This window comes from Sphingomonas sp. Leaf339 (genome assembly GCF_001426195.1).
In the GTDB taxonomy this organism is placed as follows: domain Bacteria; phylum Pseudomonadota; class Alphaproteobacteria; order Sphingomonadales; family Sphingomonadaceae; genus Sphingomonas.
This window is the reverse complement of sequence record NZ_LMRS01000023.1, coordinates 111,543-166,520: the sequence shown is the minus strand read 5'-3', so window position 1 is coordinate 166,520 and position 54,978 is coordinate 111,543. Positions and strand designations below refer to the sequence as shown.

At 66.1% G+C, this 54,978-nt stretch carries 61 protein-coding genes, 1 tRNA gene and 1 pseudogene (2 of these 63 running past the window's edge); 36 read left to right on the top strand and 27 right to left on the bottom strand.

The annotated features are described in order from the left end of the window. The 3 genes in view from ribB to ASG67_RS11030 are tightly spaced (at most 4 nt apart) and all read left to right on the top strand, a layout consistent with a single transcriptional unit that may run on beyond the window. Positions 1-393: the end of a 3,4-dihydroxy-2-butanone-4-phosphate synthase gene (gene ribB / locus ASG67_RS11040; protein WP_056529797.1), read on the top strand. The gene continues 741 nt to the left of window position 1, outside the view; 393 of the gene's 1,134 nt are visible here — the last part of the coding sequence; its start codon lies beyond the left edge, outside the window; it ends in the stop codon at positions 391-393. Between the two features lie 4 nt (positions 394-397). Then, entirely contained in the window at positions 398-811 is a 414-nt protein-coding gene (ribH, locus tag ASG67_RS11035; protein WP_056529793.1) for a 6,7-dimethyl-8-ribityllumazine synthase, read from the top strand. A gap of 1 nt (position 812) precedes the next feature. Continuing rightward, on the top strand, positions 813-1,361 hold the full coding sequence (locus ASG67_RS11030; protein WP_056529790.1) for a GNAT family N-acetyltransferase: 549 nt from the start codon (positions 813-815) through the stop codon (positions 1,359-1,361). A gap of 114 nt (positions 1,362-1,475) precedes the next feature. Here ASG67_RS11030 and ASG67_RS11025 read toward each other — a convergent pair whose 3' ends face one another. Then, on the bottom strand, positions 1,476-2,564 hold the full coding sequence (locus ASG67_RS11025) for an alkene reductase (RefSeq protein ID WP_056529787.1): 1,089 nt from the start codon (positions 2,562-2,564) through the stop codon (positions 1,476-1,478). A 69-nt stretch (positions 2,565-2,633) separates the two neighbouring features. On the opposite strand from ASG67_RS11025, the gene ASG67_RS11020 reads away from it, so the two are divergent. From ASG67_RS11020 to ASG67_RS10995, 6 genes are all read left to right on the top strand, one after another. Then, positions 2,634-3,584: a DMT family transporter gene (locus ASG67_RS11020; RefSeq protein ID WP_056529784.1), complete on the top strand. Its 951-nt coding sequence runs from the start codon at positions 2,634-2,636 to the stop codon at positions 3,582-3,584. A gap of 14 nt (positions 3,585-3,598) precedes the next feature. Further along, on the top strand, positions 3,599-4,273 hold the full coding sequence (locus ASG67_RS11015; RefSeq protein WP_082543470.1) for a COQ9 family protein: 675 nt from the start codon (positions 3,599-3,601) through the stop codon (positions 4,271-4,273). Between the two features lie 78 nt (positions 4,274-4,351). Further along, positions 4,352-4,603, top strand: coding sequence for a FeoA family protein (locus ASG67_RS11010; protein WP_056529779.1), 252 nt, complete (start codon positions 4,352-4,354; stop codon positions 4,601-4,603). Position 4,604: 1 nt separating this feature from the next. Then, positions 4,605-6,467: a ferrous iron transporter B gene (gene feoB, locus ASG67_RS11005; RefSeq protein WP_056529776.1), complete on the top strand. Its 1,863-nt coding sequence runs from the start codon at positions 4,605-4,607 to the stop codon at positions 6,465-6,467. A gap of 14 nt (positions 6,468-6,481) precedes the next feature. Next, positions 6,482-7,042 (top strand): single-stranded DNA-binding protein, encoded by a 561-nt coding sequence (gene ssb / locus ASG67_RS11000; RefSeq protein ID WP_056529772.1) that lies wholly within the window; start codon positions 6,482-6,484, stop codon positions 7,040-7,042. Then, complete coding sequence (locus ASG67_RS10995) at positions 7,042-8,574, top strand: sensor histidine kinase (RefSeq protein WP_056529769.1); 1,533 nt, start codon at positions 7,042-7,044, stop codon at positions 8,572-8,574. The genes ssb and ASG67_RS10995 overlap by 1 nt, the downstream gene beginning before the upstream one ends. A 9-nt stretch (positions 8,575-8,583) precedes the next feature. Here ASG67_RS10995 and ASG67_RS10990 read toward each other — a convergent pair whose 3' ends face one another. Genes ASG67_RS10990 through metX form a run of 3 tightly spaced genes read right to left on the bottom strand, consistent with a single transcriptional unit; the run spans position 8,584 to position 10,750 of the window. After that, the gene (locus tag ASG67_RS10990; protein ID WP_056529767.1) at positions 8,584-8,982 is read right to left on the bottom strand and encodes a response regulator; all 399 of its coding nucleotides are present in this window, start codon (positions 8,980-8,982) and stop codon (positions 8,584-8,586) included. A gap of 59 nt (positions 8,983-9,041) precedes the next feature. After that, the gene (gene metW / locus ASG67_RS10985; protein WP_056529764.1) at positions 9,042-9,629 is read right to left on the bottom strand and encodes a methionine biosynthesis protein MetW; all 588 of its coding nucleotides are present in this window, start codon (positions 9,627-9,629) and stop codon (positions 9,042-9,044) included. Beyond that, on the bottom strand, positions 9,626-10,750 hold the full coding sequence (gene metX, locus ASG67_RS10980; protein ID WP_056530542.1) for a homoserine O-acetyltransferase MetX: 1,125 nt from the start codon (positions 10,748-10,750) through the stop codon (positions 9,626-9,628). Before metX ends, metW begins: the two co-directional genes overlap by 4 nt. A gap of 145 nt (positions 10,751-10,895) precedes the next feature. Between metX and hisC the strand changes: the two genes are divergently transcribed. Together hisC and ASG67_RS10970 are read left to right on the top strand one after the other, a co-directional pair. Next, a complete protein-coding gene (hisC, locus tag ASG67_RS10975) occupies positions 10,896-11,978 on the top strand; it encodes a histidinol-phosphate transaminase (protein ID WP_056530539.1) in 1,083 nt (360 codons plus the stop codon). After that, positions 11,978-12,895 (top strand): prephenate/arogenate dehydrogenase family protein, encoded by a 918-nt coding sequence (locus tag ASG67_RS10970; protein WP_056529761.1) that lies wholly within the window; start codon positions 11,978-11,980, stop codon positions 12,893-12,895. The genes hisC and ASG67_RS10970 overlap by 1 nt, the downstream gene beginning before the upstream one ends. A gap of 12 nt (positions 12,896-12,907) precedes the next feature. On the opposite strand, the gene ASG67_RS10965 is transcribed toward ASG67_RS10970, so the two are convergent. Then, a complete protein-coding gene (locus ASG67_RS10965; protein ID WP_056529759.1) occupies positions 12,908-13,363 on the bottom strand; it encodes a hypothetical protein in 456 nt (151 codons plus the stop codon). A 319-nt stretch (positions 13,364-13,682) separates the two neighbouring features. Here ASG67_RS10965 and ASG67_RS18910 point away from each other — a divergent pair, with 319 nt between their 5' ends. The 6 genes from ASG67_RS18910 (at position 13,683) to ASG67_RS10940 (ending at position 19,380) form a co-directional block, all read left to right on the top strand. Beyond that, entirely contained in the window at positions 13,683-13,841 is a 159-nt protein-coding gene (locus ASG67_RS18910; protein WP_156460766.1) for a hypothetical protein, read from the top strand. Positions 13,842-13,897: 56 nt separating this feature from the next. Further along, the gene (locus ASG67_RS10960; protein ID WP_082543468.1) at positions 13,898-14,959 is read left to right on the top strand and encodes a type III polyketide synthase; all 1,062 of its coding nucleotides are present in this window, start codon (positions 13,898-13,900) and stop codon (positions 14,957-14,959) included. A gap of 10 nt (positions 14,960-14,969) precedes the next feature. Next, positions 14,970-15,653, top strand: a complete 684-nt coding sequence (locus ASG67_RS10955; protein WP_056529754.1) for a methyltransferase domain-containing protein — start codon at positions 14,970-14,972, stop codon at positions 15,651-15,653. Continuing rightward, a complete protein-coding gene (locus ASG67_RS10950; RefSeq protein ID WP_056529751.1) occupies positions 15,632-16,750 on the top strand; it encodes an NAD(P)/FAD-dependent oxidoreductase in 1,119 nt (372 codons plus the stop codon). The genes ASG67_RS10955 and ASG67_RS10950 overlap by 22 nt, the downstream gene beginning before the upstream one ends. 6 nt (positions 16,751-16,756) lie before the next feature. After that, positions 16,757-17,158, top strand: coding sequence for a peptide-methionine (R)-S-oxide reductase MsrB (msrB, locus tag ASG67_RS10945; RefSeq protein ID WP_056529748.1), 402 nt, complete (start codon positions 16,757-16,759; stop codon positions 17,156-17,158). 80 nt (positions 17,159-17,238) lie between these two features. Beyond that, positions 17,239-19,380 carry a transglycosylase domain-containing protein gene (locus ASG67_RS10940; protein ID WP_082543467.1) on the top strand — a complete coding sequence of 714 codons (2,142 nt, stop codon included), beginning with the start codon at positions 17,239-17,241 and terminating at the stop codon, positions 19,378-19,380. Here the strand turns inward: ASG67_RS10940 and ASG67_RS10935 are convergent. The 3 genes from ASG67_RS10935 to ASG67_RS10925 are packed head-to-tail and all read right to left on the bottom strand — an operon-like array spanning position 19,350 to position 21,087. Next, the gene (locus tag ASG67_RS10935) at positions 19,350-20,054 is read right to left on the bottom strand and encodes a M48 family metallopeptidase (protein ID WP_056530535.1); all 705 of its coding nucleotides are present in this window, start codon (positions 20,052-20,054) and stop codon (positions 19,350-19,352) included. The genes ASG67_RS10940 and ASG67_RS10935 overlap by 31 nt on opposite strands. 17 nt (positions 20,055-20,071) lie before the next feature. Further along, a complete protein-coding gene (locus ASG67_RS10930; RefSeq protein WP_056529745.1) occupies positions 20,072-20,515 on the bottom strand; it encodes a YcgN family cysteine cluster protein in 444 nt (147 codons plus the stop codon). Then, on the bottom strand, positions 20,503-21,087 hold the full coding sequence (locus ASG67_RS10925) for an SCO family protein (protein ID WP_056529742.1): 585 nt from the start codon (positions 21,085-21,087) through the stop codon (positions 20,503-20,505). The genes ASG67_RS10930 and ASG67_RS10925 overlap by 13 nt, the downstream gene beginning before the upstream one ends. Positions 21,088-21,154: 67 nt before the next feature. Between ASG67_RS10925 and ASG67_RS10920 the strand changes: the two genes are divergently transcribed. Further along, a complete protein-coding gene (locus tag ASG67_RS10920) occupies positions 21,155-21,757 on the top strand; it encodes an ankyrin repeat domain-containing protein (RefSeq protein ID WP_056529739.1) in 603 nt (200 codons plus the stop codon). 238 nt (positions 21,758-21,995) lie between these two features. Here the strand turns inward: ASG67_RS10920 and ASG67_RS10915 are convergent, their stop codons facing one another. The 11 genes from ASG67_RS10915 to ASG67_RS10865 all read right to left on the bottom strand — a co-directional run bounded on the left by ASG67_RS10915 (position 21,996) and on the right by ASG67_RS10865 (position 28,986). Then, entirely contained in the window at positions 21,996-22,490 is a 495-nt protein-coding gene (locus tag ASG67_RS10915; protein WP_056529737.1) for an MmcB family DNA repair protein, read from the bottom strand. Between the two features lie 64 nt (positions 22,491-22,554). Then, positions 22,555-23,217: a cell wall hydrolase gene (locus tag ASG67_RS10910; RefSeq protein WP_056529734.1), complete on the bottom strand. Its 663-nt coding sequence runs from the start codon at positions 23,215-23,217 to the stop codon at positions 22,555-22,557. Between the two features lie 152 nt (positions 23,218-23,369). Beyond that, positions 23,370-23,696: a DUF1491 family protein gene (locus ASG67_RS10905; RefSeq protein WP_056529730.1), complete on the bottom strand. Its 327-nt coding sequence runs from the start codon at positions 23,694-23,696 to the stop codon at positions 23,370-23,372. Beyond that, the gene (locus tag ASG67_RS10900) at positions 23,693-24,193 is read right to left on the bottom strand and encodes a PaaI family thioesterase (RefSeq protein ID WP_414887572.1); all 501 of its coding nucleotides are present in this window, start codon (positions 24,191-24,193) and stop codon (positions 23,693-23,695) included. Before ASG67_RS10900 ends, ASG67_RS10905 begins: the two co-directional genes overlap by 4 nt. Beyond that, complete coding sequence (locus tag ASG67_RS10895; protein WP_056529727.1) at positions 24,153-24,620, bottom strand: PTS sugar transporter subunit IIA; 468 nt, start codon at positions 24,618-24,620, stop codon at positions 24,153-24,155. The genes ASG67_RS10900 and ASG67_RS10895 overlap by 41 nt, the downstream gene beginning before the upstream one ends. Before the next feature lie 62 nt (positions 24,621-24,682). Then, positions 24,683-25,294: a ribosome hibernation-promoting factor, HPF/YfiA family gene (hpf, locus tag ASG67_RS10890; RefSeq protein WP_056529725.1), complete on the bottom strand. Its 612-nt coding sequence runs from the start codon at positions 25,292-25,294 to the stop codon at positions 24,683-24,685. A gap of 50 nt (positions 25,295-25,344) precedes the next feature. After that, entirely contained in the window at positions 25,345-26,052 is a 708-nt protein-coding gene (gene dnaQ, locus ASG67_RS10885) for a DNA polymerase III subunit epsilon (RefSeq protein WP_056529722.1), read from the bottom strand. 16 nt (positions 26,053-26,068) lie between these two features. Continuing rightward, positions 26,069-26,665 carry a dephospho-CoA kinase gene (gene coaE / locus ASG67_RS10880; RefSeq protein ID WP_056529720.1) on the bottom strand — a complete coding sequence of 199 codons (597 nt, stop codon included), beginning with the start codon at positions 26,663-26,665 and terminating at the stop codon, positions 26,069-26,071. Continuing rightward, positions 26,662-27,498, bottom strand: coding sequence for a shikimate dehydrogenase family protein (locus ASG67_RS10875; protein WP_056529717.1), 837 nt, complete (start codon positions 27,496-27,498; stop codon positions 26,662-26,664). Before ASG67_RS10875 ends, coaE begins: the two co-directional genes overlap by 4 nt. A 22-nt stretch (positions 27,499-27,520) precedes the next feature. Further along, positions 27,521-28,144 carry a Maf family protein gene (locus tag ASG67_RS10870; RefSeq protein WP_082543465.1) on the bottom strand — a complete coding sequence of 208 codons (624 nt, stop codon included), beginning with the start codon at positions 28,142-28,144 and terminating at the stop codon, positions 27,521-27,523. Further along, positions 28,141-28,986: a pyruvate, water dikinase regulatory protein gene (locus ASG67_RS10865; RefSeq protein WP_056529714.1), complete on the bottom strand. Its 846-nt coding sequence runs from the start codon at positions 28,984-28,986 to the stop codon at positions 28,141-28,143. Before ASG67_RS10865 ends, ASG67_RS10870 begins: the two co-directional genes overlap by 4 nt. A 314-nt stretch (positions 28,987-29,300) precedes the next feature. Between ASG67_RS10865 and hemE the strand changes: the two genes are divergently transcribed. The 4 genes from hemE to ASG67_RS10840 all read left to right on the top strand — a co-directional run bounded on the left by hemE (position 29,301) and on the right by ASG67_RS10840 (position 33,343). Continuing rightward, positions 29,301-30,374, top strand: coding sequence for a uroporphyrinogen decarboxylase (gene hemE / locus ASG67_RS10860; RefSeq protein ID WP_056530522.1), 1,074 nt, complete (start codon positions 29,301-29,303; stop codon positions 30,372-30,374). After that, a complete protein-coding gene (locus tag ASG67_RS10855; protein ID WP_056529710.1) occupies positions 30,371-30,829 on the top strand; it encodes a CopD family protein in 459 nt (152 codons plus the stop codon). Before hemE ends, ASG67_RS10855 begins: the two co-directional genes overlap by 4 nt. Positions 30,830-31,221: 392 nt before the next feature. Continuing rightward, the gene (gene rho / locus ASG67_RS10845) at positions 31,222-32,478 is read left to right on the top strand and encodes a transcription termination factor Rho (protein WP_056529704.1); all 1,257 of its coding nucleotides are present in this window, start codon (positions 31,222-31,224) and stop codon (positions 32,476-32,478) included. A 154-nt stretch (positions 32,479-32,632) separates the two neighbouring features. Next, the gene (locus ASG67_RS10840; protein WP_414887570.1) at positions 32,633-33,343 is read left to right on the top strand and encodes a TerC family protein; all 711 of its coding nucleotides are present in this window, start codon (positions 32,633-32,635) and stop codon (positions 33,341-33,343) included. 38 nt (positions 33,344-33,381) lie between these two features. Here ASG67_RS10840 and ASG67_RS10835 read toward each other — a convergent pair whose 3' ends face one another. Then, complete coding sequence (locus tag ASG67_RS10835) at positions 33,382-34,077, bottom strand: dienelactone hydrolase family protein (RefSeq protein WP_056529701.1); 696 nt, start codon at positions 34,075-34,077, stop codon at positions 33,382-33,384. Between the two features lie 96 nt (positions 34,078-34,173). Between ASG67_RS10835 and ASG67_RS10830 the strand changes: the two genes are divergently transcribed. From ASG67_RS10830 to ASG67_RS10805, 6 genes are read left to right on the top strand one after another with little or no spacing between them, the layout of a single operon-like run. After that, entirely contained in the window at positions 34,174-34,410 is a 237-nt protein-coding gene (locus ASG67_RS10830; RefSeq protein ID WP_056529698.1) for a DUF6489 family protein, read from the top strand. Then, on the top strand, positions 34,407-35,687 hold the full coding sequence (mnmE, locus tag ASG67_RS10825) for a tRNA uridine-5-carboxymethylaminomethyl(34) synthesis GTPase MnmE (protein WP_056529695.1): 1,281 nt from the start codon (positions 34,407-34,409) through the stop codon (positions 35,685-35,687). The genes ASG67_RS10830 and mnmE overlap by 4 nt, the downstream gene beginning before the upstream one ends. A gap of 55 nt (positions 35,688-35,742) precedes the next feature. Next, complete coding sequence (gene mnmG / locus ASG67_RS10820; protein WP_056529692.1) at positions 35,743-37,578, top strand: tRNA uridine-5-carboxymethylaminomethyl(34) synthesis enzyme MnmG; 1,836 nt, start codon at positions 35,743-35,745, stop codon at positions 37,576-37,578. Then, positions 37,575-38,180, top strand: a complete 606-nt coding sequence (gene rsmG, locus ASG67_RS10815; protein WP_056529689.1) for a 16S rRNA (guanine(527)-N(7))-methyltransferase RsmG — start codon at positions 37,575-37,577, stop codon at positions 38,178-38,180. The genes mnmG and rsmG overlap by 4 nt, the downstream gene beginning before the upstream one ends. Then, positions 38,177-38,959 (top strand): ParA family protein, encoded by a 783-nt coding sequence (locus ASG67_RS10810; protein WP_056529686.1) that lies wholly within the window; start codon positions 38,177-38,179, stop codon positions 38,957-38,959. Before rsmG ends, ASG67_RS10810 begins: the two co-directional genes overlap by 4 nt. Beyond that, complete coding sequence (locus tag ASG67_RS10805; protein ID WP_056529682.1) at positions 38,956-39,861, top strand: ParB/RepB/Spo0J family partition protein; 906 nt, start codon at positions 38,956-38,958, stop codon at positions 39,859-39,861. Before ASG67_RS10810 ends, ASG67_RS10805 begins: the two co-directional genes overlap by 4 nt. Here the strand turns inward: ASG67_RS10805 and holA are convergent. From holA to ASG67_RS10785, 4 genes are all read right to left on the bottom strand, one after another. After that, positions 39,858-40,871 (bottom strand): DNA polymerase III subunit delta, encoded by a 1,014-nt coding sequence (gene holA, locus ASG67_RS10800; RefSeq protein ID WP_056529679.1) that lies wholly within the window; start codon positions 40,869-40,871, stop codon positions 39,858-39,860. The genes ASG67_RS10805 and holA overlap by 4 nt on opposite strands. Continuing rightward, positions 40,868-41,410, bottom strand: coding sequence for an LPS assembly lipoprotein LptE (gene lptE / locus ASG67_RS10795; protein WP_056530517.1), 543 nt, complete (start codon positions 41,408-41,410; stop codon positions 40,868-40,870). Before lptE ends, holA begins: the two co-directional genes overlap by 4 nt. Then, positions 41,410-43,905, bottom strand: a complete 2,496-nt coding sequence (leuS, locus tag ASG67_RS10790) for a leucine--tRNA ligase (protein ID WP_056529676.1) — start codon at positions 43,903-43,905, stop codon at positions 41,410-41,412. The genes lptE and leuS overlap by 1 nt, the downstream gene beginning before the upstream one ends. A 64-nt stretch (positions 43,906-43,969) precedes the next feature. Continuing rightward, the gene (locus ASG67_RS10785; RefSeq protein WP_056529673.1) at positions 43,970-44,404 is read right to left on the bottom strand and encodes a DUF3576 domain-containing protein; all 435 of its coding nucleotides are present in this window, start codon (positions 44,402-44,404) and stop codon (positions 43,970-43,972) included. Between the two features lie 182 nt (positions 44,405-44,586). Between ASG67_RS10785 and ASG67_RS10780 the strand changes: the two genes are divergently transcribed. Next, entirely contained in the window at positions 44,587-45,288 is a 702-nt protein-coding gene (locus ASG67_RS10780) for a hypothetical protein (RefSeq protein WP_082543463.1), read from the top strand. Here the strand turns inward: ASG67_RS10780 and ASG67_RS10775 are convergent. Continuing rightward, positions 45,261-45,788 carry a thiamine phosphate synthase gene (locus tag ASG67_RS10775; protein WP_056529670.1) on the bottom strand — a complete coding sequence of 176 codons (528 nt, stop codon included), beginning with the start codon at positions 45,786-45,788 and terminating at the stop codon, positions 45,261-45,263. The two genes, ASG67_RS10780 and ASG67_RS10775, sit on opposite strands and share 28 nt — an antisense overlap. A 51-nt stretch (positions 45,789-45,839) precedes the next feature. Here ASG67_RS10775 and ASG67_RS10770 point away from each other — a divergent pair, with 51 nt between their 5' ends. Genes ASG67_RS10770 through ASG67_RS10745 form a run of 6 tightly spaced genes read left to right on the top strand, consistent with a single transcriptional unit; the run spans position 45,840 to position 53,328 of the window. Next, on the top strand, positions 45,840-46,517 hold the full coding sequence (locus ASG67_RS10770; RefSeq protein WP_056529668.1) for a YggS family pyridoxal phosphate-dependent enzyme: 678 nt from the start codon (positions 45,840-45,842) through the stop codon (positions 46,515-46,517). Continuing rightward, the gene (locus ASG67_RS10765) at positions 46,514-47,203 is read left to right on the top strand and encodes an HAD family hydrolase (protein WP_056529665.1); all 690 of its coding nucleotides are present in this window, start codon (positions 46,514-46,516) and stop codon (positions 47,201-47,203) included. Before ASG67_RS10770 ends, ASG67_RS10765 begins: the two co-directional genes overlap by 4 nt. Further along, positions 47,200-50,781 (top strand): hydantoinase B/oxoprolinase family protein, encoded by a 3,582-nt coding sequence (locus tag ASG67_RS10760; RefSeq protein ID WP_056529662.1) that lies wholly within the window; start codon positions 47,200-47,202, stop codon positions 50,779-50,781. The genes ASG67_RS10765 and ASG67_RS10760 overlap by 4 nt, the downstream gene beginning before the upstream one ends. Next, positions 50,781-51,431 (top strand): DUF969 domain-containing protein, encoded by a 651-nt coding sequence (locus ASG67_RS10755; protein WP_056529660.1) that lies wholly within the window; start codon positions 50,781-50,783, stop codon positions 51,429-51,431. Before ASG67_RS10760 ends, ASG67_RS10755 begins: the two co-directional genes overlap by 1 nt. Then, positions 51,428-52,330 carry a DUF979 domain-containing protein gene (locus ASG67_RS10750; protein ID WP_056529657.1) on the top strand — a complete coding sequence of 301 codons (903 nt, stop codon included), beginning with the start codon at positions 51,428-51,430 and terminating at the stop codon, positions 52,328-52,330. The genes ASG67_RS10755 and ASG67_RS10750 overlap by 4 nt, the downstream gene beginning before the upstream one ends. Next, entirely contained in the window at positions 52,327-53,328 is a 1,002-nt protein-coding gene (locus ASG67_RS10745; protein WP_056529654.1) for a DUF2891 domain-containing protein, read from the top strand. The genes ASG67_RS10750 and ASG67_RS10745 overlap by 4 nt, the downstream gene beginning before the upstream one ends. A 7-nt stretch (positions 53,329-53,335) precedes the next feature. Here the strand turns inward: ASG67_RS10745 and ASG67_RS10740 are convergent. After that, positions 53,336-53,410 (bottom strand) — tRNA-Thr (locus ASG67_RS10740). 83 nt (positions 53,411-53,493) lie between these two features. Here ASG67_RS10740 and ASG67_RS18905 point away from each other — a divergent pair. Then, positions 53,494-53,634: a hypothetical protein gene (locus tag ASG67_RS18905; RefSeq protein ID WP_156460765.1), complete on the top strand. Its 141-nt coding sequence runs from the start codon at positions 53,494-53,496 to the stop codon at positions 53,632-53,634. A gap of 73 nt (positions 53,635-53,707) precedes the next feature. Here the strand turns inward: ASG67_RS18905 and ASG67_RS10735 are convergent. Further along, positions 53,708-54,978: pseudogene (locus tag ASG67_RS10735) on the bottom strand (aminopeptidase P family protein) (it continues 447 nt past the right edge of the window).

Sequence of the window (54,978 nt, the reverse complement as noted above, 5' to 3'; positions counted from 1 at the left end):
CAGGTCGCGCTGGTCAAGGGCCGGATCGATCCGTCGCAGCCGGTGCTGGTGCGGATGCACGCGCTGTCGCCGTTCGGCGATCTGTTCGGCGAGGATAACGATCGCGGTGCCCTGCTGGCGCGGGCGATGGAGGCGATCGCCCGCCATGGTTCCGGCGTCATCGTCCTCATCAACCGCCAACGCGCCGACGCCTTCACCACCGCCGTCCGCCGTCAGGCCGGCGAACAGGTAGAGGTGCCGATGGAGGAATTGCGCGATTACGGCGTCGGCGCGATGATCCTGGCCGAACTGGGCGTGCACGACATGATCCTGCTCACCAACACCCATCACACGCTCGTGGGCCTAGACGGGTACGGCCTGTCGATCGTCGGCGAGCGGCGCATCGAGGAATAACATCGTGGCGAATATCCTGATCGTGGAAGCACGCTTCTACGACCATCTGAACGACCTGCTGCTGGCGGGCGCGCGCGCGGCGATCGAGGCCGCCGGGCATAGTCATGAGACGATCACCGTCCCCGGCGCGCTGGAGGTTCCCGGCGCAATCGCGCTGGCGGCGGAATCGTTCGACGCGTTCGTGGCGCTCGGCGTCGTGATCCGGGGCGAAACCTATCATTTTGAAATCGTCGCGGGCGAAAGCGCACGCGGGATCATGGCCCTGACCATGGACGGCCTCGCGATCGGCAACGGCATCCTGACCACCGAGAACGAGGCGCAGGCCCTCACCCGCGCACACCCGGACGAAAAGGACAAGGGCGGCGAGGCGGCGAAGGCGGCGATCGCGATGCTCGACCTGCAGACCCGGTTCGGCTGAGATGACCGGCCCGATCCTCTTCACCCCCCGGCTGATCCTGCGGCCGCTGGCGGCGGAGGATTGGGAGCCATGGGCGGCGTTCCATGCCGAGGAAGAGACGATGCGCTTCCTGGGCGGGGTGCAGCCACGCGGTGTCGCGTGGCGCAGCCTGTGCGGCATGGCGGGAGCGTGGACGATCCGCGGTTTCTCGATGTTCTCGGTGATCCTGCGCGACAGCGGCGAATGGATCGGCCGCATCGGCCCGCACCAGCCGGATGGCTGGCCCGGCACCGAAGTCGGCTGGGGCATCGCCCGCGCCTTCGCCGGCCAGGGTTACGCGCATGAGGCGGCGGTGGCGGCGATGGATTATGCGGTCGACATGCTCGGCTGGGACGATGTGATCCACACCATCGATCCAGACAATACCGGCTCGATCGCGCTGGCGACGCGTCTGGGCAGCGTCAACCGCGGTCCAGTGACGCTGCCGCCGCCGTTGCACGAGTTCCGCGTCGATGCCTGGGGGCAGAGCGCGGCGGAATGGCGGGCGCGGCGGGCAACCGCATCTGCATAGTCGTTCCCCGGCGGAGGCCGGGGTCCAGTTGGCATCTCCCTGATGATGGGCGACAACGCTCGATCATCATCGTTTCCCAACTGGACCCCGGCCTCCGCCGGGGAACAGGTTCAATCAGGCGTTAACCGTTTCCAGCGCCGGATAGTCGATATACCCCTCCGGCCCCTGGCTGTACCAAGTCTTCGCATCGTCCTTGTTGAACGGCGCACCGGTCCGCAGCCGCTCGGGCAGATCAGGATTGGCGAGGAACGTCCGACCGAAGCTGATCGCATCCGCCACGCCTTTGTCCAGCGCCGCCTGTGCTTCGTCGGCGGTGGTATAATCCGAATTCAGCACCAGCACGCCGTCGAACACCTTGCGGATTTCGGGGCTGAGCTTCGGCACGTCGGTCTTGCCGAACGTGCCGTCCGGACCCGGTTCACGCAGTTCGAGGAACGCGATCTTCAGGTCGGACAGCGCCTTGGCCGCCGGCACGAACACCGCCGCCGGGTTGCTGTCGTCGACGCCCTGCGAATCGCCGTTGGGCGACAGGCGCACCGCGACGCGGTCGGCACCGGCGACCGAGATCACCCGCTCGGTGACCTCGCGGAGCAGGCGAATGCGGTTATCCGGGCTGCCGCCATAACGGTCGTCGCGATGGTTGGCGCCGTCACGCAGGAATTCGTCGATCAGATAGCCGTTGGCGGCATGGATCTGGACCCCGTCGAACCCGGCGGCCAGCGCATTGCGCGTCGCCAGTTCATAATCGTCGAGCAGCCGCGGGATTTCGTTCAGTTCCAGCGGACGCGCCGTCTCGAAATCCTTCTTGCCCTCGTACGTGTGCGCCTGACCCTTGGTCGCGGTGGCCGATGACGAGACGGGCTGGCCGCCGGTCACCGACGAATGCACCTGCCGTCCCATATGCCACAATTGCGCGACGATCCGGCCGCCGGCGTCGTGCACGGCCTTCGTCACCGGCTTCCACGCCTCGACCTGCGCATCCGACCACAGGCCCGGCGCGAACGGCCAGCCCAGCCCTTCGCGGCTGATCCCGGTCGCTTCCGAGATGATTACGCCGGCGCTGGCCCGCTGCGCATAATATTCCGCCATGATCGCGGTCGGCACCGCATCCTTGTCGGCGCGGCCGCGCGTCAGCGGCGCCATCAGGATGCGGTTGGGCGCCTCGATCGCGCCGATCGTCAGGGGGTCGAAAAGATTGGGCATGGATGGTCCTTCAAGAAACGCGAAGTCGGTGTAACTGTCGGGAAGAAAGATAGGGCGCTACAGGGCGGCATGCATCCGGCCCCCTCCCCAAGAAAAACTTCCCCAAGAAAAACTGCTGCCTCCCCTGGCAGTGCCCGTCCGGGTGTCGCCTTCGCCGCCCTGATCGTCGCCAATGTCGCGCTGGCCTTTGGCCCGTGGTTCGTCCGCGCCGCCGATACCGGCCCGGTCGCCTCCGCCTTCTGGCGGATCACGCTGGCGACGCCGGTGCTGGCGGCGCTGGCGCTGGCGGGCGGCGCCCGGCCGCAGCGGTTGCCGGCCAGTCTGTGGGCGCTACTCGTCGTCGCCGGGGTCGCCTTCGCCGCCGATCTCGGCACCTGGCATCTGGGCATCCTGCGCACCACGCTCGCCAACGCCACGCTGTTCGGCAATTGCGCGACGTTGTTCTTCCCGATCTATGGCTTCCTGGTCGCACGCGCCTGGCCGACCCGGACGCAAGGGACCGCGCTGATGCTGGCGGCGGTCGGCGCGGCGCTCCTGATGGGCCGGTCCTATCAGCTCGATCCGCGCAATCTGGCCGGTGACCTGATGTGTCTGGGCGCGGGCATCATGTACACCGGCTATTTCATCGTGATGGCGCGCGTCCGCGACACGATGGCGCCGCTGTCGTCGCTGGCGCTGTCGTCCTTTGCCAGCATCGTGCCGCTTTATGTCTTCGCGATGGTCCTCGGCGAATCGCTGTGGCCGACGCATTGGGGGCCGCTGATCGGCGTCGCGCTGGTCAGTCAGGTGTTGGGTCAGGGCTGCATGATCTATGCGCTGGGCAAGCTGTCGCCGCTGGTCGTCGGCATCACCCTGCTGGTGCAACCGGTGGTGGCCGGCGCGGTCGGGTGGATCGTGTATGGCGAGCGGCTGGGCCTGCCCGATCTGGTCGGCGCGGCGATGGTCGCGGTGGCACTGGTGCTCGTTCGCCGCACCCCACGGGTTGCGCCCGCGCCCGCGACACCGCATCTGACGGATTGAGGAGCGTTCCGCCGATGTCCCCCATGCCTGCCTTCGACCCCGCCGACCTGACGCTTGATGAGGCCCGCGCGCTGCTCGCCCCCGATATCGCCGCCAATGCCGCGTTCGATGGCTGGGGTGACGCCGCGCGGGACATGGCGGCCGAGTCGGCCGGCATCGATCCCGATATCGCCCGGCTGGCGTTCGAGGGCGGCGCGATCGCGATGATCGACGCGTGGTTTCAGCATATCGACACGGTGATGCTGGCTGCTTGCCCGCCCGATCGGATGGCGACGATGAAGGTCCGCGAGCGGATCACCGCACTGGTCGAGGCACGGCTGGACGCGGTCGCACCCGAACGCGAGGCGTTGCGCCGCGCGCTGGCGATCCTCGCGCTGCCACAGAATCTGGTGCGCGGTGCGAAGCTCGGCTGGCGCACGGTCGACCTGATCTGGCGGCGCGCGGGCGACACGGCGGTCGATTACAATCACTACACCAAGCGTGGCATCCTGTTCGGCGTCTATGGATCGACGATGACCGTCGCGCTGGATGACGAGAGCGAGGGGCTGGCCGATACCCGCGCCTTCCTGTCGCGCCGCATCGACGGCATCATGCGCTTCGAAAAGGCGAAGGCCGGTTTCCTGAAGCGGACCGAACATCGACCCAGCCTGTCGCGCTTCATCGGCCGGCTGCGCTATCCGGCGGTGTGACCCGTCGTCGTGAAATGATCTGCGTCACGGCACCCGCTGGTAATTGATAATCAATCGCAGTGTCGCTATGTGACCCGCATGGCGACGACCTTCGACAGCCTTGCGACTTTTCCCCGTCAGACCCGCGCCACCGTCGCGGCGATCGACTGGGAGCGGCTGGCGGTGCCGGAAGCGCGCCGCCTGCGCGAACTCGGCTTCGACGAGGGCGTCGGGATCGAGGTGTTGCACCGGTCGCGTTTCGGCAGTGGCCCGATCGCTTGCCGGATCGGCCGGATGACGGTGGCGCTCCGCCGGACCGTCGCCGCCGCGATCAGCGTTTCCCACGGATAGGATGAACGCCGCACCTCTGGTGGCGCTCGTCGGCAATCCCAATGCCGGCAAGAGCGCGCTGTTCAACGCGTTGACCGGCGCCCGCCAGAAAGTCGGCAATTATCCCGGCGTCACGGTGGAGCGGCATTCGGGCCGGCTGTCGCTGGATGACGGTCGCCCGGTCGAACTGGTCGACCTGCCCGGCACCTACAGCCTCGACCCCGCCTCCGCCGACGAGCGCGTGACCCGCGATGTCGTGACCGGGCGTGGCGGGTTCGAACGGTTGCCCGATGCCCTCGTCGTCGTGGTCGATGCCGCCAATCTCGACAATCACCTGCGCTTCACATTGCAATTGCTGGCGCTCGGCCTGCCGGTGGTGGTCGCGCTCAACATGGTCGATCTGGCCGAGCGCGACGGCCTGACGCTCGATCCCGCCATCCTCGCGCGTGAACTGGGCGTGCCGGTCATCCCGACCGTCGCGGTACGCAAGCGGGGCCTCGACGACCTGCGCGCCGCGCTGACCCAGATCGTCGGCGCCGGATCGGTGCGGCAATTGCCGGCGTCGGGCGGCGTGGTCGAGGATATCGTGGTCCTGCAACGCCGCGCGCGCACCATCGCCCACGCCGCCGTCATTTCGGAAACACCGGGTCGCCGCTGGAATCACTGGATCGACGCGGTCGCGCTGCATCCGGTGGCCGGGCCGATCCTGTTGCTCGCGCTGCTGTTCGTCATGTTCCAGGCGGTCTTTGCCTGGTCGGAGGCACCGATCGGCTGGATCGAACAGGGCTTCGTCCTGCTGGAATCCGCCGTCCGCGACCTGCTGCCCGACGGATTCGTCCGCTCGCTCATCACCGACGGCCTGATCGCTGGTGTCGGCGCGGTCGTCGTCTTCCTGCCGCAGATCCTGATCCTGTTCCTCTTCATCCTGGTGCTGGAGGCCACGGGCTACATGGTCCGCGCCGCGTTCCTGATGGACCGGCTGATGGCACGGGTTGGCCTGTCGGGCCGCGCGTTCATCCCGCTGCTGTCCAGTTTCGCCTGTGCGGTGCCGGGCATCATGGCGACGCGGACGATTGACGACGAAAAGGACCGGCTGACCACCATCCTGATCGCGCCGCTGATGACCTGTTCGGCGCGGTTGCCGGTCTATACGATCATCATCGGCGCCTTCATACCCAACCGGACGGTGGGCGGCTGGATCGGGTTGCAGGGGCTGGTGCTGCTCGGCCTGTATGTCCTCGGCATCCTCGGCGCGTTCGTCGCCGCACTGGTGCTGCGGCGGACCGTGACCAAGGGTGCGTCGTCGGGCTTCATGATGGAAATGCCGAAATACCAGTTGCCGCAATGGCGCGATGTCGCGCTCGGCCTCTGGAGCCGCGTGGAAATCTTCCTGAAGCGCGCCGGCACCACCATCGCGCTCACTACCGTCATCCTGTGGGCGCTGCTGTCCTATCCCAAACCGCCCGAGGGCAGCGGCATTAGCCAGGTGAATTATTCGATCGCCGGCCGCATTGCCAATGGGCTGGAAGTCGTCGTCCGCCCGATCGGCTTCAACCGCGACATCGCGCTCGCACTAATCCCGGCGATGGCCGCGCGCGAAGTGGCGGTGGCGGCGATCGGCACCGTCTATGCGATCGACGATCCCGAGGCGGAGGGCGGTCAGAAGGCGATCACCGACAATCTCCGCGCGCGGTGGAGCCTTCCGACCGCGCTGGCGTTCCTGATGTGGTTCGTGTTCGCGCCGCAGTGCATTTCCACCATCGCGGTGACCCGCCGCGAGACGAATGGCTGGAAGTGGCCGGCCTTCATGGTTGGCTATTTGTTCGCTGCCGCCTACATCATGGCCGGCATTACATACTGGCTGGCGGTTGCCGTCGGCCTCTAATTTCGGGGCGATTTATGGCGGGCAGCGTCAACAAGGTTATCATCGTCGGCAATCTGGGTCGCGACCCTGAGAGCAAGTCGTTCCAGAACGGCGGCAAGGTCGTCAATCTGCGCATCGCGACGTCGGAGTCGTGGAAGGACAAGATGTCCGGCGAGCGCAAGGAAAAGACCGAATGGCACTCGGTCGCCATCTTCAACGAAGGCCTGGCCAACGTCGCCGAGAAATTCCTGCGCAAGGGATCGAAGGTGTATATCGAGGGCGCACTCCAGACGCGTAAGTGGCAGGACCAGTCCGGCGCCGACAAATATTCGACCGAGATCGTACTGCAGGGCTTCAACAGCGTCCTGACCATGCTCGATGGCCCCAACGGCGGTCAGGGCGGCGGCGGTGGTGGCCGCAGCGGCGGCGGTGACGACTGGGAGGGCGGCGGCCAATCTGGCGGCGGGTCCGGCGGCGGCTATGGCGGCGGTCGTGGCGGTGCGCCGTCCGGCGGCGGCGGCAATCGTGGCGGCGGCGGTGGCTTCGGTCAGGGTGGTGGCTTCGCGGACGATCTCGACGACGACGTCCCGTTCTGATGGCCGATATCGCGACGGTTGATACTGCCATGTGTGACGATCCGCATACCCGCGTCCTGTCGATGTACGACGCCCAGTCGCTGAAGACGACAGGGGCGCTTGACGACATCACCCGGTTCGCGGCGGCGCTGTGCGATGCGCCGATCGCCTTGGTGACGTTGCTGGAGGAGGAGTACCAGCATTTCGTCGGCCGTACCGGTATCGACATGGCGGGTACGCCGCGTGACATCTCGTTCTGCACGCACGCGCTGGCCTCACCCAACATCATGGTGGTGGCGGACACGCACCGCGATCCGCGCTTCGTCGACAATCCGCTGGTGACGGCGGCGCCGTTCGTCCGTTTCTATGCCGGTGCGCCCTTGCTGGCATCGGACGGCAGCGCGCTTGGCACCTTGTGCATCCTCGACACGGTGCCGCGCGATGGCCTGACGCCGTTGCAGCAGGAGGGGCTGGTCGTCCTGGCTCGTGCCGCCATGGCACGGCTGGACGATCGCCGCTCCTCGCGCGAACAGGGGATCGCCGAGGCGGAGCAGCGCCATGCGCTGGAACAGAGCGAACTACGGTTCCGCACGCTGGCCGACACCATGCCGCAGATGGTCTGGTCGACGCTGCCTGACGGTTTCCACGATTATTACAATGCGCGCTGGTATGACTTTACCGGCACTACCCCCGGATCGACCGATGGCGAGGGTTGGAACGACATCTTCCACCCCGACGATCAGGCGCGCGCCTGGACGTTGTGGCGCCACAGCCTGACGACCGGCGAACCGTACGAGATCGAATATCGCCTGCGTCATTTCGATGGCACCTATCGCTGGGTGCTGGGTCGTGCCCTGCCGATCCGCGACGATGCCGGCCGGATTACGCGCTGGTTCGGCACCTGCACCGACATTCACGAGCAGAAACTGGCGCTGGAAGAGCGCGAGATCATCAGCCAGGAACTGTCGCATCGGATCAAGAACATCTTCGCGGTCGTCGCCGGGCTAATCCAGTTCGCTGCCCGCACCCGCCCGGAATTTGCGCCTATCGCCTCCGACCTGCGCCAGCGGATCACCGCGCTGGGTCGCGCCCATGATTTCGTTCGTCCGCACAGTGCACAGTCGCGGCCGTCCGCCCAGCAGGACAGTCTGAAGGGACTGCTCGACAGCCTGTTCGAACCCTATCAGCAGCAGGATCATTCGCGGATCCAGGTTCGGGGCGAGGATCTGCTGATCGACGATCGCTCGGCGACGCCATTGGCGCTGCTGTTTCACGAACTGGCGACCAACGCGACCAAATATGGTGCGCTATCCACCACCGAAGGCACGATCGACGTAACGGTCGAGCAGACGGACGACGTCGTCACACTAATCTGGATGGAGCGAGGCGGACCCGTGGTCGTGACACCGCCATCGGGGTTGAACGGTTTCGGCAGTCAGTTGATCGAGTTGAGCGCGGTCCGCCAGTTGGGCGGGCAGGTTTGCCGTGATTGGCAATCGGATGGCCTGATCGCGACGATCAAGGTGCCGCGCCCGTCGTTCAGCCGACCCTGAAGCATCAGATCAGGCGGTGGTCACGCCGATCGGCCGTAACTCACTGTGCACGAACCCGTCGCTCTCGCCCGACGCCAGTGCCGCCGCCGCCAGTATCTCGCGCTCGTTGAATGGCTTGCGGATATAGCCCAGCGCACCCTCGCCGGTGCCGATCTGGGTCGGATTGGCGGTTACGAATACCACCTTGATGCCATGATCGGCGGCAATCCGCCGCGCGATATCCGGGCCGGTCGCGCCATCGCGCAGGTTAACGTCGACAAAGGCAAAACCGCACTCAGGGGCTGCTTGCAGCGCGCTGTCGCGATCGGCGGCGATCGCTGCAACTGTGTAGCCGGCATCGATCAGAATCCGCTCAAGATCCAGCGCAACGAAGATCTCGTCTTCCACGATGAGGGCGGTTTTCAGCATTAGGCGGTTCCGATGTTGACGTATGATAACCGGAACGCAGGTTGTTTGTTCCACGTGGATCACCGTCGCAGCAGGAATACCGCGTGTTCTGCCAGCAGATTGGCCCCCGCATCCGACCGCCGGGTGCCTCGCGACAGGAACCACGCTCCCTCAACCGCCACCTCGCGCCGGACCAAAAACGCGCGGAAATCGTCGATCGTCACATGGTGAATATTGGGCGTGTCATACCATTGTTCGGGCAGCAAAGGCGTCACCGGCATCCGCCCGCCCCACAGCAACGACAACCGCACCCGCCAGTGAGCGAAATTGGGAAACGAGACGAACGCCCGCCGCCCGATCCGCAACAGCTCGTCCAACACCCGGTCGGGCGCGTGACACGTCTGTAACGTCTGGCTGAGGATCGCATAATCGAAACTGTCGTCGGGATACCCGGCCAGATCGCGGTCAGCATCCCCCTGCACCACCGGCAGTCCCCGCGCGACACCGCGCGCGACGTTGCCGGCGTCCAGTTCCAGCCCGCGCGCATCGACATCGCGCGTATCGCGCAGCGCCGCCATCAGCGCGCCGTCGCCACAGCCGACGTCCAGCACCCGCGCGCCGCGCGCGACATGGTCGGCGATGATCGCCAGATCGGGCCGGAGCGTCATGCCACCGCTTTCAGGAAACCATCGACCACCTCATTCATCTCAGGTGCGTCGAGCAGAAACGCGTCATGGCCATAGGGACTGTGCAGTTCGACGAAGCTCACCGCCCGCCCGGCGGCGTTCAGCGCATGGACGACATGGCGCGACTCGATCGTCGGGTACAACCAGTCGGTATCGAAGCTGACCAGGCAGAACCGCGCCGCCGTCGCGCGGAACGCATTGGCGAGCAGCCCGCCATGTTCCTCCGCCAAATCAAAATAATCCATCGCCCGCGTGATATAGAGGTACGAGTTCGCGTCGAACCGATCGACGAAACTCAACCCCTGATGCCGCAGATAGCTTTCGACCTGAAAATCCGCGTCGAAGCCGAAGCTCTTGGCACCCTCGATCCCGTTCGCGCGCGCCTGCAGCTTGCGGCCGAATTTCTCGGTCAGGCCGGCTTCCGACAGATAGGTGATGTGCGCCGCCATCCGCGCCACCGAAAGGCCGGCGGCGGGGGGATCGTCGGCATAGTCGCCACCACGCCATTTCGGATCGGCCATCACCGCCTGTCGCCCGACTTCGTGAAAGGCGATGTTCTGCGCGGTGTGCCGAGCGGTCGATGCGATCACCACCGCCGCGCGCACCCGGTCGGGGAAGGTCGCAGGCCAGCTCAGCGCCTGCATCCCACCCATCGACCCGCCGACCACCGCGCGCAGCACCGCCACGCCCAGATGATCGAGCAACAGCGCCTGCGCGCGCACCATGTCGCGGATGGTGATGACCGGAAACGCCATGCCCCATGGCCGCCCCGTCACCGGATCGATCGTCGATGGCCCCAGTGACCCCATGCAACTGCCCAGCACGTTGGAGCAGATGACGAAATCCCGCGCCGGATCAATCGGCTTCCCCTCGCCCACCAGTCGCGACCACCAGCCGGGCTTGCCGGTGCGCGGGTGGGGAGAGGCGACATGCTGGTCGCCGGTCAGCGCGTGGCAGATCAGGATGGCATTGCCGCCATCCGGGGCCAGCGTGCCATAGGTTTCGTACGCGATCTCGACGGGCGACAGCATGCCACCCCCGTCCAGCCTGAGCGGCCCGGGCAGCGACACACGGCGCGAAAGCCCGAAACGCTCGTCCATCATGGCCGGCTCGCTAAGCCCCATGGTCTGGCATGGCAAGGCCGCGGCGGCTATGCGCGGGCGCATGATCGATTCAGCCGCCCCCGCCTCCCCCGCGACCGACGTCGCCGCCGACCCGGCCGACGCCCCCGTCGCCAAGCCCTGGATCATGGGCATCGCCCCCTATGTGCCGGGCCGCGCCACCGCCGATGACGGTCGCCGGATCGTAAAGCTATCGTCGAACGAGAATCCCTTTGGCACCTCCCCCGCCGCCCGCGACGCCTATCGCTCGGCCGGCGATCATCTCGAACGCTATCCCGATGCCGCTGCCGCCGATCTGCGCGCGGCGATCGCGGCGCATTACGGGATCGAGGCGGACCGGATCGTCTATGGCACCGGCTCCGACGAGGTGCTGCACCTCGCCGCCGGCACCTTCGCCGGCGTCGATGACGAGATCATCTATGTCCGCTACGGTTTCGCGGTCTATGACATCGCCACCCGCCGCGTCGGCGCAACGCCGGTCGTGGCGGACGATCGCGACTATGCCACCGACGTCGATACAATCCTGGCGGCGGTGACGCCGCGCACGCGCGTCGTCTTCGTCGCCAACCCCAACAATCCTACCGGCACCTATACCGACCGGGGCGAGATCGCGCGCCTGCACGCCGGCCTGCCGCGAGACGTGCTGCTGGTGCTGGATCAGGCATACACCGAATATCTCGACGACGCCGACGACGATGGCGGCCTCGACCTCGCCCGTACCCAGCCCAATGTGCTGGTCACGCGCACCTTCTCGAAAATTTTCGGGCTGGCGTCGGAGCGGGTCGGTTGGGGTTACGGTGCGCCCGCACTGATCGACGCGATGCACCGCATCCGCGCGCCCTTCGCGTTCGGCATTGGCGCCGGACTGGCGGCGATCGCCGCGCTGGGCGACGACGGTTTCGTCGAACAGAGCCGCGATCACAACCGCGAATGGCGCGACTGGTTCGCCGCCGAGATCGCGCAGCTGACCAATGCCGGCCTGCGCGTCGTACCCAGCAAGGCGAACTTCACGCTCGTCCTGTTCGAGGGCGCGGTGACCGCCGAGTCGGCCTATCAGGCACTGATGGCCGCCGGCTACGCCACCCGCTGGCTGCCCAATCAGGGCCTGCCCCACGCGCTGCGCATCACCATCGGTGCAGAGACGGACATGCGCGGCGTGGTCGCCGTGCTGCGCGATCTGGCCGCCGCGCCGTCGAACGCGGCGATCTGATGCTGCCTTTCGCGCGCGTCTCGATCCTGGGGCTGGGCTTGATCGGCTCGTCGGTGGCGCGCGCGGTGCGCCAGGCGATGCCGACCGTGCGGCTGACCGGCTACGACGCCGATCCGGATGTGCGGGCCACCGCGCTGCGTATCGACCTGACCGATGACGTCGCCGACAGCGCGGGCGCGGCGGTGACCGATGCCGATCTGATCGTCCTGTGCGTCCCCGTCGGCGCGATCGGCACGGTCGCGGGTGAGATCGCCGCCGATCTGCCCGCCGAGGCGATCGTCACCGATGTCGGCAGTTGCAAGACCGATGTCGCCCGCGCACTGGCGCTGGCGCTGCCCGGCATCGCCGTGGTGCCCGCTCATCCCGTCGCCGGTACGGAGCGCAGCGGTCCGGAAGCCGGCTTCGCCACGCTGTTCGCGGGCCGCTGGTGCATCCTCACCCCCGCCGCCGATGCCGATCCGGTCGCGGTGGAGCGCGTCGCCAGTTTCTGGCGGCGGCTGGGCGCCGATGTCGAGACGATGACGCCCGAACATCACGACCGCGTGCTCGCCGTCACCAGTCATCTGCCGCATCTGATCGCCTATTCGATCGTCGGCACCGCCAGCGATCTGGAGGCGGTGACCGAGAGCGAAGTCATCAAATATTCCGCTGGCGGGTTCCGCGACTTCACCCGCATCGCCGCGTCCGACCCGACGATGTGGCGCGACGTGTTCCTGTCCAACCGGGAAGCGGTGCTGGAGATGCTCGGCCGCTTCTCGGAGGACCTCGCCCAGCTTCAGCGCGCGATCCGCTGGGGCGATGGCGATGCGCTGTTCGACCTGTTCACCCGCACCCGCGCGATCCGCCGCTCGATCGTCGAACAGGGACAGGACGATGCACGCGAGGATTTCGGCCGCGCCCACGGCCCCGACGCCTGAAAAAAACCGGTTTCAGCGATGCGCGGCCAGATACGCCTCGATCGCTTCGATCCCGGTCTGGCTGAGCGACACCTCGACCCGGCGGCGATCCACGGTATCGACTACGCGCGTCACCAGCCGCAATTTCGCCAGATGTTCGATCCACCGCTGCGACGTGGTGACGGGCGCGTCGGCACAGGCGACCAGACCCTTCACGTTCATCGTCTGCGATTCCTCGTTCGCGACGTACAGGGCGAGCAGCATGTCCCAGGCGGGTTCATGAAACAGCTCGGCCGGCAGGAAGCGGCGCCGGGATCGTCGTTCGGCGATCAGTCGTTTGACATGTGACAAGTTGTCGGGCGCGGCCGGCGCTGGCGCAGACGGCTCGTTTGTCTCCGCCCGGTCCACCCGGCCGCTGAACTCCTCCGCCACCGCCGACAGCTTGGCGGTGAGATCCTTGATCAGCGAAACGACGACTTCCTCGTTCACGATCCCTCCAATTCAGCTCCCAACGCCACGCCCCCCTGGCAGCGACGGCAACACCGGCATTGGCGAGAGCAAACCCCTCGTTCATCCGCCTGCTCTCATCATATGCAATACGATCGCAACAAGTAACAACCTGAATTAATGTATACCTTTACAGTTGATGTAGAACCAAGATGGTTTCTTTTTTATCAACTGTGTTTTTTCACCCGATCTGATCTTCACAACCAAAGTGCGGTTTAAAAATAACAGGGTGCCACATTGGTCGCTGATCGGCCTTGCTATAAAGCTCTGGAAATATGACGAAGATTGCAGGAGGTGATTCATGGATGCTGAGCGAGTATATCGATTGCTACATGAAGCCTGCTGCCTCCTCGACGATGCCGACGAGCATGTGATCGCGGCGTACGTGAATCATGGCATGTCGATGATCCAGGTGCGTTTTCAACTCGATACTGAAGAGCGGGTCCTCGAAGACGATTGACTTCCGGTCCATGGGGCGCGACCGCGCGTTGAGGCGACTTGCTCCGAAGGAACGTCGTGCCCGCCCATTTGAATGCTATCGGCGTCGCCACGCCGACTCATGACGTCCACCATGCCTTTATCGACTGGGCGCAGGCGCGTCTGGCCCCGGCGTCCGCTCGGTTGTTCGCGCGCATGGCGCGGCGGGCCGGGATCGACCATCGCTGGTCCGTGCTGCCGCCCACCGCCACCGGTGCATCGCCCGTCGCCGCGGGCGGATTCTATGCCGATACGATGCCCGGCACCGCCGACCGGATGGCGATCTATGCAGACGCCGCCCCGGCACTGTCGCTGCTGGCAGTCCAGGCGCTGGCGGCACGCCTAGCGATCGATGGCATCACCCATTTGGTGGTCGCCAGTTGCACGGGCTTCGTCGCTCCCGGACTGGACCAGATCGTCGCGCGCCGATTGGGGTTGGCACCTTCGGTCGAGCGGCTGCTGATCGGTTTCATGGGCTGTTATGCCGCCGTCGCGGCGCTGCGCAGCGCCCGTCATATCGTCCGATCCGAACCGACCGCGCGCGTGCTGGTCATCACCTGCGAGCTGTCAACGCTGCATCTGCAGGACAGCGACGTGCCCGAAATCCTGCTCGCCCAGTTGCAATTCGGCGATGGCGCGGCGGCGGCGCTGGTGACCGCCGACCCGGTGGGCTTCACCCTCGATCAGCCTTTTGCCGCGACGCTGCCCGACAGTCACGACCTGATCCGCTGGGCGATCACCGATCGCGGCTTCGCGATGCACCTGTCGGGCGAGGTCCCCCGCCGCATCGCCGAAGGACTCGCCGACGCCGATTTCCGCGACATCGTCACCGCCGGGCGCGGTCCCGCCGGGATCGACGGCTGGGCGGTCCATGCCGGCGGGCGCTCGATCCTCGATGCCGTGGCGGGCGCGCTGTCCCTGCCCGACGATGCACTGGATGCCGCCCGCGGGGTGCTGGCGGATAACGGCAACATGTCGTCGGCAACGCTGATGTTCACGCTGGAACGACTGCTGGCCGGCCCCCGCATCCATCACGGCGTCGCGCTCGCTTTCGGCCCCGGTCTCGCCGCCGAGGGCTTCGGCTTCCGAAGCGCCCCATGAAGTTGCCGGCATGAACCTGATAACCCGCGCGCCCGGCCCCGAGCTGATGGACGCCGACGATCTCGATCCCGACGATTATGCCGCCGTCGTTGCCGACCTCGCTCGCGTCAACACCGTCACGCTGGCACCGCGCCCGACGCTGGCCTTCCTCGCCCGCGCCGCCGCCGGCCATCGCACGCTCCGTATCCTCGACGTCGGTTTCGGCGATGGCGACATGCTGCGCCGGATCGAGCGCTGGGCGACGCGGCGGGGCATCGCCGTCGACCTGGTCGGTGTCGATCTGAACGCGCGCAGCGAGCGCGCCGCGCGCCAGCATACGCCCGCCGGCTCCGCCATCACCTATGTCACCGGCGATTATGCTCATATGGGCGGCGGCTGGGACGCGGTCATCAGCAGCCTCGTCGCACATCACATGACCCATGCCGAACTGGTCACGTTCCTCCGCTGGATGGAGGGCAATGCGCGGTACTGGTTCGTCAACGACCTCCACCGCCACCGTTTCGCCCATGCCGGCTTCCCCCTCCTTGCCCGGATCGCGCGCTGGCATCCGATCGTGCGGCACGACGGCACGCTGTCGGTCGCCCGCTCGTTCCGCCCGGCGGAATGGCCGCCCCTGCTGGCCGAGGCCGGTGTCGATGACGCGCGCGTGTTCCGCGCCTTTCCGTTCCGGCTATGCGTCGAACGCCTGCGCTGATCCTGGGCGGCGGCCCCGCCGGCACCGCCGCCGCCATCGCGCTGGCCCAGATGGGGGGCGATCGCCCGCTGCTCCTCGAACGAACGCGGGAGACCGGCAACGCGCTGTGCGGGGGTTTCCTCAGCTGGCGCAGCCTCGACACACTGGCGGCCCTGGGCATCGCGGCGGACGACCTGAACCCCGCCCGCATCACCCGCACCCGCCTGTTCGCGGGTAGCGCCATGGCAGAGGCGCCCCTGCCCCGCCCCGCGGTCACCGTCTCCCGCCACCGGCTCGACACGCTGCTGATGGCCCGCGCCGTCACCGTTGCCGATGTCGAGCGCGGCGTGGCGGTGCGCGCGATCGAGGACGATACGATCCGCCTCGCCGATGGCGGCACGCTGATCACCGACGCGCTGTTCCTCGCCACCGGCAAGCACGACCTGCGCGGCCTCGCCCGGCCAGAGGAGGCGCGCGGCGCCGATCCGACGCTCGGCCTGCGCGTCCGCCTCGCCCCGCATCCCGCACTCGATGCGTTGGTCGGTGACGCGATCGAGCTTCACCTGTTCGACCGCGGCTATGCCGGCCTCGCCCGGCAAGAGGATGGCAGCGCCAACCTCTGCCTCGCCGTCCACCGCTCGCGCCTGACCGAGGCCGGCAGCCCCGCCGCGCTGCTGACCGCGCTGGCTGACCGTTCACCGGCCCTCGCCGACCGTCTGGCATATATGGCGCCGGGCGAGCCGATCGATGCCATCGCCAACGTCCCCTATGGCTGGCGGCAGCGCGACGGCGTCGCCGGCCTGTTCCGGCTGGGAGATCAGGCCGGCGTCATCCCCTCGCTGGCGGGTGAGGGCATGGGCATCGCTCTGGCGAGCGGCATCGCCGCCGCGCGCGCCTATGCCGGCGGCGGCCCGGCGGCGTCCGCCCTGTGGCAGACCCGTTTCGCCCGCACCCTCGCCCGCCCGATCGGCGTCGCCGACTGGGTGCGGACCCTGGCGGAAAGCCGCGCCGCGCCGTGGATGGTTCGCGCCAGTCACCCCGCGCTGATCCGCCTGGTCGCCCATGCCACCCGCCTGGATACGGCCGGCTTGAAGACCGGCGTCATCCCAACCACATGATGACGCATGGAAACCCTGACCCTGTCGGAAGCCGAATGGCGCAAGCGGCTGACCCCCGAACAATATCATGTCCTGCGTGAAGCCGGCACCGAACGCGCCTTCGCCGGTGCGCTGAACGACAACAAGGCAGACGGCATCTATCGCTGCGGCGCCTGCGCCAACGACCTGTTCGACAGCGCCGACAAATACGACAGCGGTTCCGGCTGGCCCAGCTTTACCCAGCCGATCGCACCCGACGCCGTCGTCGATCACACCGATCGCAGCCACGGCATGGTCCGCACCGAAACCCGCTGCGCGCGATGCGACAGCCATCTCGGTCATGTCTTCCCGGACGGCCCTCCCCCCACGGGCCAGCGCTATTGCATGAACTCGCTCGCGCTCGAATTCCGTCCCCGCGCCAAGGCCTGACCGCATCCCCGCCCCCGCCGGCGTTCCCGTCATCGAACGCTTGTGGGGGCGAGGGTTAACGCGTATCTCGCGGACCGCACATGGCCCGTAAGCGTTCCGCCCCCCGCTCGCCCTGGCGTCGCCGGTTCGGCATCACCCTGAAGATCCTCATCGCGCTCGGCCTGCTCGGCCTCGGCGCCCTCGCCGTCGCGGTGTATGTCGCGCGCGCGCAGTTGCCGAGCTTCGAGGAGCTGAAGTCGTCCCCCAACGGCCAGATGATCCGCGTCCACGCCTCGGACGGGTCGGTCATCGTGTCGCTCGGGCCGAGTTACGGCGAATGGCTGTCCTATCGCGCGATCCCCGTGGTGATGCGCGACGCGACCATCGCGGTCGAGGATCGCCGGTTCCGCAGTCATCTGGGCGTCGACCCGATCGGCATCGCCCGATCGGCGATGATCCGCTACGAACGCGGCCGCTGGATTCAGGGCGGCTCGACGATCACGCAGCAGCTGGCGCGCAACGTCTTCCTGAACAATCAGAAAAAGTTTGGGCGAAAGTTCCGCGAATGGATTCTGGCGCTCGCGCTGGAACGCAAATTCTCGAAGGACCAGATCCTCGAGCTGTACCTGAACAAGGTCTATTATGGCGGCGGCGCATACGGCATTGATGCCGCCGCGCGTAAATTTTTCGGCCACGGCGCCGGCGACCTCAGCCTGGCTGAGGCGGCGGTGATCGCCGGCCTGGTCAAGGCGCCGTCCAACTATTCGCCCACCGCCGACGCGGATGCCGCGGTCGGCCGCGCCGGCGTCGTCATCCAGCAGATGGTGCGCAACGGCTACATCACGCAAGGTGGAGCCGCCGCCGCCGACCCTGAGGGGCTGAAACTCGCCCCGTCGCCGCCGCAGAACAGCGCCCGCTACTTCACCGACTGGGCGCTGCCGCAACTCGACACGCTGATCGACGAGACGCAGGCGCCGCTGGAGGTGTGGACGACGATCGATCCCGTCATGCAGCGTCAGGCCGACGATGCGATCCGCGCCAACGCCCCCGCCGGTGCGCAGGGCGCGCTGGTCTCGCTCGACCGCGACGGCGCGGTGCGGGCGATGGTCGGCGGCAAGGATTACGTCACCTCGATCTACAACCGCGCGACGCAAGCGGTCCGCCAGCCCGGCTCCTCTTTCAAGCTGTTCGTCTATCTCGCCGCGCTTGAGGCTGGTCATAAGCCCGAGGATGTCGTGGTCGACGAACCCGTCACGATCGACGGCTGGAGCCCGCGCAACGATTCGCGGCGCAATTCCGGCAACGTGACGCTGCGCACCGCCTTTGCCTATTCGCTGAACACCGTGGCGGCCAAGCTGGGGCAGGAAGTCGGCTTCACGACCATCGCCGACATGGCCCGCCGCTTCGGCATCTCGACGCCGGTCAACACGCATCCGTCGATGGTGCTGGGCACGTCCGACGTCCGCCTGATCGACATGACCCGCGCCTTTGCCAGCGTCGCGGCCAAGGGCGTCGCCGTCGTCCCCTATGGCATCGTCCGCGTCACCGCGAACGGCGAGACGATCTACACGCACGAGGTTGATCGCAGCCGGGTGCTGGTCGCGCCCTATGTCGCTGCCGAAATGACCGACCTGCTTCAGACCGCGGTCAACACCGGCACCGGCCGTCAGGCCCAGATCGGCCGCCCGGTCGCGGGCAAGACGGGCACTACCTCGTCATCCAAGGATGGCTGGTTCCTGGGCTTCTCCAGCGGCCTCACCACCGGCGTCTGGATGGGTCGCGACGATGCCCGCCCGATCAGCGGCCTGCACGGCGGCACCGCCCCGGCGCGCGCATTTGCCGCCTTCATGAAGCCCGCCACCGCGTCACGCCCGATCGAACAGTTCGACACACAGGTCACCTTGCCCGAATGGCAGCTCGAGCCGGACGAGGAGAGCTATTTCGGCACGCCCGACAATGGCGGTGGTGCCGGCGGTGCGCCGCTGGTGGATGAGAACGGCAACCCGATCGAACAACCAGTGGCTCCGGCACCCGCCGATCCCGCCACCCAGCCGGATGGCGACCGCCCCGCCCCGCCGGAACGGACGCCGCAACAGCAGCTGGACGACCTGATCGACAGCGTCACCGCGCCCGATGACCGGCGCCAGCCCGCGCCGCCTGTCCGCCAGCAACCGCCACGATCCACGCAACCGATGGTGCAGCCGGTGCCGCGTCAGCCCTCGGACGACCGCCCGACCCAGTGAAGCGCGGCGCCGTGCGTGCGCAGCCATGCGCGCGCCGGCGTCGGGTCCTCGCCCAGCAGATCCGCGACCAGCGCGTGGAAATCGGGACCGTGGTTCATATGCACCCGGTGCGCCACTTCATGCGCGACAGTGGCACGGCGGACCCAACCGGGCGCCAGCAACAGCCGCCAGCTATACCGGATCGCCCCTGAATAGGCGCAACTGCCCCAGCGCCGCCTGGGATCGCCGATCGCCACCTGCGTTACGGCCACCCCCGCCTTGGCGGCGAACTCGGCCGTCTCCACGCTCAGCAGGTCGAGCGCCCGCGCGCGCAGCCACGCTTCCACCCGCCGGCCGATCGTCTCCTCCGGCCCGGCCAGCAGCAACCGGTCGCCATCGCGCAGCACGCTGCGCCGACGGCCCTCGTCCCGCACGATCGTCAACATCTCGTCCGCCACCGCGATCGTCGCACCGACGACGAACGGCCGCGCCTGGGGCAGGCGCGCGCGCTGCTCGGCCAGCCAGTCCGCCTTGCCCTTCGCCCACAAAATCGCAGGCTTCAACGCCGCCCGCCGCGGCAGCACCAGCCGCGCCCGCCCGCTGGCGGGATCGAGCGACAGCGTCAGGCGGCGCGCGCTTGGATGGCGGACGATCTCGAACCCGTCGACCGTCTCCGCCCCCCCAGCAGCCCCCACGGCCGCCGCCCCTGCCTTCACAGGATGCGCTCGACGATATGGTCCTCCAGATCGCCGACATCGTCCTCGCTGACCGTCCAGCCGCGCACCGACTGCTTGGCGGCGTGCACCGCCTCACGGTCGCCGCACACCAGATAATGCCATTCGGGCAACTGCTCGCCCGCCGCGCGCAGCCGGTATGCGCAGGTCGACGGCAGCCATTCGATATCGCGGACATTGCCGGCGGTCAGCCGCACGCATTCCGGCACATAGGCGCGGCGATGCTTGTAATCCGAACAGAAGCCCGATCGTCGGTCGAGCAGGCGACAGGCGACGTTGGTCGGCAGCACCTCACCCGTCTCCTCGTCCTCCAGCTTGTGGATGCAGCATTTGCCGCAGCCGTCGCACAACGACTCCCACTGGCCGCGGTCCAGCCGTTCGATGGGCGTGTCTTCCCAATAGCGTGTCTTCATCTGGCCCATTTCCCGATCTCGGCGGCAACCGCCTCGGCACCCTGTTCCTGCGGCAACAGCGCCAGCGGACGGTTGGCCGGGTCCATCAGATAGGCCTGCCGGCTGTGATTGACGAGGTATCCGCCACCGGCCGACGCGTCGCCCTTGGCCGAATAGACGCCGTACGCCTTCTTGATCGCATCGATCGCCGCCTGATCGCCGGTCAGCCCGACCAGCCGGGGATGGAACGCGCTCACGAACTGCTTCAGCACCGCCGGCGTATCGCGCGCCGGATCGACCGTGACGAAGATCGGCACCACCCGCGCCGCCAGCGCCGGATCTCGCTTCTCCAGCAGTTTCATCGCCTGCGCGATCGTCTGCACATCGGTCGGGCAGACGTCGGGGCAAAAGGTGTAGCCGAAATACATGACCCGGTACTGGCCCGCGAAGCTGCGGTCGGTCGTCGGCTTGCCGTTCTGGTCCACCAGTGCGAACGGGCCGCCGATTCTCGCCCCCGCCAGCGGCGCGGCGGCATCGTCGGCGGGCGTCGCGGGATGACAGGCGACGAGCGCCAGCGGCAACGATATCCAGCATCTGTTCATGGGTTCCGACCCTTGATCTCTTCGCCACGCCCGCGCAAGCAGGACCCGACAAGCCAAGGATCACGCCATGAATGCCAAGCTCCTGAAATGGGCCGCCCCCGCTCTTTTTCTGGCCATCGCGACGCCGGTCGCCGCACAGCAGCAGTCCGAAAGCTACAAGTTTCTCCAGGCGATCAAGGACGCCAAGGGCAATGACGTGATCGCCATGCTCGACAAGCCGGGCAGCAGCATCGTCAACGCCCGCGACATCAATTCCGGGGAAGGCGCGCTGCATATCGTCGTGAAGCGCGGCGACGAGACCTATCTGCGGTATTTGTTGCAAAAGGGCGCCGACGCCAACATCCGCGACAAGAACGGGAACACGCCGCTGATCCTGGCCGTCCAGGGCGGCCAGCGCGACATGATCCCGATCCTGGCCGCGGCCAAGGCGAATCCGAACCTCGGCAACCAGTCCGGCGTCACACCGCTGATCCTGGCGGTGCAGGGCCGCAGCATCGACATGGTCCGCCTGTTGCTGGCGGCCAAGGCCGATCCCGATCAGGCCGACGTGATGGCCGGCCTGTCCGCGCGCGAGTACGCCGCGCAGGACACCCGCAACACAGCGATCGCCAAGCTGTTCGACGAAACCCCGAAGCGCACCCGCGCCGCTGTCTCCGGCCCCCGGCTCTAGGGCTTCCCTCTCCCATCGCGAGAGGGAAGGAACGGCAAAGCCGGGGAAGGGTGAGGCCAAGGGTGAATGGATACGGCAAAGACCCAACTGTCATTGCGAGCGTGGCGGCCACTGCACAGGTCCACCCTGTCCTACAGCCCCCGATCGCTGTACAGAATGACAATAACGTTCTTTCTCAAAACGATACCGCAAAATTAGGAACGGTTTAGGCCTAACCTTAGCCTAACTTTCCAGCGCGCTATCCCGCCAGCCCGACGCCTTCGGGATCGACCAGCGCGGTCAGCCGCCGCGCCGCGCGCCGGGCAAAGGCCAGCGTGCACCGCTTGCGGACGTGCGCCGGCAGCGGCGTCGTATGCGCCTCGCGCACGATCGCCGCGTCGTACCGGTCGGCGACGATGATCCCCGTCCGTTCGGGCAGGAAGGCGGCGCCCATCAATGGTTGCAGGTCGAACCCCGCCGGCACCGCCCAGAAATAGCGGTCGCAATGGTCGAGATAATCGGGCCACTTGCCATCACCGAGAAGGTCGGCGCGCGACACCTTGATCTCGACGACCACGATCCGCCCACGCGCATCGATCGCCATCAGGTCGGCGCGGCGGCCGCCATCCAGCGGCACCTCGGTCATCGCGGTCAGGTCGTGGCGAAGGAGCAGGCGGATGACCCCGCGCGCGACATCGGCCGCGCACATCTGGGGATCGCCATCAACACACGAAGCCGGGGCCATGTCGAGCATGGTCCCGGCATAAGAACGTTTCACGAACGGATCAAGGCCGTTCCCGACCCGTCACCGATCCACTTCAACGATAGAAGGTGTGGCCACCGATCGCGGCAACGCGCTGCATCCGCGCACCCGGCGAACGGCCATGCGCGTTGAAGTACAGGGCCTCGCTGGCGACGCTGTCCCATGCATCGCTCAGGGCGACACGGGCCACCGCAACGGCGGTCTGCCAGGTGCGGCGAGCTTCGTCGATCGACGGGATCTGGCCGCCCCGAACGAAGCTGAACTGCCCGCGCTGCTTGACGACGGCGCAGACGTCGGTGGGGAAACGACCCGACTTGGCGCGGTTGATGATCACCTGCGCCACGGCGAGCTGGCCGGACAGCGGCTCACCCTTGGACTCGAAATAGATCGCGCCGGCCAGGCAGCGCATCGCATCGTTGGATGCCACGGTGTCCTGATCGGCGACCGCTTCGGCTAGGCTGTCGTAGGAATTGTCGTCATCGTCGGAAACGACGGGCTGATCGACATCGGGGACGGGAACTTCGGGCTCTACCGTCGCGCCGGGGGCGATCTGATCGGGAACCACATGGGGGGCCAGCGTGTTTAAGGTGGCGAGAGTCGGAGTCGCAATCAGGCTACGGTCCAGGCCGTTTGCCCAACCCGGCGTGCTGGTTCCAATCAGCGCGACGAGCGAGAAAGACATGGCCGCGAAGCTGGCGACCCGAGAAGCAAACGACATTCATTCAAACGTACATGCGGTTGGACCACGGACACGATCGACATAATCGATCGTCCGGGCGTCCCCCCGACTGCGTCACCGGCCCGGATCGCACCCCGGCAAGCACAACGCTAATTTCGATGGAACCGCGCTCGCCGTTTCGGGTTAACGAGTCAAATCCAGAGGATCGTTTCGGCGACGAGTCGTTCTGCCCCCGCGACGTTTAGTTCAATCACCCACAGATCCGGGTCGCGCGATCGTCGTCGGCGCCAATATCCGACGAGGTCGTCGGCGGGTGTAGACTCGATCAGGGCGAGGTTTCCATCCGCCCCGATACCCCGCTCAACCAGCCGCTCCGGACCGCCCGGTTCGACCACCACGGCAAGGATACCGCCGGCCTGCGCATCCCCCTTGGCGAGCACCGCGCCAAAGCCCCCTGAGTCATTGGCTCGCCGCAGCATCGCCGACACCAGCAAGCCACTCGGCAGCCTGTCGCTCATGCCGAGATATAGCCCGGCAGACCCGCCAGCGCGATCCGCGATCGCATGAAGGTGCCGGTGCCGCGGGCGACCTCTTCCCCCTCCGCATCGATCAACCGCGCCTCGCCGACGAACACGCGCCGGCGACCGCTGATCCAGCGCCCCTCCGCCACCACCGGCCCGGCGAGCAGGGGTTTGGTCAGCAGCAGGTTGAACGCCGTCGTTAGCAGAAACCGGTCACTGACCAGACTGTTACAGGCATAGAACGCCGCATCGTCGAGCATCTTGAAATAGCTCGTCCCATGCGCCGCGCCGCCTGCATGAAAATGCCGTTCGTCAAGTGTGAAGCGGATGCGCGCGACACCGCTTTCGATGATTTCCAGCGACGAATCGAAGAACCGATTGATCGGCGCCTGGGCGTACAGGTTCTCCAGCGCACGGAAATGCGCCGCCTCGCCACCCTGCTCGCCCATTTGTTCAGGCGGCATGTCGGGCGTCGCTGGCGATGAAAAGCGCATATAGCGCATCCTTCGATCCTGCCCCGCGCAGCTTGGCGAGAAACGCCCGGTCGCGCATCCGTCGCGATACGCGGGCCAGCGCCTTCAGATGCTCGGACCCCGCCGCCACCGGCGACAGCAACGCAAAGACCAGATCGACCGGCAGATCGTCCACCGCCTGGAATTCCAGCGGCTGCCCCAGCCGCACGAACAGACCGATCGGTGCCGCAAGCTCGGGAAATTTGGCGTGGGGAATGGCGACGCCGCCGCCGAAACCCGTCGATCCCAGCCGCTCCCGCTCGCCCAGCCGCTCCGCGATCACCCGCGCGTCGATATCGACCAGCGCCGAACCCATCGTACCAAGCTGCTGGAACAGGGCCTTTTTGGACGCCACGGTTAGCCCTGTCGACACGGCATCGGCGCGCAACAGGTCGCTGAAATCATTCATTACGCTGTCTCAAGCAAACCGCCCCCGCACGGGCGCATAGCGGCTCGTACGGGGGTGGCAAGTCAGGCGGCGGTGGCGCTGCCTTGCGCTTCGCCCATCCGCTGCGGTTCGACCCAGCCGATCGTCCCGTCGCCGCGGCGATAGACCATGTTGTACGCACCCGTGCCCGAGTTACGGAACAGCAGGGCCGCGGTGTTGCGCAGATCGAGCATCATCACCGCGTCGCCGACGCTGGCGTCCGGCACGTCGACCCGCGTTTCGGCGATGATGAGCGGTGCATCGTTCTCCACCTCGTCGGCGGTCGATTCGGCGAACAGGGTATAGCCTGCATTGTCATAGGCGCCGGCCTCGGCGACCTCGATCGCCTGCGCGGTGTGTCGATCCTTCAGGCGACGCATGTAGCGACGTAGCTGCTTTTCGATCTTCTCGGCCGCACCGTCAAAGGCGGGATGCGCCTCCTGCGCCTCGTGCCGGCCCTTCAGCACCAGCCCTTTCATCACGTGCGCCACGATGTCGCAGGTGAAACCGACATCGTGCGGCCCGCGTCCGAACGTGACTTCGGCAGAGATGGCACGGCTGAAATACTTGTCGGCGATACCCTGGAGTCGGTCTTGGACATGGGTCTTGAGCGCTTCGCCCGTATCGACCTGATGACCTGAAATCCGGATATCCATCTTACTCTCCATTGATCGGGCGGTCCTGTTGGCTCCACCCGAATTCGGCGTCATCCGGACGCCGCGGCCCCCCGTGATGGTCCCCATAACGAATTGGGGATCCCGTTCATGAACGCGGCATGGGCCGCAAGTTCTCCCTCGGGAATGGCGAAAATACGTGATGGGCGCAGCGTGCGGGGCGTGACCGCGACGACCGGCCCCTCTGCTGCGACGGGCAGATCGTCGGCCAGGCCCAACCCGATCTGCCGACCGCCCATCAGTTCGACATAAACCTGCGCCAGCAACTGCGCATCGAGCAGCGCGCCGTGCAGCACACGGTGCGACCGATCGACACCGAAGCGCGAACACAGCGCGTCGAGCGTGTGCTTGGCGCCCGGATGGCGGCTGCGGGCGATCTGCAGCGTGTCGATCATCCGCGTCCGGTGACAGACCGGCGGAAAGCCGCACGCGTTCAGTTCGCCGTTGATGAAGCCGAAATCGAAACTGGCGTTGTGCGCGACCAGTGGCGCATCGCCGATGAAGTCGAGAAAGTCGGCCACCCCCGCGGCGAACACCGGCTTGTCGCGCAGGAACGCATCCGACAGGCCGTGGACGTTGAACGCCTCGACCGGCATCGATCGTTCAGGATTGTAATAGGCGTGAAAGGTGCGACCGGTCTCGACCCGGTTGACCATCTCGACACAGCCGATCTCGACCAGCCGGTCGCCTTCGGAAAATTTGAAGCCGGTGGTCTCGGTATCGAACACGATCTCGCGCATCGCTATCGTATCGGCCTTATCGCGCGGTCAGGCAAGCGATGACCCGCCGCACCGCCGTGCTCGTCTCGTCCAGCGATATGTCGGTCGCGATGACGAAATCGGCGCGCGCGCGCTTGTCGGCATCGGGCATCTGGCGGGCGAGAATCGCCGCCAGCCGCGCCGCCGTCATACCGGCGCGCGCCAGCACCCGCGCCTGCTGCACAGTGGGGGCGGCAGAGACCACCGCCACCTTGTCGCAATATCGCTCGCCCCCCGTCTCGAACAGCAACGGCACGTCGAGCAGCACGATCGCCGCACCGGCCTGCGCCGTCAGGAACGCCGCCCGCTCCTCGCCCACCGCCGGATGCACGATCGCCTCCAGCCGCGACAGCGCCGCCGCATCGCCCAGCACCGATTGCCCCAACGCCACCCGGTCGACGGCCGCGCCCCCCTCTTTCGCCCCCGTCGTGCCCGGGAACGCCGCCTCGATTTGCGGCACCAGCCGCCCGCCCGGACCCTGCAAGCCATGCACCACGGCATCGGCGTCGAACACCGGCACGCCCTCGTCGGCGAACATCGCTGCGACGGTCGATTTGCCCATGCCGATCGACCCGGTCAGGCCGAGCACGATCATGCGGTCAGCAGCGCGCGCAGCTCCGCATCACGGTCGCGCGGCGGGTCCTGGCCGAACAGGATCGCAAAGGCGACCGCCGCCTGGCCGATCAGCATCTCCAGCCCGTCGACAATGTCCAGGTCCCGCGCCCGCGCGGCCGCGAGCAACGGCGTCTCCAGCGGTGCATAGACGATGTCGTACACCACCGCATCCTTCGGCAACGCCGACAGGTCGAGCGTCAGCGGCGGCTGCCCGACCATCCCCAGGCTGGTGGCGTTGACCAGCAGGGCGGCGGCCGGGGCGGCGGGACCGAGCGGCAGCGCCTGCCCCTTCAGCCCGAACGACGACAGCAAGGCTGCCGCCTTCAACGGATTGCGGTTCAGCACCGTCACCAGCCCGACGCCGACCCGCGACAGCGCCCACAGGATCGCCCGCGCCGCGCCCCCTGCCCCGATCACCGTCACCGGCCGGTCGGCCAGCTCCATGTCGGCGATCGGCGCCCAGAAGCCGGCGGCATCGGTGTTGGTGCCAGCGAGCGTCCGATCCTCCAGCCGGAACACGGTGTTGATCGCGCCGATCGAGCCGCGGACGTTGCCGGGGTCGCCGACATGCGCCATCGCCTCCACCTTGTGCGGCACGGTGATGTTGCATCCGCGCCAGTGCGGGTCCGCCGCCCGCTGCGCAAAGAAGGCGGCGAGGTCGTCGGACGTGACGTGCGTGGCGCGATATTCGGCATCGATGCCGAGTGCGGCGAGCCAGAAGCTGTGGATGACCGGCGATTTCGAATGTGCGATCGGATCGCCGATCACCTCCGCATAGGGGCGGGTCGCGCCCTGGAACGTCTCAACAGTCATGCGCACCCTTCTCTGACCTGATTCAGCCGGCGATCACCCCCCGGATGCGGCAATAATCGAGCACGGGCAACAGCGGCAGGCCCAGTACGGTGAACTGGCTGCCCTCGATCCGCCCGAACAACTGCACCCCCCTGCCCTCGATCCGGAAACAGCCGACACAGCCAGCGATCGCCGGCCATTCAAGATCCAGATACGCGTCGATGAACGCCGCCGACAGCGCTCGAACGTGCAGCTTCGCGCGATCGACATGGCGCCACACCGCATTGCCCTGTTCGGCGACGACGGCGGCACTCCACAGATCGTGCACGCCCCCGCTCATCCGCGCCAGATGCTCGGCCGCCTCCTCGCGGCTCTCCGGCTTGTCGAGTCGGTTGCCATCGGCCAGCGCGATCAGCGAATCCGATCCCAGCACCAGTGCGCCCGGCACCTGTCGCGATATCTTCACCGCCTTCAGCTCGGCCAGCGCATCGGCCAGATCGCGAGCCGACAGGTGCGCCAACGATGCCTTGGCCGCGTCCTCGTCCACCCGCGCCGGCAGCGCCTCGTATGGCACGCCCGCCGCATCCAGCATCGCCCGGCGCGACGCACTCTGCGAGGCGAGCACCAGTATCTTGCGGTCGGCGGTCTCGATCGCTTCGGGGATCATTCGTCCATCTCGGTTCGATTCTGGCGATCCGCGCTTCGTTGGTTGACCAGCGAGACGACGGCGGCCGCGGTTTCCTCGATCGATCGCCGGGTGACGTCGATCACCGGCCAGCCATTATCCGCGAACATCCGCCGGGCAAAGGCGATCTCGCGGGCGACGGCATCTTCCTCGACATAGGGGGTGTCGGGTTGCTGGTTGAGCGACAACAGCCGGTTGCGTCGCACCGCGATCAGCCGGTCGGCGCTGGTCGTCAGGCCGACGACCAGCGGATTTTTCAGGCTATACAATGATTTGGGCGGCGGGCTTTCGACCACGATCGGAATATTGGCGGTCTTGAACCCGCGATTGGCTAGGTAGATCGACGTCGGCGTTTTCGACGATCGGCTGACCCCGGCGAGCAGGATATCCGCCTCCTCCCATTCCTCATGCGCGATGCCGTCGTCGTGCGCGATCGTCCACTGGATCGCATCGACCCGCGCGAAATAGGCAGCGTCGAGCACATGCTGGCGCCCTGGCCGCGCCTTGGCCTGCTGCCCCAGCATCGCCGACAGCGCATCATTGACCGGATCCAGCGGCGCCACCGCCGGCAAACCGAGCGCGACGCACCGTGCTTCCAGAATCCGCCGCGTCGCCGGATTCACCAGCGTGAACACCACAAGTCCCGGATTCTGGGCGATTTCCTGAAGAATGCGCTCAAGGTGTGCCTCGGTCCGGACCATCGGCCAGAAATGCCGGACCGTCTCGACATCGTCGAACTGGGCAAGCGCCGCCTTGGCGATGTTCTCTAGCGTCTCGCCGGTCGAATCCGACAGCAGATGCAGGTGGAGGCGGGTGAGGGCCATGGCGCTCAGGCGCCCGTGGCGGGGGTTGTGGACAAGACTGTGGATAACATCGGGATAAAACCTAGGATAACTCGGATGAGACGCCAAGCCGCTCTCCACCGGTGGACAACCTGAAACTTATCCACAGGCACGTCCACAGGCTCGATTTTTATCCACAGGCTGTGGATAACGGGGATCGTTGAATCGAATCACCCGATTCCTGGGATGCTGGCCCCGTCAACCTGTTGGCAATTCGGGGATGGCCGCCTAATCCCCGTTGCCCACGTGCCTACCACTTCAACATCTTTCTCGAATCTACTGTTAGGAAGAAGGCGCTGACCGACTCTCTCTCTGCCGTCGCTCCTGGCGATTCCGTCCCCGCCCCCCGGGACAAGCCATTATTGGCGGTGCTGCGGGGCGAACGCCGCCCGGTGCCGCCGCTGTGGCTGATGCGGCAGGCGGGCCGTTACCTGCCCGAATACCGCGCGCTCCGGGCGGAGAAGGGGGGCTTCCTCGCTCTCGCCACCGATCCCGCCGCTGCGGCCGAGGTGACGATCCAGCCGATCCGGCGATTCGGATTTGACGGTGCGATCCTGTTCTCGGACATCCTGATGGTGCCCTGGGCGCTGGGACAGGATCTCAGCTTCGGCGTAGGGGAGGGGCCGCGGCTGGAACCGCCGTTGGTCGATCACGCCCTGACCGCACTGGATCGCGTTCCAGAGCGTCTAGAGCCCGTCTACGAGACCGTTCGGCAGGTCGCGGCCATGCTACCCCCTGAAACCAGCTTTCTGGGCTTTGCGGGCAGTCCCTGGACGGTGGCGACCTATATGGTCGCGGGCAAGGGGTCCAAGGATCAGGGCGAGACGCGGCGTTTTGCCTATCGCGACCCGCAGGCGTTTGGCGCGATCATTGATGCGATCGCCCGGATGACGATCGATTATCTGGTCGCGCAGGCGGACGCCGGGGTCGAGGCGGTGCAGCTGTTCGACAGCTGGGCCGGATCGCTCAGCCCCGCCCAGTTCGAACGCTGGGTCATCGCCCCCAATGCCGCGATCGTCGCCGGTTTGCGGGCGCGGCGGCCGGACCTGACGATCATCGGTTTCCCCAAGGGGGCAGGAGGCAAGCTGCCCGCCTATGCTCGCGAGACGGGGGTCGACGCGCTGGGCTTGGACGAGACCGTCGATCCCGCTTGGGCGCACGCGATGTTGCCCGAGGGGATGCCGGTGCAGGGCAATCTCGATCCGCTGGCGCTGATCGCCGGCGGTGAGGAACTGGACCGCGCGATCGACCGGATCACCGGCGTGCTGGCCGATCGGCCGCACGTGTTCAACCTGGGGCACGGCATTCTGCCCGATACCCCGATTTCGCATGTCGAGCGGCTGATCGCTCGCGTCAGGAGGACGGCATGACCGGCTGGCTGGGCGCGGCCTATGACTGGGTGAAGGCGGCGCACCTGATCTTCGTAATCTTCTGGATGGCGGGGCTGTTCATGCTGCCGCGCTATCTGGTCTATCATCAGGAAGCGCTGGCCGCCGGGCGGACCGAGGAAGCCGCGCTATGGGTCGAGCGCGAGGGCAAGATCCGCGGCATCATCCTGACGCCGGCGCTGGTCGTCGTCTGGGTGCTGGGGCTGGCGCTGTCGGCCAATATCGGCCTGTTCGACGGGTCAGGGGGGCTGGGCTGGCTCCACGCCAAGCTGATGCTGGTGTTGCTCCTGTCGGGTTACCATGGCTGGGCGGTGGGCTATGCGAAGAAACTCGCCGCGAACCGCCCGACCTTGCAGGGCAAGCAACTGCGGATGCTGAACGAAATCCCGGCGCTGGCGGTAACGCTGATCGTCGTGCTGGTGATCGTGAAGCCGTAATTTATTCCCTCTCCCAGTGGGAGAGGGAGGGAGCAACGTAGCCGCGAAAGGGTGAGGGCGACCGAAGGGGGGAGTGGGGCGATGTCCTACATGCCCGGAAGCCACTATCTCCTCCCCATGGCCCGCATTTCTCCCAACTCCAACCCGCCCGTCGGCAAGCCCCGTGCGCGTACGTGAGTGTGACTTTCGAGACTTTCCGCGATCGACCGCCCCTCGATCCCCGTCCGCTGAATCAGCGCTTTCGCTTGACGGATGTCGAAGCGCCGCTTACGCCCTGATCGACCGTAGAGAGCGACGTCCTGTCGTTCCACGTTTCTTGCCCAGCCCCGTTGCGCTGCGTTCCCGACGCCGACCCGGCTATCTTTCCCGACTATCTGCATCCGGATCTATCCATGCATCTCAAAGACTTGAAGAAAAAGACACCGGCCGAACTGGTGCAACTGGCCGAAGAGCTGGGCGTCGAGGGCGCCTCCACGCTCCGCAAGCAGGACCTGCTGTTCGCCATCCTGAAGGAACAGGCCGAACGCGGCGACCAGATTATGGGTCTGGGCACGATCGAGGTGCTGCAGGACGGCTTCGGCTTCCTGCGCAGCCCGGAGGCGAACTATCTCGCCGGCCCCGACGACATCTACGTCTCCCCCAACCAGGTCCGCAAACACGGCCTGCGCACCGGTGATACGGTCGAGGGCGAGATTCGTGGGCCCAAGGACGGCGAGCGCTATTTCGCGCTGGTGCGCCTGACGACGGTCAATTTTGATGATCCCGATGCGGTTCGCCACCGCGTCAATTTCGACAATTTGACGCCGCTCTATCCGGAATCGAAGCTGACGCTCGACCCGGAAGATCCGACGCAGAAGGACAAGTCGGCGCGCGTCATCGACATCGTCAGCCCGCAGGGCAAGGGCCAGCGCACGCTGATCGTTGCCCCGCCGCGGGTCGGCAAGACGGTGATGCTCCAGAACATCGCCCGCGCGATCTCGGAGAATCACCCCGAGGTCTTTCTGATCGTTCTGCTGATCGACGAGCGGCCGGAGGAAGTCACCGACATGCAGCGCAGCGTGAAGGGTGAGGTCGTGTCCTCCACCTTCGACGAACCCGCGCAGCGCCACGTCCAGGTCGCCGAGATGGTGATCGAAAAGGCCAAGCGGCTGGTGGAGCACAAGAAGGACGTCGTGATCCTGCTGGATTCGATCACGCGTCTCGGCCGTGCCTACAACACCGTGGTGCCGTCATCGGGCAAGGTCCTGACCGGCGGCGTCGATGCGAACGCGCTCCAGCGTCCGAAGCGCTTCTTCGGTGCGGCACGTAACATCGAGGAAGGCGGCTCGCTCTCGATCATCGCCACCGCGCTGATCGACACCGGCAGCCGCATGGACGAGGTGATCTTCGAGGAGTTCAAGGGCACCGGCAACTCCGAGATCGTCCTGGATCGCAAGGTCGCCGACAAGCGCATCTTCCCGGCCCTCGACGTCGGCAAGAGCGGCACCCGCAAGGAAGAGCTGCTTGTCGCCAAGGATAAGCTGTCGAAAATGTGGGTGCTCCGTCGCATCCTGATGCAGATGGGCACGATCGATTCGATGGAATTCCTGCTCGACAAGATGAAGAATTCGAAGACCAACGAGGATTTCTTCGACAGCATGAACCAGTAACCGCGCGGGGCGCTGTTACTGGTTCATGCCGGCCGGCGGGCAAGGCCCATCCGACGACGCGGGCTTTGCCTGTGGCGGGGCTCGCGATGAAAAACGATTGAAACTGGCGGGGCAGGGCGATCGTTTCTCTCCGTATCTTACCGGGAGCCCTACATTGACTATCCTATCCATGCTGGCGGCCGCGGCGACGGCCGGACCAGGCTCGCCCGCCGAAATCTGGCAGCATATCGTCGCCGACTTTTCCAACATCACCGAACCCGCGGCGCTCGCCGCGTTTGGATCGGTGCTGATGATCGATCTCGTCCTGGCGGGCGACAACGCCATCGTCGTTGGCGCCCTGGCGGCCGGATTGCCGGCGGATCAGCGCAAGAAGGTTATCCTGATCGGCATCGGCGCCGCACTGGTGCTGCGCATCTTCTTCGCGCTGATCGTGACGTGGCTGATGGGCATCGTGGGCCTCATCTTCGCTGGTGGCCTGTTGCTGCTCTGGGTCAGCTGGAAATTCTGGCGCGAAATCCGCGAGGGCGGTAATCACGAAGCGAACGTCGAACAGGGCATCAAGCCGGTCAAAAGCTTCGCTGCCGCCGCCTGGGCGGTCGCTGTAGCGGATGTGTCGATGAGCCTAGACAACGTGCTGGCAGTGGCCGGCGCGGCGCGCGAGCATCCCGGTATCCTCGTCGTCGGCCTGTTGCTGTCGGTGGCGCTGATGGGTCTGGCGGCGAACTTCGTCGCCCGGATCATCGATCGGTATCGTTGGATCGCCTATTTCGGTCTGGCCGTCATCCTGCTCGTCGCTATCAAGATGATCTATGAGGGCTGGACAGGGACCACCGATACGCTGGGGTTGGTCAGCCTCTTCACTTGATGACGAAAGGCCCGCCCGAAAAGGCGGGCCTTTTGGTTTCAGGCGAGATGCTTGGCGAAGAATGCGGCGGTGCGCTCATCGGCCAGTTCGGCGGACGCATCCGAACGGCGGGCGCCAAATTCGGTGGCAAAACCGTGATCCTCACCGGGGTAATCATGCAGCGTAACCTTGGCATGACCATCCAAACCGTCGTGCATCCGCTGCTGTGCGGCCTTGTCGACGAAGTGATCTTCTTCGGGAATATGGAGCAGGACGGGATGGGCGATCGCATTCGCTTCGCCGAGCAGACCGTCGATCCCGACGCCATAATAGCCGACGCTGGCGTCGACGTCGGTTCGGGTCGCAGTCATGAAGGCGAGACGACCGCCGAGGCAATAGCCGACAACGCCGACCTTGCCGCCATCGGGCAACAGCCCGCGAGCGGTGTGGATGGTGGTTTCGATATCCCGGATCGCTGCATCCTGATCGAGCTGCCCCATCAGCTCCAGTGCTCGTTCAAATTCCGGTTTCACGTCGGGATCAAGCTCGACCCCGGCCGCAAACCGCCAGAACAAATCAGGCGCGATGGCGAGATAGCCGGCCTCTGCCAGCGTGTCGCACTTGCGCCGGATGCCGGCATTGACGCCGAAAATCTCCTGGATCACGACGATGGCCGCGCGGGGGGTATCGGCAGGCTCGGCGCGATAGGCGGTAAAGCTACCGTGGTCGGTGTCGATGGTAATGGTGCCGGTCATGCTCGTCTCCTGTGACGGGGGAGGGACGGCGTTGACGCCGCCTCTTCGCTCTGTCGCTATGGCGACCCGCTCCTGCCTGCTCAAGGAAACTAGATCATGAAAGTGACGATCGAGATCGACTGCACACCGGAAGAGGCGCGTCGGGCCATGGGCCTGCCCGACCTGACCGCGCTGCACGATCGCTATCTGACAGTGATGGGCGAGGCGATGGAGGGCAACATGCGGCCCGAAGCCATGGAGGCGATGATGCGCAGCTGGGCGCCGATGGGTGAAGCGGGGATGACATTCTGGCGCCGGCTGATGGAGGGGGCGACGAAGCCCGCGGGCGGATGATCGATACGATCTTCGCCGTATCCAGCGGACGGCCACCGGCGGGGATCGCAGTGATCCGGATCAGCGGTCCAGTGGCGATGGCCGCGGCAACTACGTTGGCTGGATCGGTACCTCCGCCGCGTCAGGCGACGTTGCGGCCGCTACGGAATGCGGACGGGATGCTGCTGGACCGAGCGTTGGTGATCGCCTTTCCCGGGCCGCAAACCGCCACTGGTGAGGATGTGGTGGAATTGCACTGCCATGGCGGTCGCGCGGTCGTCGCGGCCGTGGAACGAGCTTTGAGCGAGATACCCGCCTGCCGGATTGCGGAGCCGGGTGAGTTCACCCGCCGGGCGCTGATGCACGGACGGATCGATCTGGCTGAAGCGGAGGGTCTGGCGGATCTGTTGGAAGCGGAAACCGAGACGCAGCGGGTTACCGCGCTCGCGGCAGCGGAAGGCCGGATCAGTCAGCAGATCGTGCGATGGCTGGATCGGATCGCAGAGCTTTCGGCGAGGATCGAAGCGGCTCTTGACCATGCCGACGAGGATGATGTCGATACGGGCGATCATGAGGTAGCAAGTATCATCGGCGGGATGCACGATCTGGCCGCCGAGATCGGAGCGGTGGCGGCGGCCCCGTCGGTGGAACGGCTACGGGACGGGATCAGGGTCGTGATCGGCGGATCGCCCAATGCGGGCAAATCCACTCTGCTCAATTTGCTGGCGGAGCGAGATGCGGCGATCGTCTCACCGATCGCGGGGACGACACGTGATCGGATCGAAGCGACGGTGATGCGGCGCGGTATCGCCTATATTCTGCTGGATACCGCCGGTTTGACGGAAACCGGAGATGTCATTGAAGCGATGGGTGTCGAGCGCGCCAATCAGGCGATCGCGTCCGCCGATATTCTGCTGTGGCTAGACGACACCCGGCCTCCACGGCCGGACGCACTATGGGTGTATCCTCGCGCTGATTTGCCGGAGCGGCATGATTTGCCGAAGGGGCCGACCATCGCGGTGCGTCAGGATCGGTCGCAGAGTGTCGATCGGTTATGGGATGAGATCGAACAGCGTGCCGCATTGCTATTGCCTCAAGCTGATGCCTTACCTCTGCGCGAACGTCATCGGATGCTTTGTCGAGGGGCGGCGGTGGAGTTGAAAACGTCGACCAACGATCCGCTTCTGATGGGAGAACACCTACGTCGCGCGCGCGTAGGGCTGGCTGGGATCGTTGGTGCAGATGCTACCGAATTAATGCTCGACGCTCTCTTCTCCCGGTTCTGTTTGGGAAAATGATGTTCCACGTGGAACGTTTTTGACGGCATACGGCAGTTAGCGGTAAGGCAATGCCATGTTTGACGTGATTGTGATCGGCGCTGGCCATGCTGGGGTGGAGGCCGCGATGGCCGCCGCGCGGCGCGGGGCCGAAGTCGCCCTCGTTACTTTCGACCGTAATAATTTGGGCATAATGTCTTGTAATCCATCGATTGGCGGATTGGGGAAGGGGCATATCGTTCGAGAGATCGACGCCTTTGACGGACTCATGGCGAGAGCGGCGGATGCATCGGCGATCCATCATCGGATGTTGAACCGGAGCAAGGGCGCGGCCGTACAGGGTCCGCGCATCCAAGCCGACCGGTTGCTTTACGCTGCTGCAATTCGGGCGATGGTAGCTACCGAGCAGCGAGTCCAGGTGATCGGTGGCGACGTCATCGATCTCACCCTCGAGAGGGAGCAGATCGCCGGTGTCATGTTGGCCGATGGCACGAAGCTGTCCGCACGAGCCGTCGTCATTGCCACCGGGACCTTCCTTGGCGGGCGCCTGTTTCGTGGAAGTGAGCGGGGTGAGGGCGGTCGGGCCGATGAGCGAGCGGCGGGACCGTTAGCCAGCCGATTGCGCTCCATGGCCCTGCCGATGGCTCGGCTGAAAACAGGCACACCGCCGCGGCTGGATGGTCGAACGATCGACTGGGCACGTTTGGAAGAGCAGCCATCGGATGATGACGATTGGACGATGTCGGCATTGACGCCGAGGCGTTCCATTCCCCAGATTGCATGCGCGATCACCAGAACGAGGACAGCAACCCATGCAGTCATCCGTGAAGCGATCCCCGAATCCCCATTATTCTCCGGCGCGATCGAAGGGGCCGGACCGCGATACTGCCCGTCGATCGAGGATAAAATCCATCGCTTTGGCGATCGCGACGGACACCAGATCTTCCTCGAGCCAGAGGGGCTGAACGACTCCACAGTCTATCCAAACGGCCTGTCGACTTCGATCGGGGCGATAGCGCAGGCGGCGATGCTCGCGACTATTCCGGGACTGGAGCATGCCCAGATCACCGTAGCCGGATACGCCGTGGAATATGACCACATCGATCCGCGTGCGCTTGAGCCAACATTGGCGCTGCGTAGCGTGCCCGGCCTGTTCTTTGCGGGGCAGATCAACGGAACCACCGGGTATGAAGAAGCAGCGGGGCAGGGGTTGGTCGCAGGATTGAATGCGGCGGCTCACGTAATGAATCTTGAGCCAGTCCGATTGGATCGTGCTTCGTCCTATATAGGTGTGATGATCGACGACCTGGTATTGCAGGGCGTAACCGAGCCGTACCGCATGCTGACGGCGCGGGCCGAATATCGTTTAGCGTTGCGGGCGGACAATGCGGAAACGCGGCTGGGCGGCACCGCGCGAGCGGCGGGGTGCGTCAGCAAGCAAAGGGTGGAGCATCAGCAACGGCGTGAGGCAGGACGTTCGATATTTCGCCAGCGGCTCGCGACTGTCCATTCCGCGAGTGAGGTCGCCGATCGAGGAGCAAGTGTCAGTCGTGATGGAGCCAAGCGGACGGCATGGGAATGGCTGCGATTCGAAGGCGTGACCCTGGACCAGATCGCGCCACAGGCTTCTGAGGGTGTCGATTCGGGCATCGTGAGCGAGATCGTCGAAGACGCGCGCTACGCCCCATATCTCGAACGACAGGCTGAGGAGGTGCGTCGTCTTCGTGAGGATGAGGATGTGTTTTTGCCGGACGTCATCGATTACGCGACGGTACCCGGCCTTTCTTTGGAGATGGTCGCTCGGCTGGGTGCGAGCCGCCCGCGATCTCTCGCCGCGGCTGCCCGTGTGCGAGGGGTGACACCGGCCGCGCTGTCGGCAGTGTTGCTCCATGCCAAGAAGTTGGCAGCGTGACGGAAATCGAAGCACAGGAATGGGTCCGGCAGCGGGTTGATGCGCGCGGGTTTACTCGGCTGTCTTCCTTCGTGGAGATGGTGGTGACGGAGAATGGCCGGCAGAACTTGATATCGCCGGCGACGGTCCCGGCGATCTGGGACCGACATGTGGTCGATTCTTTGCAGTTGATTGAAGTTGCTGCGGGCTCTGCCGGGCGCTGGCTGGATATCGGAACGGGTGGGGGGTTTCCCGGAATGGTATTGGCCGTCGCCGGTTGCAGCCCAATCATGATGGTTGAGCCGCGACGCAAGCGGGCGGATTTTTTGGCGGAGAGCATCGAGCGCCTGGGCCTGAAGGACGCGCATGTGGCGGTCAGCAAGGTTGAGAATTTGGACTGGACGGCGGATGTCATAACGGCTCGCGCTGTCGCTTCGGTGGAAAAACTTTTGCTTGCTGCTGCTCATTGCGCCACAAAGAAGACGCGATGGCTGCTACCGCGAGGGACGGTGGATGCCTCATCGCTCCCGGCGTTATGCGCCCGTCATCAGCTGGTGTTTCACGTGGAACAAAGTCTCACTCGTTCCGACTCGTCGATTTTGGTGCTGGAGCCCCGCCCGTGACGACGGTCATAGCGATCGCCAACCAAAAGGGCGGGGTCGGCAAGACGACCAGCGCCATCAATCTGGGTACGGCACTGGCCGCTACCGGCAGCCGGGTGCTGCTGATTGATCTCGACCCTCAAGGTAATGCGTCTACAGGCCTCGGCATTGGACAGTCACAGCGGCAGCGTTCAAGCTATGATGTCCTGATCGGGTCTTCCACCGTGTCTCAGGCGACGGTGCCGACCAAAGTGCCGAGGCTTGATTTGATGCCGGCGACCGTCGATCTATCGGGTGCGGAGATCGAACTGGTCGACTTCGACGCGCGGACGCATCGTCTCGATATTGCGCTCAAGGGATCGACAAGTAACTGGGACATTATCCTGATCGATTGTCCCCCATCGCTCGGATTGCTCACGATAAATGCCATGGTCGCGGCCGACGCCCTGTTGGTGCCGCTACAATGTGAGTTCTTCGCGTTGGAGGGGCTGTCTCAGTTGCTGAGTACGGTCGAGCGTATCCGTAGCCGGTTCAATCCCGGTCTCTCGATCCTGGGCGTTGCGTTGACGATGTACGACCGCCGCAACCGCCTGACAGAACAGGTGTCGACTGACGTGCGTGCCGTGCTGGGATCGGTCGTGTTTCAAACGGTGATCCCTCGTAATGTCCGCCTGTCGGAAGCGCCCAGCCATGGATTGCCGGCGTTGATCTACGATCATCGGTGCTCAGGCTCGGAAGCGTATATCGCGTTGGCGCGTGAGATGATCCAGCGCCTGCCACGCGCGGCAGCTGCGGCATGAGCGAAGCTGCGCGTCGGCCGCGGGGCGGTCTGGGTCGGGGACTGGATGCCTTGCTGGGCGAAATGGCCCGTGAGGCTCCGGTTGCCTCCGATACGGAAGCGCCGAGCGGATTGCGGATGCTGCCAGTCAATTCGCTGGCGCCGCACCCGGATCAACCTCGTCGCCGGTTCGACGAGGCGCTGCTGGATGAGCTTGCCGCTTCGATCGCGGCACGCGGGTTGATCCAACCGATCGTCGTGCGGCCGCATGGCCATCAATTCCAGATCGTCGCCGGAGAGCGTCGCTGGCGCGCGGCGCAACGCGCCCGGTTGCACGAAGTGCCCGTCGTGGTGCGCGATCTCGACGATGCCGAGACGCTGGAAATCGCGCTGATTGAGAATATCCAGCGCCAGGATCTGAACGCGATCGAAGAAGCGCAGGCATATCAGCGGCTCGCCGGTGAGTACGGCCATACGCAAGATGCGCTGGCCAAGATCGTTCACAAGTCGCGTAGTCACGTCGCAAACCTGTTGCGGCTGCTCGAGCTGCCCGACGAGGTTCAGGCTCAGGTCGTCGATGGGTCGCTGTCGATGGGTCATGCCAGGGCGTTGCTTGGCGCACCGGATGTCGAGGGGCTGGCATCGCAGGTCGTCGCCCGCGGCATGTCAGTTCGCGAAACCGAGAAGCTGGCGCGAGAGAGCAAGGCGCCGCGAAATCGGGGCGGGGCGAACCGACCGTCGGCGCAGGGCGGGATGGACGCCGGCAACGCGGATATCGCGGCACTGGAGCGGCAGTTGGCTGACCTGTTGGGAGTGGCGGTGTCCGTAACCCATGGCGAGAAAGGCGGTTCGCTGACGCTGGGGTACTCGACGCTCGATCAGCTCGACATGATCTGCCAGCGCCTTACCGGCGAAACGATCTAGCCTCGCCGTGCCAGCGCGCGGGCGAGTTGCAGCACCGCCTCGTCCGCCAACACGCCACCCGCATTGCCTGGGCTCATCACCGCGCGTTCGGCGGCACGGGTACGGGCCAATGCCGTCGACAGCATCATCGGCGTCCACCGGCGTAGCGCCCGTGCCGTTGCATCTTCGTCGCGGAAGAATACGCGGTGACGCTTCATCACGGCGTCGACGGGTTCGCCGTTCGCCACGTCTGCACGCATATCGATCAGGGCGACGAGCCGGCGGGCGATCTGCCGCAACCAGGGAATGGGCGACGTGCCGGCCTCGCTCAGCCGGTTGAGTTCCTCGGCCAAATGATCGGGTCGCCCCTCGACCACCGCCTCCACCGCCCGAGTTGCTTCCGCTTCGTCTAGATCGGCGCCGACGAGATCGAGCGTTTGATGGTCGAGTTCGTGGGGTCGATCGGGTGCCGCATCGAGGAACAGCGCAAACTTCTCGATCTCCTGCGCCATCACCGACCGATCGCCGCTGCTGGCCGTAACCAGCCGTGCAGCAACGCCCGTCGCCAGCCGCATACCCCGGTCGCCGGCCAACGTTGTCGCCAGTCGTTCGGCATCCTGCGCGGTCGGGGGATAGCAGGCGAAGGCGAGGGCGTGGGGGGAGTCGATTGCTAGCTTGACGATCTTGGCCGTCGAGCGGACGCTGGGTGCGATCGCGACCACCGGGTTGCCCGCAGCTTCGGCGGTGAGCAGTGTGGTGACGGCAGCTAGGCTCTCGTCGCCCATGCCGGTCACGCGAATATGGCGGGCATCGCCGAACAGCGACATCGACGCGGCCTCGTCAGCCAGCCGGGCCGGGTCTGAACGAAGCGCCGCGCCGTCCAGATCGACGCGCTCCGCCCGATCGCCCATCGCTTGCGCCAATATGGCCGCCAGTGCGCCAGCGCCGGCTTCGTCGGGACCGTGGAGCAGGTAGAAGCGGAGACGTGGCGCGGCAAGCGCCTGACGGATCTGGTTGGCGCTGGCTTTCACGGGACCGGGATAGGGGCGGGCGGTGCCGCAGGTGGCGCTTCCGTGCCGCTTTCCCGTTGCTGGGCATACAGGGCGATCCGGGCGACGATCTTATCCGCCACGATGCCCGACAGGCGTTCCAGTGCGGTATTCTCGGCCGCGATGGTCGCATATTCGGATTGGACGACATCGATACCGGCGTCCGAACCTGCCGTCGCATCGACGACGACCGTGCTATCCGTCAGGTCGATCAACTGGAACCGCGCTCGCAGCGTCCGCCGTTCGCGCGTGACGCTGTCGTCCTGGCGAACGCCCAAGCCGACGATCTGGTCGTCCAGCCGGATATCGAGCCGGTAACGGGGGGAGCCGCTGGCACCCAGCCGATCGCGCAGCGAGGTGGCGATCAGCCATCCGGCCTTGCCCTCAATCGGCGATACTTCGACCTGGGTCAGCGCCGACGCCACGCTACCGCTGGAACCACCACCGTAAAGGGGCCGCAGTCCGCAACCTGACAGCATCGGTGTCAGCGCGATCCCTGCGACGAGGAGCAACCGAGCCATCATGCGACGATATTCACGAGACGGTCGGGCACGACGATCACCTTGCGCGGGGACTGGCCTTCGAGCAGCCGGATAACCTTGTCGCTCGCCAGCGCCGTTGTTTCCAGCACATCTTTCGGTGTTCCCTTGGCGACGACCAGCGTGTCGCGGAGCTTGCCGTTGACCTGTATCGCGATCGTCACCTCGTCATCGACCAGCAAGGCCGGATCGACAATGGGCCAGGGAGCATCGGCGATCAGGCCGTCATGTTCGGCCATGCCCCATGCTTCCTCGGCCAGATGCGGCACCATCGGTGATGATAGGCGCAGCAGCGTGTCGATGGCAACGCGACGGTCGGTGGAGGCAGGTGCCTTTTCGATCGCATTGGCGAGCGTGTAGAGCAGCGCCACCGCCTTGTTGAACTGCAATCCCTCGATCGCCTCGGCGACGCCGGCGGTGGTGCGGTGGGCGAGCTTACGCAGAGGCAGGTCATTACCCGTGGTATTGTCGACATCCGCACCGAACAGCCGCCAGAGGCGCTGGACGAAACGCCATGAGCCTTCGATACCGGCTTCGGACCACGGCAGATCGCGTTCTGGAGGGCTGTCCGACAGCATGAACCAGCGGACGGCGTCGGCGCCATATTGATCGACGATCGGCTCGGGATCGATCGTGTTCTTCTTGGACTTCGACATCTTCTCGACGCGGCCGATCGTGATTGGATTACCGGTTGCGATCTCGGTGCCGTCGCGCACGTCGTCGGGGGCGAGCCAGCGGCCGTCCGAGGATTTGTACGTCTCGTGCGTCACCATGCCCTGCGTGAACAGGCCGGCAAAGGGCTCGGTGATATCGAGCTTGCCGATGTGGCGCAGCGCCCGAGTCCAGAAGCGCGCATAGAGCAGGTGGAGGATCGCATGCTCCACACCACCGATATATTGCGCGACGGGTAACCAGCGTTCCGCCTCGGCCCGGTCGAAGGGTTTATCGTCCGGCTGGCTGGCGAAGCGGATGAAATACCAAGACGAATCGACGAATGTGTCGAGCGTATCGGTTTCGCGCACGGCGTCGGCATCGCAGGAGGGACAGGCGACATGCTTCCAGGTCGGATGCCGGTCGAGCGGGTTGCCGGGGATGGCGAACGACACGTCGTCGGGCAAAATGACAGGCAGCTGGTCCTGCGGCACCGGCACCACGCCGCACGCGTCACAGTGAATGATCGGGATCGGTGTGCCCCAATAACGCTGGCGACTGACGCCCCAGTCGCGCAGGCGGAACACGGTGGTGCCGGTGCCCCAGCCTTCACCCTCGGCCCGGTCGATCACGGCGCGCTTGGCATCCTCGATCGTCATGCCGTCGAGGAAGTACGAGTTCACGATGGTGCCGGCGCCAGTATAGGCCTGTTCATCGGTGAACAGCGGCTCGTCGGTGGCGCCGTCAGAAACGACGCGCTTGATCGTCAGGTCGTATTTGCGGGCAAAATCGAAATCGCGCTGGTCATGTGCGGGCACGCCGAAGACCGCGCCAGTGCCGTATTCCATCAGCACGAAGTTCGCGATGTAGATCGGCAACTGCCAGTTCGGGTCGAGCGGATGCTGTGCGGTCAGGCCGGTGTCGAAGCCGAGCTTTTCCTGCGTCTCCAGCTCAGCGGCGGTGGTGCCGCCCTGTTTGCAGCGCTCGATAAAAGCGGCGGCATCCGGATTACCCTCGGCGAGTGCGCGCGCGATCGGGTGATCGGCGGCGACCGCGACGAAACTGGCGCCGAAGATCGTGTCGGGGCGGGTCGTGAATACCTCAACCTGATGGCCGTCCGACGTTGCGAAGCTGAACTTCAGTCCCTGGCTCTTACCGATCCAGTTTTCCTGCATCAGCCGGACCTTGTCGGGCCAATGCTCCAGCTTGCCCAGACCATCGAGCAGTTCATCGGCGAAATCGGTGATCTTCAGGAACCACTGGCTCAGCTTGCGCTTCTCAACGACCGCGCCCGATCGCCAGCCGCGACCGTCGATCACCTGTTCGTTGGCGAGCACGGTCATATCGACCGGGTCCCAGTTGACCGAGGATTCTTTGCGATAGACCAACCCGCCCGCAAACAGATCGAGGAACAGGGCCTGTTCGTGGCCGTAGTAATTCGGCTCGCATGTCGCCAGTTCTCGCGTCCAGTCGAGTGCGAAGCCCAGCCGCTTCAACTGCGCCTTCATCGCGGCGATGTTCGCGCGGGTCCAGGTGCCGGGGTGCACGCCCTTTTCCATCGCGGCATTCTCGGCGGGCATGCCGAACGCGTCCCAACCCATCGGGTGGAGCACTTCGTGCCCGGTCATCCGCCGATAACGGGCCAGCACGTCGCCCATCGTATAGTTGCGGACATGGCCCATATGGATTTTCCCCGATGGATAGGGAAACATCTCAAGCACATAGGCGCGGGGCTTCGTGCTGGCGTCGTCGGCGGCGAAGGTGTGGCGCTCGTCCCATACACGCTGCCAATGCGCATCGGCCTTGAGCGCGTTGAAACGCGACATTCCTGGTAACTCCGTATCTAACATGCCGCCCGGCCACAGATCGGCACGGGCAGGAAGTGCGGTATCAGCCGGCGATCGAGGAACGCCGCAGGTCGCGGGCACGCGTGAGGATCAGGTCCTCCAGCTTCTGCGTGGTGGCGGCCTGCACAGGCGAGGCGACCCACTGGCCACCGCGATTGATCTCACGCAGCGCGGCGACACGGACCGCATCGGCACGAAGATCCTGGTCGAGGATCGTCACCGTCACCTTCATCCGTTCGGTCGGCGTCTGCGGATTGACGTACCAGTCGGTGACGATGACACCGCCGTTCGAGTCGGTCTGGACCAGCGGCATGAACGACAGGGTGTCGAGGCTGGCGCGCCACAGATAGCTGTTCACGCCGATGGTGGTGACGCGCGACGCGGCGAGATCGCTCTTCGGGCGATCACCCTTGCTGGCACAGGCGGAAAGCGACAGCGCGGCGACAAGCCCGAGCGCGAGGGCGGAACGACGATGCATGGGCGTGAATCCTGCGGGAAAAATCAATCTTGGCCTCTACAGGGGGGCGCCCGCGCCCGCAAGCAGCGCGCCCGACTGTGTGCGCTGTGCAACAGGTAGTATAAATCGCCGTGCGCCGATGGCGACGCCGGATCGAATCATGGTACGTGCTGTTTCGGGACGGGGACCAATTGGAGACCTTAATGATCGCGGGGCGCATCATCGTCGGGATAGTTGCCGGGGCACTTGTTGCCGCGGGCACTCTCGTCGCGCCCGCGTTCGGGGCCACCGACAAGCAGTCGTTGCGTGCACCGACTCGTCAAACGGTGCGCAGCGTCGGCGGTTTCACGCCGGCGGCGGGTGATCCCCGTCTTGCCGCTCTGTTGGCCCGTGGCAATTTCGGTGGCGATTTCCGTTTCACCCCGGCCGAGTCGAGGCATGACACGCGGGCGATGACCGTGGCTGTCCGCGCGCGGACGAATCGTGGTGCGCCGGATCGCAGTGTCGCTGTTGCCGATACAACGATCGGCCTGGCACCGATCGCGTATAATCTGGGGGTCGCCGTCGGCTGGAAGCGGTTCGTGATCGCTAGCGATGTGACCCGTGTCGATCTGGCCAGCCAGCCCGGCGGTCGCGAGGCGGCCGATGTCGCGCTCAGCTATTCGGGCAAGCGGTGGACCGGTCGGGTTGCCGCGGTGGCCGATCGGCCGCTGGCGGATACGCCGCGGGCGGTCGCCGATCTTCCGAGCTATTCGGTCGATCTAGGCGGTTCTTATTCGCTGACGCGCAATCTGGATGTGACGGCGGGCGTCCGGTATCGGTCGGATCGCGAGCGGTTGACGCAGGCAGCGGACCAGCGTCGTGACAGCCAGGCGGTTTATGTGGGCACCGCTTTCCGTTTCTGACGATCGCTGATCGATGCGGAGGGGCCGATTGGCCATGCATCGATACCTGCCCAACCAGTAAACCCCAAATGACGGATGCGACGCCAGCGGCGCGCATCCATGCCACCCATCGCGATCACGCTGATCCCTAACCCTTGACCAATACGTCGCGCCTTGATCGGGCCGAGGGCGGCTGCGCCAGAGTGCGAACGCGTGGCATATAGCGGCGATACGAACAGCAGCTTCGCGCCGGCGCGGAAGCCAGCGATTGCTTCGACCCGGTCATGTGCCGGCCAGCTGGTGGCGCCCGCAACCCTGCCATGGCGTCCGGCGGAACCCGGCAGGGGCGGATCGACAGCCAACAGCACCAGTCGCCGGGCGCGGGTGATGCGGCGCACCCGCTGGAACAGTGCACGCCGCTCCGCTGGTCGCGTGGCACGATGTCGGAAGACGACACCGCTGCCAGGCGGCATATGCAGCAGGATCGACCATAGCCGGTCTTCCAGCCGCTCATCGGTCATCAACCAGCTCTCGGGGTATCGGCGGCGCACGGTGGCCCCTATAGCGCGGGCATGGACGAACAGGACAGTGCAACGCGGCTGGCCGCGATCCGGGCGCGGATCGCCGGGGCGGCGGGACTCGCGGATCGGTCGCCGCAGGATGTGACCCTGGTGGCGGTCAGCAAGACGCAATCGGCCGCGGCGATCCTGCCGTTGCTGGAGGCGGGGCAGCGGGTCTTCGGCGAAAACCGCGTGCAGGAAGCGCAGGATAAGTGGCCGGAAATTCGCGATCGATATGATGGCGTCACGCTGCATCTGGTCGGTCAGTTGCAGTCGAACAAGGCGGCGGACGCAGTGGCGCTGTTCGATGCGATACACTCCGTCGATCGGCCGTCGCTGGTAACGGCCCTCGCCACCGCGATGGACCGCGCCGGCCGGCGACCGACCTGTTTCGTGCAGGTCAATATCGGCGAGGAAGCGCAGAAGGGCGGCTGTTCGATCGCGGACCTGCCGGCCTTGCTGACTCAGGCCTGGGATGCCGGTCTGCCGGTGGCCGGGCTGATGGCGGTTCCGCCCTTTGGGGTGGAGCCAGCCCCCTATTTTGCGCTGCTCGGCAAGCTGGCGCGTGATCATGGATTGGCCGGGCGGAGCATGGGCATGTCGGACGATCTGGAGACGGCGGTGATGATGGGGGCGACGCATGTCCGCGTCGGCACGGCCCTGTTCGGTGCGCGGGAGGCGAAGCCATGAAGTTCGATGCGATCTTGTTCGATTTCGACGGCGTGGTGATCGAGAGCGAGGAAGCGGGCAATCGGCATCTGGCGGAGTTGCTGACCGATCTGGGTTATCCGACGACGCCGGCACAGGCGATGGCGCATTTCACCGGCTTGTCGGGGGAGGGGTTCCTCGACGCGGTTAGAAGCTGGATCGGCGGACCACTGCCCGAGCGCTTCCATGAAGCACGGGCGTTAGAGGATGCGCGGGTCGTGGCGGAGGGGGTCGATGAGGTCGTTGGCGCGTCGGCGTTCGTCCGGTCGTTGCCCGCGTCGCTACCGCGCGCTATCGTGTCGTCGAGCACGACGCATTGGATCGACGCGCACCTGCGGCATCTCGGCCTGCGCGACGAATTCGGGCCGCATCTGTATTCCGGGCGCGAACATGTCGCGCGGGGCAAGCCGGAGCCGGATTTGTATTTGCACGGCGCGGCGATGCTGGGCGTACCGATCGATCGCTGCGTCATTTTTGAGGATTCGTTGATCGGCGTGACGGGCGCGGTGAAGACGGGGGCTTATGTGATCGGCCTGACCGCCGGTACGCATTGCGCACCCGATCATGGCGCGCGATTGCTGGCGCTGGGGGTGGACGCCGTCGCCGGTGATTATGCCGAGGTGGCGCAGCTGCTCGATCACCGCATGGAGGAACGCGCGACGGCATGACGGCAGGCTGGCATTTCTGGATCGATCGCGGCGGCACCTTCACCGATGTCGTTGCTCGCGCGCCCGATGGGAGTTTGCAGGTCGCCAAGCTGTTGTCGGAAGACCCCGATCGCTATGACGATGCAGCCGTCGCCGCGATCCGCCACCTGACCGGCATTGCCGAGGGGCCATTGCCACCCGCGGATATCCGTATCGGCACCACCATCGCGACGAACGCTTTGCTCGAACGACGCGGCGAGCCGACGTTGCTGGCGATCACGCGCGGCTTCGGCGATGCGCTGAAGATCGGATATCAAGACCGACCCGATATTTTCGCGCGCGCGATCGAGCGACCGGCGGCGCTGTTCGCCGAGGTGGCAGAGATCGACGAGCGGATCGATGTTGATGGCAATGTGCTGCGGCCGCTGGATCGCGCAGCGGCGATAGCGGCTTTCACGGCGGCGCGGGCGCGGGGGATCGCGGCGGTGGCGATCGTGCTGATGCATGGCTGGCGCTACACCGCGCATGAGGAGGCGTTGGCCGATCTGGCGCGGGAGGCCGGCTTTACGCAAGTGTCGGTCAGCCACCGGACGGCGCCGCTGATCCGGCTGGTCGCGCGCGGCGACACGACGCTGGCGGATGCATATTTGTCGCCCGTGCTGGGACGCTATGTCGCAGGGCTGGGAACGGCGCTGGCGGGGCAGCGGCCATTGTTCATGCAATCGAGCGGCGGGCTGGTCGAAGGGGCAGCGTTTGGCGGCAAGGATGCGCTGCTGTCCGGGCCGGCGGGTGGGATCGTCGGCATGGCAGAGACGGCAACGCGGGCCGGCTTCACTCATGTCATCGGGTTCGACATGGGCGGCACCTCGACCGACGTGTCGCTCTATGCCGGCACGCTGGAACGGCGGCACGACGCAGTGATCGGCGGCGTGCGTGTTGCAGCGCCAACGATGCGGATCGATACCGTGGCGGCGGGGGGTGGATCGATCTGCCGCTTCGACGGTGGACGGTTGCTGGTGGGACCGGAGTCGGCCGGGGCCAATCCGGGACCGGCCTGTTACCGGCGTGGCGGGCCGCTGACGGTTACCGACTGTAATCTGGTGCTGGGCAAGATCATGCCGTCGCAGTTTCCGGCGCTGTTCGGCCCCGGTGGCGACCAGCCGCTCGATCGCAATGCGGCGGTCGCAGCGATCGATGCGCTGTGTGCCGAAGTGACGGCGGCGACCGGCGAATCAATGGGTCGCGAAGCGGCGGCCGAGGGGTTGGTCGCGATCGCCGTGGCCAATATGGCACGGGCGATCCGGGCGGTGTCGGTGGCGCGGGGCGAAGATCCGGCATCCTATACGCTGGCATGCTTCGGTGGTGCAGGCGGGCAGCATGCCTGTCTGGTGGCGGATGCGCTGGGGATGGAGCGGGTCCTGATCCACCCGTTGGCAGGCGTATTGTCGGCGTTCGGTATGGGGCTGGCGAGCCGGCGGACGATGCGACAGGCGACGTTGGCGACGCCACTGGCCGACCGGGCGGCGTTCGACCACGCGTTGGCCGCGTTGGCGGCGGAGGCGGTAGCGGCGCTGACCGCGCAAGGGTTGCCCAAGACCGCGATCCGCACCGAGGCTTGGGCGCAAATCCGCTATGCCCGTGTCGATCAGCCGATCGAGGTGGCGGCTGGCGATAGCGATGCCATGGCGGCGGCGTTCGCGACGGCGCATCGCCAGCGGTTCGGGTTTCTGGGCGACGATGCGCTGGTGGTCGAACTGGTGCGGGTCGAGGCGATCGGTGACGAGGGCACGGAAGCGGTCGCACCGTCATTGCCCGCCGAGACATCGCCGGCGATCGGCGAAACGGTCGCCTATATGGCGGGCGAGGCGCGGACGATGCCGTTGCACCGGCGCAAAGGACTGGCGGCTGGAGCGGTGGTGCCGGGGCCGGCGCTGATCGTCGATCCGGTATCCACAACCGTCGTCGAGCCGGACTGGCAAGCGGCGGTGATCACTGATGGCAGCCTAGTCCTGTCACGCGTCACGCCCCGCGCGCGGGAGCGGGCGGATGCGGCGGTCGATCCGGTGCGTCTGGAGATTTTCGCCGGGTTGTTCATGGGGCTGGCGGAGGAAATGGGCGCGGCATTGCAACGCAGTGCGGCGTCGGTGAACATCCGCGAGCGCCTCGATTTCTCGTGTGCGCTGTTCGACGTACGCGGCAATCTCGTCGCGAACGCGCCGCATATTCCGGTGCATCTCGGGTCGATGGGGCAGAGCATCCGTCGAGTGATCGAGCAACGTGGTGACAACGCGGACGGGCGCGGGATGCGGCCAGGCGATGTGTACGCACTGAACGACCCCTATGCAGGCGGTACGCACCTGCCCGATATCACCGTCGTGATGCCGGTCTTCGCGGGTGGTCATACGCCGGCGTTCTTCGTCGCCGCGCGTGGGCATCATGCCGATGTCGGCGGGACGAGTCCCGGATCGATGCCGCCCGACAGCAGGACCTTATTCGACGAGGGTATCGTCCTCGACGACGTGCTGCTGGTCGAGAACGGGCGGATGCGGCGGGACGAGATCGCTGCGCTGTTGGGCAGCGGCGACTGGCCGGCGCGCAATATCGAGCAGAATCTTGCCGATCTTGCCGCACAGGTCGCTGCCTGCGCACGCGGGGCGGTGGGGCTGGACGGGCTGGTCGAGGCGCATGGTCTGGATGTCGTCGCCGGTTACATGGAGCATGTGCAGGCGCATGCCGAGGCGATGGCGAGGCAGTTGCTGCGCGGCTTGCCCGATGGTCGTTTCCGCTACGAGACGGATGAGGGCGCGGCGGTCGAGGTGGCGGTGCGCGTCAATCGTGAGGCGGGGACGGCGGTGATTGATTTCGCTGGCACCAGCGACCAGCGACCTTCGAACGTCAATGCGCCGCTGGCGGTGACGCGGGCGGCGGTGCTGTACGTCCTGCGGCTGCTGGTCGATGAAGCAGTGCCGCTGAACGAAGGCTTCCTGCGGCCGGTGACGATTCTGGTGCCGAAGGGATCGATGCTCAATCCGCGCTTCCCGGCGGCGGTAGTGGCCGGAAATGTCGAGACGAGTCAGGTCGTCACCGATGCCCTGCTGGGGGCGCTGGGCGCGATGGCGGCCAGCCAGGGGACGATGAACAACCTGACCTTCGGCGATGACACCTATCAATATTACGAGACGATCGCGGGTGGCGCGGGGGCGGGGCCGGGCTTTGCCGGCGCCGACGCGGTGCAGACGCATATGACCAACAGCCGCCTGACCGACCCGGAGGTGCTCGAGACGCGTTATCCGGTGCTGGTCGAGGAGTTTGCGATCCGGCGCGGCTCGGGCGGTGAGGGCGAATGGCGCGGCGGTGACGGCACGCGGCGGCGATTGCGGTTCAGAGCACCGTTGCGCTCCGGTATCCTCAGCAACCGCCGGCGGATCGCACCGTTCGGGCTGGCAGGCGGCGGCGATGGCATGGTCGGTACGAACCGGGTCGAACGGTGGGATGGTTCGGTCGAGGAACTGGCGGCAACGGCACGGGTCGACATGGCAGCGGGCGACGTGCTGGTGATCGAGACGCCGGGCGGCGGCGGTTACGGGTCCGCTGCCTGATGCTGGTGCTGGCGGGGATCGTGGTGATCGCGGGGGGATTCCTGCTCCGCTTCAATCCCTTGCTGGTCATCATCGTGTCGGCGCTGGTGACGGGACTGGCGGCGGGGCTCGATCCGGTGGCGGTGCTGGCGACGTTCGGCCGGGCATTCAACGATACGCGCTATGTCACCGCGATCTATATCGTGCTGCCGGTGATCGGGTTGCTGGAGCGGCATGGGTTGCAGGCGCGGGCCCGCGCGCTGGTGGGCAAGTTGCGCGGCGCGACTGCCGGGCGGGTGCTGATCGGGTATCTGCTGTTCCGCCAGATCACGGCAGCGTTGGGCCTCGTTTCGATCGCCGGGCCGGCACAGACGGTGCGCCCGCTGGTCGCGCCGATGGCGGAGGCGGCGGCCGATCCGCGTGACGAGGCGGAGAGCGAAACCGTGCGCGCGATGGCGGCGGCGACGGACAATGTTGGCGTGTTCTTCGGCGAGGATATCTTCATCGCGATCGGATCGATCTTGCTGATGAAGGGGGTGCTGGAAGGGTATGGTATCATGCTGGAGCCGTTCCAGTTGTCGGTCTGGGCGATCCCGACTGCCTTTGCCGCCTTCGTGATTCACGGTTTTCGGTTGCTGCTACTCGACCGGCGACTGGCCCGCGGGCGATGATCGGGCTCGGCTTCGTCTATTGCGTGGCGGGCGTCACCTTCGTGATCTTCGCCGCTCAGTCGTTGATGGCGAAGCGCTGGGCGAACGGGGCTTTTCAGGCGCTGATCGCGCTGTCGTTTCTGGCCGGCGACCGATTGGGCGATGTCGGCAACGGCGTACTGGTGCTGGCCTTGGTGGCGATCGCGGCGACGGGTCGGATGCGGCGGGGTGAGGGCGCGCCCATGCCGACCGATCGCGGGGCGCGGGTGTTCGTGCCGGCGCTGGTGATCCCGGCGGTAGCGTTGCTGGGTACGCTGGCGTTCAAGCAGTTTCCGACGCTGGTCGATCCGAAACAGGCGACGCTGGTGGCGCTGGCGGCGGGAACACTGATCGCGCTGGCGCTCGGCTTGTACCTGATGCGGGCGCGGCCGGCGGCGGCGTTCGTCGCGGGACGGGGGTTGATCGACGATATCGGCTGGGCAGCGGTGATGCCGCAGATGCTGGCGAGTCTGGGGGCGGTGTTCGCGCTGGCGGGTGTCGGCCAGGTCGTCGGCGGATTGATGGGACAGGTGATCCCGACCGGCAGCGTGATCGGCGCGGTGATTGCCTATGCGTTGGGCATGGCGGTGTTCACGATGATCATGGGCAACGCCTTTGCCGCGTTCCCGGTGATGGCGGCGGCGATCGGTGTGCCGCTGCTGGTGCGCGGTGCCGGTGGTGATCCGGCGGTCGTCGCGGCGGTGGGTATGCTCGCGGGATTCTGCGGCACGTTGATGACGCCGATGGCGGCGAACTTCAATCTGGTGCCGGCGGTGCTGCTGGAGCTGAAGGACCGATATAGCGTGATCCGCGCCCAGATACCGACCGCGTTGCCGCTGCTGCTGTTCAATATCCTCCTGTTGTACTGGATGATCGCATGACCGGGATCGATGCCAACACCGCCGGCCGGTTTGCACGACTGACGCTCGGCCATGTGACACGGGAATATCCGCACAAGCTGGACCATGTGTTGAACGGAGCGGCGGATGCGGAGACGCCATCGGCGCTACACCCGGTATTTTACGGCAGTTTCGACTGGCATAGCTGCGTCCATGGCTGGTGGCAGGTGCTGCGCTTGCGCCGGCTGTTCCCGACGATGCCGGAGGCGGCGTCGATCGCGGTGCTGGCAGACAGGATGCTGGTGCCCGAGAAAATGGCGGGCGAGCTTGCCTATCTGGCGCGGCCCGATGCGGGCGGGTTCGAGCGGCCTTATGGTTGGGCATGGGCGCTGGCGCTGCATGACGAGGCGGTTCGTCATTCCAAACCTTGGGGCGACGTGCTGGCACCGCTGGCGGCGGCGTTCGCGGCGCGGTTTGCGGCGTTCCTGCCCAAGCTGACCTATCCGTTGCGGGTCGGCACGCATTTCAACACCGGCTTCGCGCTGACATTGGCGCATCGCTGGGCGGTGACGCACGATCCGGCATTGGCGGCGTTGATCGGCGAGCGCGCGCGATGCTGGTTCGCCGAGGATCGCCACTGCCAGGCCTGGGAACCGGCCGGCGACGAGTTCCTGTCGCCGGCGCTGTGTGAAGCGCTGCTAATGGCCGAGATACTGCCGGCACCGGCGTTTCGCGACTGGTTCGATGCGTTTCTGCCCGAGGTGACGGCGGGGCGACCGACGACGCTGTTCACGCCGGCGATGGTCAGTGATCGCAACGACGGCAAGATCGCGCATCTCGATGGCCTGAACCTCAGCCGTGCCTGGTGCTGGCGGACGATCGCGGCGCGGTTGGGTGAGGACCATCCCGTGCATGATGCGGCGCAGGCGGCGGCCGAGCGACATCTGGCGGCGAGCCTGCCGCATCTGGCCGATACCTATATGGGCGAGCATTGGCTCGCGACCTTTGCGCTGCTCGCGCTGGAGCCGCTATATAATTAGCGGAAAATGGTGCTGCCGGTGAGGATTGAACTCACGACCTCAGCCTTACCAAGGATGCGCTCTACCACTGAGCTACGGCAGCACTCGACCGTTTCGGGCGAAGCGCGCCTAGAGCGGAGGCGGGGCGTGTTGTCAAGGCTTTGGTGGGTGGAGTAGGGCGGTAGTATGACGAAGGACGAGGAAAAGGTCGAACGAATGGCCGCCGCGCTGAGGGCGAACCTTCGGAAGCGCAAGATACAGGCGCGGGGGGTAGAGGCGTCAGGCGAGCCGGTCGATCCTCATCGGACGAAGGACCCGGCGGCGTAGGTGGCGATACCGGCCGCTTCCCAGGCGGCGAACGAGGCGCCGCAGCCGACACCGAGTACCGCAAGCGCGAACATCAGCCGACGGGCGCACATTTTTCCAAAAGCCATGCCTTCACCTCATCCTCTACAAGGGGGCCGATGATCTGCGTCACCTTGGCGTGATAGGCATTGAGCCATGAAAGCTCATCGACAGTCAATAGGGCCGGATCGATCAGATCCCGCTCGATCGGGGCGAAGGTGAGCGTCTCGAATCCCAGCATGACACGATCGGGATCGCCGCCGGGGATGGCGCGGGGTTCGACCAGCACCAGATTCTCGATCCGGATGCCGTATTCGCCCGCCTTGTAGTAACCGGGCTCGTTCGACAGCAGCATGCCGGCGCGCAGCGGTTCGAGCGCCTGACCGCCGGGATAGGCTGGATTCGCGATGCGTTGCGGGCCTTCATGGACCGACAGATAGGCGCCGATGCCGTGCCCGGTGCCATGACCGTAATCTAGGCCTGCTTCCCAGAGCGGCCGGCGGGCGAACGCGTCGATCTGGCCGCCCATCGTCCCGTCCGGGAAAACGGCGGTCGCGATGGCGATATGACCCTTCAGCACGCGGGTGAAGCGATCGCGCATGTCCGGCGTCGGCGGGCCGATCGGCAGCACGCGGGTGACGTCGGTGGTGCCATCGGCATATTGGCCGCCCGAGTCGATCAGGAAGAGATGGCCGGGTTCGATCGTCGCGTCCGATTCGTCGGTGACGTGATAATGCGGGATCGCCCCATGCGCGCCGGTGGCGGAGATGGTCGAGAAGCTGGTGTCGCGCAGCAGGCCGGACGCCTGGCGGCATTCGAGCAGCTTCGCGGCCGCGGACAGCTCGGTCTCGGTGCCGGCCGGACAGGTGGTCGCGGCCCAATGGAGGAAACGGGTGAGGGCGGCACCGTCGCGCGCGGAGGCGGCGCGGTGGCCGGCGATCTCGGCGGGGTTCTTGATCGATTTGGCCAGCAGCACCGGATCGCGCTGCGCGATGACGGTGGCGCCGCCCGCCTCCAGCGCATAGACGATCGCGGCGACCGAGCCGGCGGGGTCGGCGACGACGCGGCGGCCGGCGAAATCGCGCAGGGTCGATTCGAACCGGGTGCGGTCGTGCAGGCGCACCGAATTGCCGAGATGCTGGCGGACCGCGTCGTCGATCTTGTCGGGGGCGACGAACAGGTCGGTGGCGCCATCGGCGTGGACGATCGCATAGGCGAGCGCGACGGGAGTATGATCGACATCGCCGCCGCGGACGTTGAGCAGCCACGCGATAGAATCGAGCGCCGACAGCACCACCGCATCGGCGCGCTTGTCGATCAGCCAGT

Coding starts and splice junctions, on each gene's coding strand:
- ASG67_RS10925 (WP_056529742.1), bottom strand. CDS start 21,087: ATGAACAGATGCTGGATATCGTTGCCGCTGGCGCTCGTCGCCTGTCAT.
- ASG67_RS10835 (WP_056529701.1), bottom strand. CDS start 34,077: ATGACCGGCACCATTACCATCGACACCGACCACGGTAGCTTTACCGCC.
- rho (WP_056529704.1), top strand. CDS start 31,222: ATGCATCTCAAAGACTTGAAGAAAAAGACACCGGCCGAACTGGTGCAA.
- ASG67_RS10910 (WP_056529734.1), bottom strand. CDS start 23,217: ATGTCGTTTGCTTCTCGGGTCGCCAGCTTCGCGGCCATGTCTTTCTCG.
- ASG67_RS10760 (WP_056529662.1), top strand. CDS start 47,200: ATGACGGCAGGCTGGCATTTCTGGATCGATCGCGGCGGCACCTTCACC.
- mnmG (WP_056529692.1), top strand. CDS start 35,743: ATGTTTGACGTGATTGTGATCGGCGCTGGCCATGCTGGGGTGGAGGCC.
- ASG67_RS10895 (WP_056529727.1), bottom strand. CDS start 24,620: ATGAATGATTTCAGCGACCTGTTGCGCGCCGATGCCGTGTCGACAGGG.
- msrB (WP_056529748.1), top strand. CDS start 16,757: ATGGAAACCCTGACCCTGTCGGAAGCCGAATGGCGCAAGCGGCTGACC.
- ASG67_RS10940 (WP_082543467.1), top strand. CDS start 17,239: ATGGCCCGTAAGCGTTCCGCCCCCCGCTCGCCCTGGCGTCGCCGGTTC.
- ASG67_RS10755 (WP_056529660.1), top strand. CDS start 50,781: ATGCTGGTGCTGGCGGGGATCGTGGTGATCGCGGGGGGATTCCTGCTC.
- ASG67_RS10930 (WP_056529745.1), bottom strand. CDS start 20,515: ATGGGCCAGATGAAGACACGCTATTGGGAAGACACGCCCATCGAACGG.
- coaE (WP_056529720.1), bottom strand. CDS start 26,665: ATGATCGTGCTCGGCCTGACCGGGTCGATCGGCATGGGCAAATCGACC.
- ASG67_RS10995 (WP_056529769.1), top strand. CDS start 7,042: ATGGCCGATATCGCGACGGTTGATACTGCCATGTGTGACGATCCGCAT.
- ASG67_RS10855 (WP_056529710.1), top strand. CDS start 30,371: ATGACCGGCTGGCTGGGCGCGGCCTATGACTGGGTGAAGGCGGCGCAC.
- metX (WP_056530542.1), bottom strand. CDS start 10,750: ATGATGGACGAGCGTTTCGGGCTTTCGCGCCGTGTGTCGCTGCCCGGG.
- leuS (WP_056529676.1), bottom strand. CDS start 43,905: ATGTCGCGTTTCAACGCGCTCAAGGCCGATGCGCATTGGCAGCGTGTA.
- ASG67_RS10745 (WP_056529654.1), top strand. CDS start 52,327: ATGACCGGGATCGATGCCAACACCGCCGGCCGGTTTGCACGACTGACG.
- ASG67_RS10955 (WP_056529754.1), top strand. CDS start 14,970: ATGAACCTGATAACCCGCGCGCCCGGCCCCGAGCTGATGGACGCCGAC.
- ASG67_RS10830 (WP_056529698.1), top strand. CDS start 34,174: ATGAAAGTGACGATCGAGATCGACTGCACACCGGAAGAGGCGCGTCGG.
- ASG67_RS11025 (WP_056529787.1), bottom strand. CDS start 2,564: ATGCCCAATCTTTTCGACCCCCTGACGATCGGCGCGATCGAGGCGCCC.
- ASG67_RS10920 (WP_056529739.1), top strand. CDS start 21,155: ATGAATGCCAAGCTCCTGAAATGGGCCGCCCCCGCTCTTTTTCTGGCC.
- ASG67_RS10770 (WP_056529668.1), top strand. CDS start 45,840: ATGGACGAACAGGACAGTGCAACGCGGCTGGCCGCGATCCGGGCGCGG.
- ASG67_RS10950 (WP_056529751.1), top strand. CDS start 15,632: ATGCGTCGAACGCCTGCGCTGATCCTGGGCGGCGGCCCCGCCGGCACC.
- ASG67_RS10750 (WP_056529657.1), top strand. CDS start 51,428: ATGATCGGGCTCGGCTTCGTCTATTGCGTGGCGGGCGTCACCTTCGTG.
- ASG67_RS11010 (WP_056529779.1), top strand. CDS start 4,352: ATGGCGACGACCTTCGACAGCCTTGCGACTTTTCCCCGTCAGACCCGC.
- ASG67_RS10970 (WP_056529761.1), top strand. CDS start 11,978: ATGCTGCCTTTCGCGCGCGTCTCGATCCTGGGGCTGGGCTTGATCGGC.
- ASG67_RS10990 (WP_056529767.1), bottom strand. CDS start 8,982: ATGCTGAAAACCGCCCTCATCGTGGAAGACGAGATCTTCGTTGCGCTG.
- ASG67_RS10875 (WP_056529717.1), bottom strand. CDS start 27,498: ATGACTGTTGAGACGTTCCAGGGCGCGACCCGCCCCTATGCGGAGGTG.
- lptE (WP_056530517.1), bottom strand. CDS start 41,410: ATGGCTCGGTTGCTCCTCGTCGCAGGGATCGCGCTGACACCGATGCTG.
- ASG67_RS10785 (WP_056529673.1), bottom strand. CDS start 44,404: ATGCATCGTCGTTCCGCCCTCGCGCTCGGGCTTGTCGCCGCGCTGTCG.
- dnaQ (WP_056529722.1), bottom strand. CDS start 26,052: ATGCGCGAGATCGTGTTCGATACCGAGACCACCGGCTTCAAATTTTCC.
- ASG67_RS10805 (WP_056529682.1), top strand. CDS start 38,956: ATGAGCGAAGCTGCGCGTCGGCCGCGGGGCGGTCTGGGTCGGGGACTG.
- ASG67_RS10870 (WP_082543465.1), bottom strand. CDS start 28,144: ATGATCCCCGAAGCGATCGAGACCGCCGACCGCAAGATACTGGTGCTC.
- ASG67_RS10780 (WP_082543463.1), top strand. CDS start 44,587: ATGATCGCGGGGCGCATCATCGTCGGGATAGTTGCCGGGGCACTTGTT.
- ASG67_RS11030 (WP_056529790.1), top strand. CDS start 813: ATGACCGGCCCGATCCTCTTCACCCCCCGGCTGATCCTGCGGCCGCTG.
- ASG67_RS10900 (WP_414887572.1), bottom strand. CDS start 24,193: ATGCGCTTTTCATCGCCAGCGACGCCCGACATGCCGCCTGAACAAATG.
- ASG67_RS18905 (WP_156460765.1), top strand. CDS start 53,494: ATGACGAAGGACGAGGAAAAGGTCGAACGAATGGCCGCCGCGCTGAGG.
- hpf (WP_056529725.1), bottom strand. CDS start 25,294: ATGGATATCCGGATTTCAGGTCATCAGGTCGATACGGGCGAAGCGCTC.
- ASG67_RS11020 (WP_056529784.1), top strand. CDS start 2,634: ATGCATCCGGCCCCCTCCCCAAGAAAAACTTCCCCAAGAAAAACTGCT.
- ASG67_RS10765 (WP_056529665.1), top strand. CDS start 46,514: ATGAAGTTCGATGCGATCTTGTTCGATTTCGACGGCGTGGTGATCGAG.
- ASG67_RS10775 (WP_056529670.1), bottom strand. CDS start 45,788: ATGACCGATGAGCGGCTGGAAGACCGGCTATGGTCGATCCTGCTGCAT.
- ASG67_RS11015 (WP_082543470.1), top strand. CDS start 3,599: ATGTCCCCCATGCCTGCCTTCGACCCCGCCGACCTGACGCTTGATGAG.
- ssb (WP_056529772.1), top strand. CDS start 6,482: ATGGCGGGCAGCGTCAACAAGGTTATCATCGTCGGCAATCTGGGTCGC.
- feoB (WP_056529776.1), top strand. CDS start 4,605: ATGAACGCCGCACCTCTGGTGGCGCTCGTCGGCAATCCCAATGCCGGC.
- ASG67_RS10905 (WP_056529730.1), bottom strand. CDS start 23,696: ATGAGCGACAGGCTGCCGAGTGGCTTGCTGGTGTCGGCGATGCTGCGG.
- metW (WP_056529764.1), bottom strand. CDS start 9,629: ATGACGCTCCGGCCCGATCTGGCGATCATCGCCGACCATGTCGCGCGC.
- mnmE (WP_056529695.1), top strand. CDS start 34,407: ATGATCGATACGATCTTCGCCGTATCCAGCGGACGGCCACCGGCGGGG.
- ASG67_RS10915 (WP_056529737.1), bottom strand. CDS start 22,490: ATGCTCGACATGGCCCCGGCTTCGTGTGTTGATGGCGATCCCCAGATG.
- hisC (WP_056530539.1), top strand. CDS start 10,896: ATGGGCATCGCCCCCTATGTGCCGGGCCGCGCCACCGCCGATGACGGT.
- ASG67_RS10865 (WP_056529714.1), bottom strand. CDS start 28,986: ATGGCCCTCACCCGCCTCCACCTGCATCTGCTGTCGGATTCGACCGGC.
- ASG67_RS18910 (WP_156460766.1), top strand. CDS start 13,683: ATGGATGCTGAGCGAGTATATCGATTGCTACATGAAGCCTGCTGCCTC.